Origin of the sequence: Candidatus Thiodiazotropha sp. CDECU1 (assembly GCF_963455295.1) — a bacterium.
Lineage (GTDB): Bacteria > Pseudomonadota > Gammaproteobacteria > Chromatiales > Chromatiaceae > Thiodiazotropha.
In genome coordinates this window covers 3744923-3802593 of record NZ_OY734020.1, presented here as the reverse complement: position 1 = coordinate 3802593, position 57671 = coordinate 3744923, and the positions used below count along the sequence as shown (strand labels likewise).

The following is a 57671-nucleotide window of genomic DNA, read 5'->3' as shown; positions in this document are numbered from 1 at the left end:
TTCCGGCTTGGTCTTTCGCCAGGAACCGAACAACAGTGTCAATAGCCCCAACAGCAGTTCGTCAACGAAAGGAATCAGATCGGGTATCAGCAGGTCGAGGGCAAACAGCGAGGCTGTGAGCAGAAACAGCTGACGGAATTTTAACCGATCGGCGTATTTCAGGAGCGCTGCGATAATGGGTATCTGAGTCATTTTGCTTGTAATGTCAGGCTATTACGTTGAGTGTGCTGGTCATGTGTGTCAATCCCTTACGGTCTCTAGAAGCAATGGTCTCTGATGCGCTTGTTTCAGTCCAGTTCAGAGTGTGAAATTGTATGGACTGAGCCTCTCTCCTGGGTGATCACCCCAGTTAACTATCATTCCAATGTGGGTAATTACTTATACGGAAAAGTAGGGTATCTACCCATAATAAACTTGATATCTTAGGGGTAATGTAAATGTGAACGTAATCACAATAATTAATATCGCATAAATTAATAAAAGAGAGCGCGCCCAACTGAGAGTCGTTCTCGAGTGGGTGAATTAACCACAATTTAAAGGGATGATGGATGGGGTGGCCGGGGTGTGTACAAACGCTTCTGCTAATGAATCGGATTTAAAGGGGTGCCTGTAGGACACTGATTGAATTTGTCAGTCAATATGTAACTGGGCTTATATTCAATGTGTCAAGGCAGGCCGATTTGTTAGCGAGTCTGTACACGCTTCGAATACTGCAATAACTATGTCTGCCAAGAGGGTAAAGGGTTGGTTTGCGCTTCTATCTGCAAATCTCCCAGTCGAGCAGGACGACTACTTTCCGGTTATGTCATTAATTTAGTTCTCTCCTTCCATCACAACCCGAATGCGATATTGCGTGTGGGTGTACTTTATACAGCATCCGGCGATATGGGGTCGTTAACAGGTTATATGGCGATCGATGGCAGACTATGATGCCGAGCTCGAAATGACCGCAAAGCAGTAACAAACGACTGAGTTAAACAAGCCTTCACTCTCTGGAGAAGCGAATGATTAACAGACTCACGATGTTGCATAGCTATGCAATGGGAATATTGATAATAATAGGGGGGTTGGTGCTACCACAGCAGGCCGACGCCGTACCTGCATTTGCCCGCCAAACAAGCATGCCCTGTAGCGCGTGCCATTTTCAACACTTTCCGGCACTCAACTCGTTTGGCAGATCGTTCCGCTCCGGCGGCTATACACTGACCGGTGGTCAAGGCATGATCGAGGGCGATGATATTTCCTTGCCGCTGATGTTGAACGCATCGGTGATAACCAAGCTGCGCTATGTGAAAAGCAATGGCAACACCAACGCCGGTAGTGACTTCGGTGTCATCGAGTGGCCCGATGAAGCAGCCCTGCTGGTGGGAGGCAAGTTGGCAAAAGATGCCGGCTTTCTCATGGAGCTGGGATTGACCGATGCCAACTCCTTTCTCTCAACCAAGGTCCATTTCAATCTGGGTAAAGCGGGGAACACCCAATTCAGCGCCATACCCTTCTCCACCGATGGACTGGGAGCGGCATATGGTTTTGAGTTATTGAATACTGGCGCTCAGCGCTCGCAACGGCCGATTGAGGAACGCAGGGGTTTCAGTGCCGCGCAGGCGTTGGGATTGGGTAGTGGCGAGGCGACCGGTATTGCTCTTGTTGCCTCGAGCCATAATTTCTTCATTAACTACACCCCCTGGGTGCCGGGTTGGGAAGAGAACAATCTCGAGGTTAAACCGTCAGGGCTGGCTCACTATCTGCGTGCCGCCTACACCCCGTTTATCGGTTCCTGGGATACTGGTTTTGGTTTCCAGCTGTGGTCGGGTGATGCTGAAGTTGCTGATGGTGCCGGTGGCGAGACGCTGATAGCAACCGACGGTTGGGTCGTTGACGGTCAGATGCAGGGGAGCGTAGGCAGCCTACCCTTGGGTATCTACGCCAGCTATGGCAGTTGTTCCTCTGATGAGTCTCATTTTCTGGAAGGCTGCACGAATACCGATGACGGTGAGGCATTCGGGATGCTTGCCCAGTTGGGCGTGTTGCCCAACAAGGCGAATATCTTTGCTGCCTATCGCACCCTGGATGACGGATCCGATGATGATTCGAAGTTTAATGCCACGACGATCGGTGCGAACTATCTATTCTCACAGAATATCCGTTTCGAAGTCTATTATGTGAAAGAGAGTGGAGATGGTGTGGATGCGCGTGGCAATGAGCGCGACAGTAAATGGCTGTTTCAGCTCTTTGCCGGTTACTAAAGGAGAATTTGCACCATGTTGAATAAACAACAGACTTATTCAGTCGTCCCGGCTGCAAGATTGCATTACCCGACACAAGTGAGGATTTACTCATGAACAGAATTGTTACTAGAATGACCAGATTCGCGGCGTGGGTGATCGCATGTGGATTGATATCAATCTCCGCTTACGCAGGCAATACTTACGAGGGTTATGCCCTGTTCAATCAGTCTTGCTTTCTCTGCCATGGTACAGATGGCAAGGGAACCGGACCACTGGCTAAAAAACTCGATGTCTCCCCTGCAGACTTGACCGATGGTGATGGTGGTGTTTCAGACATATCGGACCGACAGCTGTTTGGTATGATCCAGGGCACTGTGAAACACGGTTCGGGGACCAGCGCCATGCCCCAGTGGGGATTGGCCATGCCGGGCAATCAAATCGAATCCATTGTCTCCTTCATACGTTTCTTACAAAAGTCGAAGCACCCCCTGTTAGGTGACCCGCGGGTGGGTAAACGGGTTTATGAAGATAACTGCGCTGCCTGTCATGGTCGATCAGGAAAGGGTGACGGTCCCCTGGCAGCGGTGTTGGACTTGAAAGCGATGGACCATACCAACGGTGCTGAATTGAACAAGCATCCAAACTCTCATCTGATCGAGATTGTAACTTTTGGAACGCCAGGGAAATCATTGATGCCCGGTTGGAAGGAAATGCTTACCCAAGATGAGATCATAGGGGTGATCAGTTATCTGCGTCTGCTACCAAATTACTAAAAGGTAAAACAATAAAAATAGGGTGGGGGCCGCTGCCATCAGGCAGCGGCTTTTTTTATCCGCTTACAATGCATCGAGAATCCTTTTGCGGGCTTGTCGATACTCCTCTTCTGTGATCAGGCCCTCTTGTCTGAGGTTATCGATACGAATCAGACGCTGCTTAATCGAATTCTCAATCGGCACCTTGTTGGTATCGGCCTTTTCAGTCTCTGGTAAATCTTGTTGAGTAGGGCTGAAACCAGCCGGGGGTTCATGATTTTGCGGTGAATCGGAACTCTTAACCGCTGTTGCACTCTCTTGTTGTGATGTCGTCGGGTGAGTGGTTGCTGCAGCGGGGGGCATAGGCTGTTTGGCTGAGATGTTCGGGGTTCCACTACAGTTGAGTTTGACTGACAAGCCTGTGTTGAAGTCCTGATAGTGGATACGTTTTTTGAGATCTTGACACCCTGCCTTTTTGATCAACAGGGTCCCGTACATCTGTTGGTTGCCGGCATCGTAACCCGTGGGGTAGAGCTGCTGTTGGGAAATTGTGGCTGGCGTTTCACCGATCGCTTTTCCCATGATGTAGATTCTGGCGCCACTGGGTTCAGTTGTAACTTTTAGAGGCATGTCACCCGATACCCCGCCAATACCGCTGCAAGCGGAGAGCAAGGGTAGACAGGCAGTGATACAGATTACACCCTTGATATCCGGGATTAGATGTTTCCCCATTTCACACCCTCTTTATTAAGATTCTTATTTAAAATTCACCGCACTATAAGTCAAGTCCTGGCAAAAGGCACGTTCAGCAGGTGCTGAGTGGACCCTTAACGCTTAATTAAATCTTAACTACTTGATCACACTTTAGATTATTGAACACTACTTTTAAGTCTGGTTTAAGAATGGGCGACTAGTTTGTAATTCATAAAGATGAGAACAATCTGACAACAGTAGCGACTGTGTACTCAGAATCGTTATCCGGATAGTGACTCTGGCACTGGATATGACGGTTACACGGTGTTTATGGAGAAAATCACTACTGGTTAGGGATTATTTATTTATTCGGGCAATATTCACAGCCCATTTTAGATTACTAATGACTTGAAATGTTACAAGTCGATATGAGTTTTTATAACTCTGGAGGTTTGAAATGAAGATTATGATGCAGTTCTTAACATCTTCTTTAACAGTACTAACGATGTTGTTTCTGTCTCTACAGGCAACAGCTGACGAGAGAGCCATGCCCGCCGATGGTATGACCCTGGCCTCATCCGGCTTGGATGATACGCTGGTTATCGTGAATAAGATCGTGGGAGTCGATGCCAAGGGTAATCAGCATATCCTCTATAACGAAGAGGATGGCCGGGTGTATCGTCTGGATAATATCGAGCAGGCGATTCACGATATGAATGCCAAGGGTATAGGTTCGAAGGGAACCTTCTGGTCACTGCAAGCGGTGTTGAGCGATACCGTCTATTTGATCGGTGAGAACAGCAATCCCTATCCGGCCCGGCGGACTGAGACAAGGATCCCGGAGAATCTGCCGCTGGCGGTGGAAAATCTGCGCGTGACCAAAGACAGAGTTATCGCTATCTACACCACTAATTGCGACAATAATTCTATTTGATATTCAACTGACCCTGGCTGACTGATTTGCCCTATGGCGAATCAGTCAGTGTATAGGGTCTGGCATTGCAGAAATGGCTGAGTATTAGAAAGTTATGGCTAGCCCCTATCAATTGGCTTTGGATCGGTGGTGGTCAACAATCCCTGTCGGCGCTAACCAGTCTGAGTCTGAACTCTGGCGATAGTCTCATACTTGTCATCGTTCTTTGAGCGAGACTGGCACCTTAGAAAGTCAGCGAACATTTTATCACTGTAGATCACATGATTGATCTGCCAGTGTTTGAGTGCAGTCAGGGTTTCAAGGGAGAAAGGCTTGCTGCCTGCTTCGATCTCTCGAATATATGCCTGCAGCTCAGCCATGAGCAAGCGATGTTCGCGATGGTGTTCGGCAAGCCCAGGATAGTCGTGTGCCTGCATCGACGCCTCTTCACCCTGAAAGTGACGGCGTGCCAGTTCCGCCAGGTCAGAGAGCTGGCGGCTGACTTGGTCCATGTTTCTGCATTGACCCTCTTCTATGTCATGGGTAATTACCAGGTGTAGGTCATTCAGGGCGTCGGCCAGTTCCAGATGCTGCTCGTCCATATTTTGTAATCCGAGCAGCCAATCATCGCGCCAAAACAGAAAGGGTTTCATTATAGAGATCTCCATATCAAGACAGTATCAATACGGGATTCGACTTCAGGCTATTCTCTGCCCTCGTCAAGGCCTCCCAAGGGGTATGTATCTAGTCTAGGTCGTTATTAAATTGGAGTCATTCGCAAGAGGGCGCGACAATACCAGAAACAGCAAAATATTGCAGTCCAAGACCTGGAAATATGAACTGGATTACATTTTTCGACGCCGTATCCCAAGATGCAACGATTGCTTGCCAAATTTTTTGCTCACTGCATCCATTGTTCGGTAGAGATGATCCTGTTTGGGCTCGGGTTCTGATGTGATTTCATCAAATAGTTCTCCTTGCTCCGCCACACTGGAGCTATCCTCATCCCAACCACTGATACCCAAGCCTACCAGTCGCACTGGCCGTCCTCGCCACAGACCGGCCTGGTAGAGTGCCCAGGCCTGTTGGAAGATCTCCCGGTCCACCGATGTTGGTGTGCTCAGGGTTCGGCTTCTGGTATGTGTCTCGAAGCCGCGAAAGCGGATCTTTAGCGTCACCACACCTCCCTTGCGACCCTCCTGGCGGGCGATATAGCCCACCTCCTGGGCTGCCCAGTGGAGGGTGTCGCGCACTATCTCCGGGTCGGTTATGTCCTGGTTGAAGGTGGTCTCCTTGGAGATTGACTTGCGCTCGGTAAAGCGTTGGATTGTGTCAGAGGCAATGCCACAGGCCTGGGCATGGATTTTCGTACCGGCCAGGTCCCCCAGGTGGCGGCGTAAATCCAACAGGGATAGTCGACGAACGTCAGCCACGCTGCGCAGGCCGAGACGTTGCAGGATCGGTGCGCTCTTTGTCCCCAATCCGCGTAACACTGTCAGGGGTTGGGGATCGAGAAATGCTTGCACCTGGTCCGCCAGTACGATGGTCAGGCCGTCTGGTTTTTGGTACTCGGAGGCGAGTTTGGCGATCAGGCGGTTGGGGCCGATCCCCACCGACGCTGTCAATCCCACACTCTCCAGGATAAGGGCTTTGGCCTGGCGTCCTATGACATCTGGGGAGCCGATCAGACGCTGCATGCCCGAGATATCCAGAAAAGCCTCATCCACAGAGACCTTCTCTACCACCGGGGAGATACTCTCCAAGGCTGCCATGATCTGTTGCGAGACCTCAGCATAGCGGTCCATGCTTGGACGCAGGTAGACTGTCTCCGGCGGTAAGCGTCGGGCAGCCTCACCGATCGGCATCGCCGAGCGTACGCCATAGCGTCGCGCCTCGTAGGAACAGGTGGCAACCACGCCACGTTTACCCGGTTGCGCACCCACCACCAGCGGGCGCCCTTGATACTCAGGATGGTCTCGCTGCTCAATGGATGCAAAAAAGGCATCCAGGTCGATATGCATGATCAGACGTTGGGTCATGGTTTGTAGTATATAAAGACGATCTGCATGATCAATTCGTGTCGCTCAATTTAGGCGTTATCAATCGATCGGTTTATGGGAGTATTTAGAATCTAATCTCTAACGCCACCGGTTTAATGATATCACCCTTGTTTACATAGGCTTGATTGCGGCCTGCGTCCTTGGCCGCGTAGAGGGCCTTGTCGGCATGGCCGAGCAGGGTGTTGAGATCGTCTCCAGGGTGGTCATCCATACAAGCAAGGCCGATGCTTATGGTGACCTCGATCCCGACAGGATCGAGTTCCTCCACTGCTATACGCAGATCCTCGGCTCGCACTGGCGTTTCGTCACCATGAGTGACGACGACAAATTCCTCACCGCCAAAGCGGGCAGACAAGCTATCGCTGAAGCGGAGGTTCAGGAGTTTACCCATTGCCATCAGGACCTGATCTCCCATCAGATGACCCTTTGTGTCGTTGATGTGTTTGAAGTGATCCAGATCGATGATCAATACCCAACCGTTTGGGGCACTGGTGAGAAAACGCTGGCCTTCTTCGAGTAAATAGAGTCGGTTACGGGTGCCTGTAAGAGTGTCGGTAGTGGCAATTCTCTCCATGTTCGCCGTTTGCTGAAGCAGGGCGTCATACTGGTATTTGACCAGCAGCAATGCACGAACCCGAGCCATCACAACCTCCTCCACCAGGGGCTTGATGACAAAGTCGTTGGCGCCGGCGCTAAATACCTCCACCTGGGTGTTTGCTTCCTCATTGCCGGTAGTGACCAGTACCGGTAGCTGCTGCTGCGAGTAGCGTAGGCGTACGCGTAAAAAGTAGAGCAGATCGCCACCGGTCATCTCACCCTTCAGATGAAAATCGGTGATCACCAGGTCAAAGCCTTTTTCATGCTCGGCATGGGATTTTTCGAGCAGTGATTGAGCGGTTTCCACGGAGGTGACGTGAACCACCTCCATACCATGCTGTTCCATCATCTGTCGGGTTACCTTGGAGACAGTCTTGCTGTCCTCGATATAGAGGATGCGGCCGCAGAGGTCTGGATTGTGTTCCAGGAACGATTTGATGAACTGGCCGAAAGCCTTGAAACCGAGTGCCTTATCAAAGTAGTCGGTAACCCCGGCATTGAAGCCTTCGTGCAGCAGGCGTTGGTCGGCATCTGAGGAGACAACGATGACCGGGGCGTAACGGTGGCGCTTGCTGGAGCGGATGTTGCGGCAGAAGTCCAAACCGTCCATGTCCGGCAGGAGTAGCGCGGTGGTGATTAACGAATAGCGTTCCTGCTGCATACGTTGCAGGGCCTCGGTGGCGCTGGCGCAGCTGGTGATATCAATCCCAGGCATGGCACTCTGTAAGCGCCGGGTTAATACCTCACGGGCGGCGCTGGAGCTATCCACTAGCATGATTCTGTTGCCCATACTTCACTCGCAATCCTAGGTCGAAAAGTTTATTACTTGGTTACTACTCATAGAGTGTACAACATTGGCATTAACAGTGGGTTGGTAGTGGCAGAGGTGCTATGAGTCACGACCCGATTTAGGTTAGACCTGAAGTGGGTCCGATAGACTAAACTAGAGAATATGGATATCGGCTGGTCAGAATCATGTCACTGAGCAACGAGCTGGACAAAGTTTTTTTAGATGATCTAAAGCCGCTCCAAGGCGTCCCTGAGCAAACCAGACTTCGCCTGTTACGTGTGGTCGTTGTCGGCATTATTGGAATCAGCTATTTGCTGGATGCCATTCTGCTGTTCCTCTTTACCCTTACCGATACCATTTATATCCATGTGCCGCTCTATTATGGGCTGGCCGGCCTGGGACATGTGTTGACTTTTAGTTCATTGCACTGGAGTGGTTTCAGTGAACGTTTTGAAAATCCCCACATGACTTTGTGGCAGATGGTCTACGCTATCTGTACCGTGGTATTGGGGCTCATGTTAGCGCCTCAAATATCCATTTTCTTTCTTGGGCATTTAATCGTGATATTCACTTTCGGTGCCTTGAGAATCCGCTTGTTTGAGTTGATCTCGGTTTGGCTTGTCACTGCAATCGCTATCTCCCTGGCCATCGTCTTCAATCACAACGCGGTGCCCACCCTGATTTATGACGAACTGATAGTGTCTCTGCTTGTCATGGTCAGTTTTTCCCTTTTTCTGTTGCGTGCCATCGCTATTGGCTATTATGGTTACACGATGCTCATACGTATGTTCAATAAAAGACGCATATTTGAGAACGAGGCATCTCATGACGTCTTGACGGGTATTTACAATCGGCGAAATCTTAGAGCCATCCTTGCGGAGCAGTTCAGTCTCCATTCACGCAAGGCGATCCCTTGTTCCTTGGCAATGATAGACGTCGATCATTTCAAGCTTATCAATGACGGTTTTGGGCATGTGGGTGGTGATGAAGTACTCAAGGGATTGGTTGGGCTGCTTCGGCATGAGATACGTGAATCTGACAAGTTGATTCGTTATGGTGGTGAGGAATTTATTATTATCATGGCGGCTACTAATCTGTCTGAGGCCGAAATTCATCTCGAACGTATTCGTAAATGCGTTGAACAGTTTCATTGTGAAGTGCTTCCCGATGATTTTTCCCTGACCATTTCAATTGGCCTTACGGAAATGATGGAGCAGGATCAATCTGATGACCTGATTGGTCGTGCGGATTCCGCGCTCTATACAGCCAAGCGAGCGGGTAGGAACCGGACTGTGGTTCAAATAGATAATTTGACAGAAGATCATAAGCCGGTCTTTGGCGAATAGATTGTAAAAAAACGATCCCTGTCTGAACCGGTCCATCTATCTCAGTGCTAAGCTGCTTTCACTCAACGCAGTGAGTAATTGATAGGTATGGTGAACTCCCATTCATCGCGTTCCAGTTCCTCGGGAAACGGCAGCCTGCCGCTGATTTTCTCCACTGCGCTACGGGCGGCCTTGTCGAGCAATCGGCTGCCCGAGCTTTCGACGATGCGTAAGGCTTCGATGACACCATCCCGGCGGATGATGAAACCCACCAGCACCTCACCCTCTTGACGCAGGCGCACGGCCCGGCGTGGGTAACCCTTGTTACGCTCTATAGCCTTGCGCAGCATGGCCTTGTACTCCGCCTCCAGGCGTCGGATCAAGCCCACATCTACAGCGGGCACTACCGGTGGAGGGGGCTGTTTCACGGGTTCAACAGTTTTCTCAACTGGCGGCGGCTCAGGTTTTGGCTGCGGTTTCGGTTTCGGTTGTGGCTTGGGCTTGGGTTTAGGTTTCGGCTTTGGCTTCGGTTTGGGCTTGGGTGGTGGTGGCTCGACCACCTCGGGCTCGGGTTCGGGCTCTGGTTCTACCTCCACAACAGGTTCCGGCTCTGGCTCGGGTGGCGGAGGAGGTGGGGATTGAAACATCTCCAGGCTCACCGCCAGGCGGGTATCCTGTGGAGTGTCGCTTGGCAACTGGGCGACGCCGGTCAACACCAGCGCCAGCAGCCCCAGATGGATCAGGGCGGAGATCAGAAATGCCGGCGTATGGGTACTCATTAATTGCCGCGTGCAACGATAGATAGGGTCTCCAGTTTGTTCGCCTTGAGCAGATCGATGACCGTCACGAATCGCTCGAATCGTACCGTCTTGTCCACATAGAGGACTACCGGGGTCCGCTCAATGAGGAGACTGAGATGTTCCCCAAGGGCATCCTTATCCACCGCGGCCTGGTTGAAATAGAGCTGCTCCTGGGCGTCGATGGCGATCTCCACACCCTCGATATCGCTGAGGGATTCAGCATGTTCCGCCTCGGCCAGATCGAGGTTTATCCTGCCCTGGTAGATAAAGGTCGCGGTGGTCAACACGATCGCCAGCAACACCAGCATGATGTCGATGAAGGGGATGACGTTGACCGTGTCGATGCGTTTCATGATCCCTGCATCCGCTTCCAGCGTTCGGTCAGCACATCCACTTTGCGCAGCAGGGCGTTGTAGAAGAGGATCGCCGGAATCGCCACCACCAGGCCCATGGCAGTGGCCTTCAGCGCCAGGGCCAGGCCGAGCATGATTGTCGACGGTTCGATATCGCCTCCCTGACCCAGATCGTAGAAGGTGATCAGGATCCCCATCACGGTACCGAGCAGGCCTATGTAAGGTGCGTTGGCACCGATCGAGGCGATGGTGGTCAAGTGTGCGGTGAGTGTGATATTCAGGGTATCGGCATGCTCGTAATCCGAGAGCGCTATCCGGGCGAAGAAGATATAGCGTTCAATCACGAACCAGACCATGACAAAGCTCATCAGGCCAAGCAGGCCAAAGACAAAGATATCGAGATACTGTTTTATAAACTCCACGTAGCCTCCGACTGACATCCCGGAAAAAACACGGGCCGGGATCATATTTGGATGATGCCTGATTGTAGACCCTAAGGTCTACTCACCCAAAACGATCTGCCGGCCCATACCGAGGATATAAACCTTTATTCTTCCTGATCGATACTCCTTTCCCTTGCTAATCTCGGGGTAGGTTTATGAACCCCATCCGAAACCTTGCGGTATAAACCCTCTCCATCTTTGGACACACAATATTGGCATGGTCTATACAGGCCCTAATAGAACTTGTAGCTGAGTCCAGCCCAGAACGCCCGTGGCGAGCCGGGTGAGAGAAAACGGGGGTTTTCATAATCGTCACCCAGCACCTCGTCGGCCTCGCCGTAGAGACCGAAGGTCTCGTACTCCCTGTCGAACAGGTTATCCACCTTAGCGAACAGCTTGAGGTTGTCGCTGGCCTGATACTCACCCCGCAGATTGATCAGGCTGTAGCCGTCGATCTCATCATCCAGATTGGCCTCATCGCCCCGCAGCACGATGTCCGAGCTGTACTGGAGATCGGCGCCGAGGGAGAACTTGGGGGTCATCTGGTATGTCACGCCGGCTTTGAGCAGGTTCTCCGGCAGTCCCGGCAGACGATCCCCGGATTCCACTGCGAGTTCGCCATCCACCGCGAAGGGGTTGTTGGGACTGGCGATGTTCAGATTCTCCTCGAATGTCGCCTTGAGACGGGTGTAACTGAGGAACCAGTCGAGGCGGTTGTCCACCAGGCTGCCGTTGAGGCTGAGTTCGAGACCCTGGCGTCGGGTCTCGCCCACATTGTCGAAGTAGCCCTCGTTGGTGAGTGCACCGGCGCTGATGAAGAGGATGTCATCCTCATTGGTGGTCTGGAACAGACCCACATGCCAGTTCATTCCAGGGATGGAACCCCTCAGGCCGGCCTCCCAGGTCTTTGCCACCACCTGTTCCAGGGGCGGATCGGAGAGGAAGGCGTTGGGCAGACGGCAGGGATCCTCCGGATCGGCGCAGGTCAGCTCCATGGCGGTGGGGGCGCGATTCGATTCGCTGTAGCCGGCGTAGAGGTTGACCCCCTGGTTGAGGTCGTAGGCGAGACCCAGGGCCGGATTGAAACGGGTGAAGCTGTGGTCACCGTTCAGCGCCGTGCCCAGCTGATCGCGCAGCTCGATTTCGGTCTTGTTCCAGCGACCGGAGAGGGTCAGCGCCAGCTGTTCGGTCACCGACCAGGTGTCGGTGAAGTAGAAGGAGAGGTTCTTGGTCTCGGTCTCCACCTCGGTGAAGCTCTCCTCCACGAAGATGCCGCTGCCGGTGGCCCGACGGCTGTCGTCGAGGCTGCCGAGTTCAGTGTCGGAGGAGAAATCCACCTCGCTGCGATCCGCCGCGATGCCGACGATGAGTTGGTTGTCCCGATCGCCGAGGGGCTGCAGAAAGGCCGTCTGCAGGCTCAGGCCGAAGGTGTCCTGATCGCTCTCGGAGCGGTTCACGGTGCCACCCTCCAGATCATCGTCCGCCACCACGGGATTGCCATCCTGGTCGAACACAACCTCCTCCTCTTCCCCTTCCTCTTCTTCACAGATAAAGCCTTCGTTCTCCGCCTCTTCACACTCTTCAAAGTCGGAGTCATCGCCGTTGAGGGTGTCGATCTGACTGTTGCGGAAAAAGATCGCACCCTCCAACACAATCTCGTCACCCAGGGCATGCTGACCACCCAGGCGTAGCAGGGTCGCCTCCTGTTCGGTGATGTCGGGACGGGTGAAGATCGCCTCCCGATCCTCCTCCAGCAGATCCTCCGGTAAGGCCCCGTTGCCGATCAGCTCGCTGTCGCTGAGGCTCAGGGTCAGGTCGAGGGAGCTGGCTTCACCCTGCCAGCCCAGGCTGCCGAAGAGCTGTTTCGATTCCGATGGGGAGTAGTCCCGCCAGCCATCCTCGTCGAAGTAGTTGCCGGTGATGAAATAACCAAGGTTATCCTCACTGCCGCCGATGCTGGCCTGGGCCGTGTAACGACCGAAGGAGCCACCCGAAAGCTCCACCTCCGCGCCCGGGTGGGTGAAACCGTTTTTGGTCTTCACCGAGAGGGCGCCGCCCAGGGTATTGAGTCCGAACAGGGGATTGGAGCCTGCCATCAGGTTGACCCCGGCGATGGCCGACTCGGGGATCACCGACCAGTTGACGGTGTCGCCGAAGGGTTCGTTGATACGCACCCCGTCCATGTAGACCGACATACCCTGGGGCAGTCCGATCAGCGGCGAGGCGACAAAGCCCCGGTAGAGCAGATCCGGTTGCAGGGGATTGTTCTGGGCCTCGTTGAGAAAGACACTGCCGAAACGCTGGTTGAGAAACTCCGAAAGGTCGAGGCTCTGCTGTTTCTCTATATCCTTGTCGCTAGCGGTCTCGGTATGCATCGGCAACTGGTTGCGTTCGATCTCGACCCCATGCAAGGGTGTGGTGCTGATCACGTCGATGGCAGGTAAGCGCTCATCCGCCCACCCCGTCCCGGAGCCAGATAGGACGAGGGAGGCGGAGAACAGCAACCGCATAGGATTTAATTGTTGTTGTAAAACTGCAGGCATGGTCGTTTTCTCTCTTTGTTTCAACTGCTTTGAGAGAAGTTATATGCGTTCCGCGTCCTGAGTTGAAGAGGAGCATTTCTCGGGATTTCGGGAAATCTTCCCGTACCAAATCAGAACAATTTTGAACAGTGTCACGCGTGACACTGGCAAGCATTGGGTCTGTATCTGAACAAGCGTAGGGTGCGGCTTGCCGCACCGTTAACCTAAATATGCTCGTGCCATGTCTATGTTCATGGTGCGGCAAGCCGCACCCTACGCATTAAATAAACATTTGCGTTCATTGCGGACAAATCAAAACTATTCACTCACTGGATCGATGATCCCGTGCCGAATCGCAAGGTGCACCAGCTCGGTGGTGGTCTTTACGTTGAGCTTGGTCTTGATCTGGGTGGTGTAGTTGGCCACGGTCTTGTAGCTCAGGGCCAATTCACTGGCGGTCTCTGTCGGGGTCCTGCCGTGGGCCAGGAGGTTGAAGATCTGAAATTCCCGGGTGGTCAGGCAATCGAAAACCTCGCCACCACCACCGGCCCGGCGCAGGGCCAGATTCTGCGCCAGCTCGTGATCGATGAAGGCTTGGCCCGATGCCACCGCACGGATGGCATCGACCATGATCTCCGCGGCGCTGTTCTTGGTGATATAACCCCGTGCCCCTGCTGCCAGGGCCTTCTCCACGAAGGCCGTGTCGTCATGCATGCTGAACACCAGGATTGCCGCCTCACTGTCCCGGGCAATGATGCGGCGGGTTGCTTCCAGACCGCCGATGCCCGGCAGGGACAGATCCATCACCACCACGTCGGGCAGCAATTCGGCAAAGCGCTGACAGGCCTCTTCCCCTCGTTCCGCTTCGGCAACGACCTTAATGTCAGGTACGCCGTCCAGCAGGGTGCGGTAGCCCGCGCGCACCACGGCGTGATCGTCAACCAACAGTACCCGGATTGGATTCATACACATTAACCTGATTGCCCGCGTTACTCAGCCATTGCATCAGCGGAGATACTAAAAACGCATACCTTTATATCGGCTTCCATGATGCTCATGACACCCTTCCCATGGCTGAGTATGGTAGGTGGTCAGGAAAACCTACTATTTCCCTGTCATCTGGTCTTCGAGGGGTATATGGATATCAATTGATACACCCCGGTCTGGCTCGCTGGCAAGGGAGATTTTCCCATTCAACGCCTCGACCCGCTCGCGCATGCCCAGCAAGCCCATACCCTTGCGCCTGCTGTTTTGGTCGAAACCCCGACCATTGTCCCGGATATGCAATGCGATCTTTCTGTTCGTGCCCTGCTCAATTTGGATCTCGACCTTCTCCGCCGCGGCATGCTTGGCCACATTGGTCAGCGCCTCCTGCACAATGCGATACAGGGTGATCGCGGTATCCTCATTGATTGCATCGTAGTTGCCACGAATGGTGAGGGCGCAGAAACACTCCTCCTGACGGTCGTTCCAGCCGTCCACCAGGCGCTCTATGGCGGTGACCAATCCCAGCTCCTCCAGCGCCACGGGGCGCAACCGGTTCATCATGTCCCGGACCACGCCATACATCTGGTTGCAGACCCCGATGATGGCATTGGCACCCTCCAGTTTGGCATCGGATTGCTGTCTCAGGGTTACCGCCATCGCCTTGATGGCACTGATCGATTGACCCAGTTCGTCATGCAGTTCCCGCGACAAATGCCGACGCTCCGACTCCTGCACCGAGAGCAGGCGCTTATTCAGCTGACGGTTCTCTCTCTGCTGTTCATCCAACACCTGTGCCATGTGGTTGAACTGCTGGGACAGGCGGTTGAGTTCGGGCAGGTTGAACTGGGGCAGGCGTGCGGCATAGTCCCCTGACTGAATCACCCCGAGTCCGGCGCTGATCTGGTTTACCGGCTTAAGCGAGTGGCGGATGATAATCGCCATCAGGATGATGCAGAGGAGGGTGAAAACCACGATCAAGATAACGATCGACCGCGCCTCCCGCCAGGCATCCTGGATCTCGTCCGTGGGATCGGCCAGGATGACGATCTCGCTGGTGCCGATCAGGGGACTGGCGATGCGCTTGCGATACTCCGCCGGTGGCGGTTTGACCAGGTCGACGAACCAGGTTGGGACACTCTGCCGGGGTGCTTGTTGACGCTCGCTGAAGGGATAGATGATGGTGCCGTCACCGCGCACTACGGCAATGTTGAGATGGCGGATATCGTCCAGGCGCTGCAGATGGCTGATCAGGATCTGCTGTTCCTCCGGTTGATTTTCGGCGCTACCGCTGATCAGGGCGGCGGTCATTAGTTGCATGGTCAGACGGGCGCTCGATTTTATTTCGTCCGAGATGCTGTCCCGGGTCACGTCGATGGCGTAGTAGGCACCGCTGGCAAGCATCGTCATCACAATGGCGATTACCAGCAGTATCAGGCGATGGGTCAGGGTCATTGGGAAAATCGGCCAATGGATGTCGGGAAAATATCCCATGGCATCCCGGGTATAACTGGATTATTTATTGCAACAAGCAAGCCGTACATACATTTGGAGTGAATCATGATGCCCACTGTTCGTCAAACCTTAACACTGCTCATAATAATCGCTGCCTCCCTGTTGAGTGTTGCCATCGCTGACGAAACGGGCAGGGCGACCCCCCTTGACGATATCTCTGTCACCGCCACCCGGGTGGAGAAACCCCTGGATACGGTGCCTGCCGCGGTCGGTATCGTGCAACAGGAGGAGATCCAGTTTGCCCAACCCCAGCTCGGCCTGGACGAATCCCTGACCAAGGTACCCGGTATCTTCATGCAGAACCGCTATAACTTTGCCCAGGATCTACGGGTCTCCATCCGTGGTTTCGGCGCCCGCTCCGCCTTCGGTATCCGCGGTATCAAGGTCATCGTGGATGGTATCCCTGAGACCCTGCCGGACGGCCAGGCCAATGTGGACAGTATCGATATCGGCTCCATCGGCAACATGCAGGTGATCCGTGGGCCTGTCTCCGCCCTGTATGGCAATGCCTCGGGAGGTGCGCTGCTGATCGAGTCCGAAGAGCCACCCGAAACTCCCTTTATCTCATTTCGACCAACCTTCGGTGAAGATGGTTTCCAAAAACACCAACTCAAGTTCGGTGGCACGAATGATCGCTTCGACTATCTGGTCAATTTTTCAGACCTGAGCTATGACGGTTACCGTGAACATAGTGCTACCGAACTCAGCTCCCTGAACAGCAAGTTCGGTGTCGATCTCGATGGCGGTGCCCGTTTTACGACCATACTCAACTATACCGATTCGCCCCAGGCCGACGATCCAGGCGGTCTGACCGAGGCCCTGGTGGATGAGGACCCGACCCAGGCCTGGACCCGAAACCTGAGCCTCGATTCCGGCGAGAAGCTGGAGCAGACCCGGCTCGGTTTCGTCTACGACAGGCCAATGGGGGATAGGGGAGAGCTGCGGGTACGCAACTACTATGTCTCCCGCGATCTGGCCAACCGTCTGCCCATCGGCGCCACCGGTCACGGTATCCTGCTGGATCGTTTTGCCGTTGGCGGTGGCGCCCAGTACACCCATACCGCTCCCCTGTCGGGTCACGCCAACCGCCTCACCCTGGGTCTCGACCTGGATCGCCAGGAGGATGAACGCAAACGATATCTGTTGGCAGGGGATAGTCTGGGCACGAAGATCCAGGACCAGGATGAAGAGGTGGAGAGTATCGGTCTCTATATCCAGAACGAATACAGCATCAGTGAGCGTATGGAGCTGACCCTGGGTGGCCGTTACGATCGCCTCGACTTCGATGTGGAGGACAACTTTCTCAGCAATGGGGACGACTCCGGCGATCGCAGCTTTCGTAAGTTCAGCCCGTCCCTGGGCTTGCGTTTCACCCCCAGGCCAGGACTCAATCTCTACGCCAATATCTCCCGCTCCTTCGAGTCACCCACCGCGGTGGAACTGCGCGATCCGGATGGGGCCGGCTTCAACCAGGAACTCGATCCACAGGTCGCCACCAACTATGAGGTCGGCGTGAAGGGCAGGCTGGGGAGCAAGGCCCGCTACGATCTGGCCCTGTTCACCATGGATGTCAGCGACGAGTTGGTACCCTTCGAGGTAGATGACATAGAGTTCTACGAGAATGCGGGTGAATCAAGGCGCAATGGCTTGGAGGTGCAGTTGGTGATCGAACCGGTGCAGCACCTGATCGCCACCCTGGCCTATACTTATTCCGACTTCGAGTTCGATGAGTTCATCGATGACAACGGCAACGACTTCAGTGGCAAGACCATTCCCGGTATCCCGGAAAATCTGCTCAGCGCCGATTTCACCTATACTCATCCGAATGGTGTTTACGGCCAGTTCACCGCCCTCTACGTGGATGAGATCTACGCCAATAACGCCAACACGGTAACCAATGATGCCTACACCGTGGCCGATCTGCGGCTTGGCTATAGCAAATTTATCGGTCCCTGGGAGCTTTCACCCTTTATCGGCGTGAATAACATGTTCGACAAGCAGTATAACGGCAATGTGCGCATCAACGCCTTTGGCGGACGCTATTTCGAGCCGGCCCCTGACCGGGATGTCTATGCCGGCTTGACCCTGCGTTACGATTTCGAGGGCTAAGGTAGGGTGCGGCTTGCCGCACCGAAGAGGGATAAAATTCAGGACGCAAAACAGATTGGATCCACCAATGAGGAGAACAACTATGGCGCTGACCGATACCTGCTGTACCCTGGTCCCCTACTTCAAGATCCACGAAGACAAGCTGGAAGAATTCCGTCGCCTTGGTGAACGGTTCGTGGAGAAGACCCAGACAGAACCTAAATGTATGCACTACGGTTTCAGCTTCAATGGCCTGCAGGCCCACTGTCGCGAAGGCTATGCGGATGCGGAGGGGATACTGGCCCATCTCGAAAATGTGGGGGCGCTGTTGGATGAGGCCTTTAAGATCGCCGAAATAACCCGCCTGGAGATTCACGCCCCCGCCGCCGAGATCGAGAAACTGCGCGAACCCCTGAGCGCATTGAATCCGGAACTCTTTACCATGGAGACAGGGTTTAGGCGCTGAGATCAGGCTTAAGTAATCACCCCATGTTTGATCGCCAGGCGGACAAGCTCGACAGGGGAGTTGATGTCGAGCTTCTGTCTGATATTGGTTTGATAGTTGGCGACAGTCTTAAGCCCGATATCGAGATGACTGGCGATATCCTCGGTCGTCATACCTTCGGCCAGGAGCCGAAACACCTCCAACTCTCTCGCAGTCAGTTTTTGCGCGGGATCGTCATCAACGGCGATGCTGTTCAAGGCAACTTTCTGGGCCATGTCAGCACTTAAATATTTATTCCCGACACTGGCTTGTCTGACTGCGTTTACCAGGTCATCGGTGGGACCGGATTTTACAACATATCCCATTGCACCGGCAGCCATCGACTGGATGGCATAGCTGGTATTTTCATGCATGGTATAGATGATGATCTTGGCGTCCGGCCAGTCCCCTATGATTTGTCTCAATGCCTCGAGCCCGCCCATGCCTGGCATGGAGAGATCCATGACTACCACATCAGGGGAAGATTCAGCGTAGAGTTGATAGGCCTGTTCACCATTTTCAGCTTCTCCAATCACGCTTATCTCGCTGTTTTGTTCCAGCAGCCGCTTCAGTCCGGACCTGACGACCACATGATCATCCGCCAACAGTACATTGATCGACTGGCTCACAGAAACTCTCCTGGCTTTGGAATGTTTACCTTGATGGTTGCACCTTCACCAGGCTTGGCGTCGATATCCATCTGGCCATTCACACTCTCAACCCGCTGTTGCATCCCTGAAATGCCAAAACTTGATCTCTGCTGCAAGAGATCAAAGCCCTTTCCGTTATCCGTGACCTCAAGCGAATAGGTTGCATTGCTCGCTGTCAATTTGACGCTGACATGAGTGGCTTTTGCATGCCGACTGATATTTGTCAGGCACTCCTGTAGTACACGATACAGGGTCAACTGAATGGCTTCGTCGTCCAGGCAAAACTTATTTTGGATCTGATAACTCAGGTCGGTTCCTGTATGTCTCTGTCGCCAGGAATTTACAAGCTCCTGGAGTGCATCAACAAAACTCAACTCATCAAGACCGCCGGGTCTCAAGCGCTTTAGCATGCTTCGTAGAATCACCATCATATGGCATGCAACCTCGTCGATGGCCTGGGCGCTTTTAATGCTTGAGGTCAGATCAGTAGACTGCTTTATCACTGAGGCGTCAACATGTATCGCGGTCAAATGCTGGCCGATTTCATCGTGAAGTTCTTGCGCAAGGCTCTTTCGTTCTGTCTCTTGCAGGCGGATCATTCGCTGGGTCAGGCGCTGATTGTTACGGATGCTGTTCTGCATCGTTGCCGCCATGGTGTTGAACTTTTGACTGATGCTCGCCATCTCGGGAAGCTTGAAAATGGGGAGGCGTGTTTCAAGCTGTCCTGATTCAATATCAGACAGGGCTTTGGTGATATGGGAAATAGGTCTCAAGGCGTGTGTGACAGCCAGATAGACCATGATATTCACTGCCAGGAAAACCAGTGAAATCATCGCCAGTAACATTTTTGTCTCATGCCATGCTTCAGATATTTCACTGTTGGGTTCCGGGCTGACAACAAGTTCCCCTAATTTGATTGTATCCGTGTAGACTGGCAAACGCTTTGTAGGGATATCCTGCAGTGCTGTGTACATCAGTTCTTTGAACCAGTCCGGCGTGGTTTCAATTCCTTGTTGCGCTGTTACCTCATTACTTTCTATCAAGTTATTCTCAAGATCGTAAAAAGCAATCTGAAGATGGCGGACGTTCGCTAGCTGATCCAGCTTGAATGGTGCGGATTGCTGCTGCTCGAACTCTCCGGACTGATGAATATGGCGCAACTCTGCGGCCAGCATATGCATGGCGAACACCATTGCTGACTCCAATTCGGCGCGCACATTTTGCCGCGCATTACTTACCGCCTGGATGGCGCTGATGGTTAGAATAATCAACAGTACCAGGGTCACGATAAGGTTGAGTCTGAATCTAAGGTTCACACGTTTATCCCTGAAACAAGGAAAAGGTCAGGTCATTTTAATGCTGTAGTGTCGAGTGTAGATAGGAAAAATTCCTTATCTCGATATAACACTGTTGCGAAGCTCGCCGGCTAGAAAGGCTTCTATATTTGCTGTCACGCCGTCGATCAAGCGCTGCCTTGCCTCCCGGCTGGCCCATGCGATATGCGGTGTCACGATCAGGTTGGGAATCTCGGGGTTGAGCAGCGAACTACCGTTCAGCGGTGGTTCCGTAACCAGCACGTCCACGCCGGCTCCTCCCAGTTCACCCTTGATCAGTGCTTCCGCCAGCGCCGTCTCATCCACCATACCGCCGCGAGCGGTATTGATCAGCAAGGCGTGGGGTTTCATCAGGCTCAGCTCGCGAGCGCCAATCAGGTTGCGGGTGTTTTCCGCCAATGGTGCATGCAGTGTGAGCACATCCACCTGTGGCAGGAGCTCATCCAGCGGCACTCGGTCGGGTTGTGCCGTCCCGCCGGGGCGCTGGGCCACCACTATCGTCATACCAAAGGCCTTGCCCAGGTCGGCCACCGCTCTGCCCAGTTCACCGTAACCCACCACGCCCAGGATTTTTCCCGATAACTCCCAGATGGGATAGTCCAGGAAGCAGAAATGGCTTGCCCGTTGCCAGTCGCCGCGTGTGACCGCTCGCTGATAGTTCTGCTGCTGAGTGATGAGAGAGAGAATCAGAGAGAATACATGTTGCACCACCGAGGGGGTGGCATAGCCGGTTACGTTGGTCACCGCGATGCCAAGTTCAGCGGCCGCCTCCAGGTCTACATTATTACTGCCTGTCGCTGCGATACAGATCAGTTTGAGATTTTTACAGGCTGCCAAGTGAGAACGATCGAGCACCACCTTGTTGCTGATCACCAGGTCGGCATCGGTAATGCGCTGCAGTGTCTGTTGTGGCTTGGTAACCTGGTGCCATCCCCATTCCTTGGCCATGGCCTTGAGTGGTGACCAGGTGATGTCACCTGAATCAACCGAACCCACATCCAGAAATACACCCTTGTTGAACAGCATGGCCTCCAATCCGGCTAATCTCTGGCATCATTGGTTTTGAACATGGATGGGCTCAGTACATGCTTGGAGAGCAGTCGGTAGAACTCGGTGCGATTGCGCCCGGCCAGGCGCGCCGCGTCCGTGACCCGGCCATCCGTTATCTTCAACAGACGTATCAGATACTCCCGCTCAAACTGTTGTTTCGCATTTGCGTAGGTGAGGTCGCTTCCCGGTGTCTTGTTGTGCAGCGCCCTGGCCACCAGGGCGGGTGATATGAGGCTGGTGGTGCACAGTACACAGCACTGCTCGACCACATTCACCAGTTGACGCACATTGCCCGGCCAGTCGTTGGTGATCAGCAGTTCCATCGCCTCCGGGGTAAAAGCCTCGGCGCGCTTTTTCCCCGACTGTTGTTCGAGGAAGTGGCGTGCGAGCAGTGGGATATCCTCCTTTCGCTGCCTCAGAGACGGAAGTGAGAGGCCGACCACATTCAGCCGATAGATGAGATCCTCGCGAAATTCCCCATTGGCCACTGCCTGTTCCAGGTCGCGATGAGTCGCGGAGATGATCCGCAGGTCGACCGGGATCATCTGGCTGGAACCGATCGGTCGTATCTCCCGTTCCTGTAGTACACGCAGTAGCTTGGCCTGTAGCGCAAGCGGCATATCGCCGATCTCATCGAGAAATACGGTACCGCCATTGGCGCTTTTGAGGAGCCCGTCCCGTGCCGAGACCGCGCCTGTAAAGGCGCCTTTTGCGTGACCGAAAAGCTCTGATTCGAGCAACTGTTCCGGGATGGCGGCGCAATTGATTGCCACAAAGGGCTTGTCGACACGGGATCCGGCGTTGTGGATGGCGCGGGCCAACAGCTCCTTGCCGGTGCCCGATTCTCCCTGAATCAGGACATTGGAATCGCTGCCTGCCACCAGCTGCGCCTCGGCCAGCAACGATTCCATGACCGGGCTGGCGGTGACAATCTCTCTCCTCCAGGACTCATCCTCATCCTCTTGTGTCGATTCATCGGGGAGCGGCAGGGCCACGGCGCGCTCGATCAACTGCAGCAGTGCCTTGGCATCATAGGGTTTGGTGAGATAAGCGAACACCCCGCTCTGGGTCGCCTGCACCGCATCCGGGATGGTACCGTGAGCCGTCAGCAGGATTACGGGCAGGGACGGGTCCTTGACGTGTAGATGTTGAAACAAGGCCATACCGTCCATGCCGGGCATGCGCAGGTCGGTGATCACCACCCGTGGGCGGGCAAGTGCAATATTGGCCAGGGCCTGCTCCGCACTGGATGCCAGCTCAACATGGTAGCCCGCAGATGTGAGTCGTATCGATAGTAGCTTCAGCAGATCGGGATCGTCATCAACCAGTAGTATACGGTTTCTGTTCATGGTTGCTGAGTCTCTCCAGGCAAGGGGTTCAAGGACTCCTGTATGCGGCTATTCGACTTGTCCAGGTCCTGCTCGAGCCCTTTTAACCGTTCGATTTTCTTATTCAGTTCTATGGTCTTGTTGCGTTCCGAACGGTACTGCTTTTTGAGCGCAAAATAGCGGCGATGCAGTTGTAATATCTCCAGTGTGATTTGGTCCTTCACATCCCCTTCCAGTCCGTCCAGTATCGATATGGCCCGGGTCAGCGATCTGTTGTTGTTACTTTTTTTTGTCAACAGCAAGGCAAACTCGAACCTCTCAGCGGGGTCCAGTCTATCAAACTCGGCGTCCATCCGTTGGATCAGTTGTTTTGACGAACCTGGGGACAGAGTGGTTACACGGTCCAAGCGGTCGAGTAATTGCGACAATGTTAAAACCTCCGCCTGGTCCGCGCCAGTGATGCGGGATATCTCTTTGGTATCGGTGGTGTCAACACTCTTGGTTGAATCGGATGCTCGAGTTGTATCGCTGTTGTGGGTCAGGTTGGTTGTCTCCTTTTGCCTGGTTGCATCGATTGGATCGGTTCTATGTTGTGTGCCGACCTGACCCGTTGCGGCGCAACCTGCGAGCCAAACCAGTGCCAATACCAGGCTTGCTTGATTAACGTTCATCATTTGTAGCATCTGCCTCAATGGGCAGGGTAATCTGAAAACAACTGGCGTGTGAGTTTTCATCCATCAAAGTAAGCTTTCCTCCGTGTGCTTCAATGTGTGCTCTGGCAATTGCCAGCCCGAGCCCGCTTCCCTGGATCCGACCGGGGGTCTGAATATCACCCTGGTAGAATGGCTGGAATATATAAGCCCTATCTTCCGAGGGTACACCAGGACCTTGGTCACAGATAGTGATGCGGGTTTCATCTTCCAGAATCGCTGTGCGGATTTCGATTATACCTCCCTGCGGGCTGAAACGGATTGCGTTACTGATGAGGTTATTGATTGCCATCTCCATTTTAGTTTTATCGACCTGCAGAGTAACACCTGCCACAGCAGTGGAAAGGTTGAGTTGTTTCGCCTTCAGCGAGAGGTCGAGATGCCGGGTAACCGCATCGAGCAACGACTGCAGGGAAACTGTCTCCCGTTGCTGATCTTTGCTTTGATGCAGTGCATGCTGATAGTTGAGCAGCTCTTCGATCCTTAGTCTGAGCACGCGAACACTGCCCTGCATGATGCCAAGGATTTCACTTTGCTGATGGGTGAGTTCCCCTGTTACCTCGTTGGAGAGCAGGTCCACCGCCTCCCATAAGGCAGCCAGGGGGGTCTTTAGTTCATGGGATACCTGGCGAAAGAAGCGCAGCTTTTCCTCCTCCAGTTCGATCAGGCGTTGTCTCAGCCAGTCCAATTGATTGCCCAGACTGACCATATCCCTCGGGCCCGTCACCGTTACCCTGGTCTCGAGATCGTCGTCGCCCAGTCGGCGTATGCTGCTGCTGAGTTGTCTCACCGGTCGGCTGAGCAGCCAGGAGAGCAGGGCGGCCAGCAGGAGCGAGAGGATGACGAATGCCGCACTCTGCCAGATCATGGTTCGTTGGGCGCCTTCGGTCATCCTGCGTAGATTGGCCTGCTGGCGTTGAATCAGCGTCCCCAGCTGATCTGCCATGGCGGACACGCTCTCGTGCAGCCGATCGAAAGCGGGTTTGAAGGACTCGAAACCCTCCGCGCTGGTTCGTGGAGTGCTTTTCAGTTGCTGAAACAGAGTGGATTCCTGGATGGTTATATCGTCAAGCATGGCTATCTGAATCTTGTCCAGGGACATGCTGCGCAGACTGGTGATGGTATCCAGGATACGGGCGTGGGATTTTTCGAGTCTCCCCAGAAGCGCTGGATCTTCCAGAACGTAGTACTGGCCGGATGCCCGCTGCAGGGAGAGTACGGCTTCTGCCATCTGTCTGCTTAACAGGGTCACTTCCTCGGTGATCTTCACCGAACGCCGGCCATTCGCCGCGATACTATCCAGTTGATAGCTGATGTTGAATATTCCGCCAAGGAGAGGAATTAAAACCACCAGGAATCCCCCCAGCAATAGGGAAGAGAAGGAGAAAAAACGGTTGAATCCCAACTTTGCTTGCATCGTGGGCTGGGATGATATCTGCGTACATTCCGTTTGCTCAAGTGCGAATTGACCCCCGTCATCTTTTTGACTTTCACCCACTATTGCTTGTCGCCTGCTAGCGACAAGCAATAGTTAATCTATTCAATCGGTTACGGAAAAGCATGGGCAGGTGTCTGCTACCAGCGACAACATATGCGGGTTTTGCCCTGCATCAATTCCACTGGAAGATACTATCTGCTTGATTCTATGGTGTTCTTAATAATTGGCACGCTGCGTGCCTGGTAAGTCCCGAGTTCAACACAATCTCTAATATGAGGAGGAAATCATGAAAAAGAGAACTCTGGTTATGATGATGGGTATGGTTAGCGGTCTGGCACTCAGCACAGCACTTGTTGCTGGCGGCGCTTTCACTACACTCGATGTGAATCAAGACGGTTCTATCAGCGCTGAAGAGGCTGCAGCAAGCCCAGAGCTGAGCAAGAACTGGAGCACTATCGACGCGGACGAGAATGGTATGGTCGATGCTGCCGAGTTCAGTGCCTTTGAAGGCATGGGTAGTGAAACCCCAGAGGCACCTGCTGAAGCTAAATAAGCCGGTGACCAAGTAGCCGATTGCATCGGTTACGATATTAAAGCCGCCAGGGGACTACGCTTGGCGGCTTTTTTATTGTCTATTCCAACGCGTGACTGGTGCCAGGGAGGATCTGCAACGTCATCGTTATACGCTCTGCTCCTGTTTGTCATCGGCGATTTCCAGCAACACCTCTTGTAACGGCCTCGGTTTACCGAAGTGCCAGCCCTGCCCATAGTCCACTCCAATGTTCTTTAAGACAAGACTGGTATTTTCGTCGGAAACAAACTCAGCAATCACCTGCTTATCCATGAAATGCGCGATCTCGGTTATGGAGTTGATCATGGCGTAATCGGCCGGTTTGTTGAGGATTTCCCGGACGAAAATCCCATCGATCTTGACGAAGTCAACGGGGAAATCTCTCAGATAGGAGAAAGAGGCGTAACCAGAACCGAAATCATCCAGGGAAAAGGAGCAGCCGAGGTCGCGTATTTCGTTGATGGCAGCCGCGGTGTCGCTGATATCTCCCACCAGCACGGTTTCCGTGATCTCAAAGCCGATATGTCTGGTCTGCAACGACGATGACTTGATACGCTCGATGAGCAGTTTTTTGAACCTATCGTCCCCTACCGACTTGCCCGAGAGATTGATGGAAAAAACCTGCCCCTCCGGTAATCTGTCGGCATAGGGTTCTACTTGTCGGAAGAAGGCCTCCACCACCCAACGGTCCACATCCCGCATCAGATCATACTCCTCTGCCGCGCGGATAAATCCCTGGGGCGTTTCAAGCTCTCCGGCTTCATTGCGAATACGCAATAGGATCTCGTGGTGTTGGGATAGCTTCTTCGATGCTTGCAAGGGTACGATGGGTTGCACAAAGAGCTCCATGCGTCCCTTGGCCAGGGCCTCCTTGATTGTGGGCAAGGACTCCACCAACTGTTGATGATCCTTGAAAGTGGTATCGCTCTCTGAATAGACCCGGGTACAGTTACCCCCCCACTGTTTTGACAAATTACAGGCAGCAAGGGCTGCTTGCATCAGCTTGTCCGGTCGCTGTTCTTCCGGATCGATCTCAACCACGCCAATACTTGCCGTGGCGGGGATCATCCTGCCTTGCCATGCAAAATCAAACTCGTCGATTGCCAGACGCAGCATCTCTGCAGCCTGATAGCCCTTTTCAATATCGTGTCCGCGCAACAGGAGGGAGAACTCGTCATCGCCGATGCGTCCCAGGAAACCCTTGTCCGGAAGGTAACTGAGGAGGATGTCAGTCACCGTTTGCAGCAGCTTGTCACCACCTTCAAAGCCACACAGGTCATTGACCACCTGAAATTTATCCAGATCGAGTAGCAGCAGTACACCTGCCTCATGTTCCGCCTGCAGCTGATCAATATGCCGACTCAATTCATTCTCGAAGGCACGCCGGTTACACAGGCCTGTGAGTGAGTCGATGTCGGACTCATGTTTGAAGCTGTTGTAGGTGTCGGAAAGAATGGTCTCAATGGTGCGTTCCACTATCGGCTGGGTCGACCTTTCCATTGGATAGATCTGCTGCTCTGCAAAACGTGTTATCAATTCAGGTAGCTCTACATCGAACACCTTGTAGCCATCACCATCCACCAGCAGATAACGGCCGGTTACCGGGCTCTTCCAGGCCAGGCTGAGTATCCGCAGGCTTCCTTCATCTCCCTGTTCCACCAGCCAGGTATCGAGTGCAATTTCGCTTATCCGTTTCTGCCACTCTTCATTCTCCTCCCCCTGGGTTACCGTTTTGGGGTGGATCCGCATGCCCTGAAAATAGCGGCGCAGATAAGTCTCGTCCACCTCTATCAGTGGCTGAGAGAGATTGTCGATCTTCACATCACCCTCTAACAATTGGCGCAGCTCCAGTTCAAACGGTCGCGCCTGTTCCGCGTAGATCGGATAGTCGGTGAAGCCACTGTGGACTATCGACAACAGGGTGATTTTCTGGTCGTCTGTCAGTTGACGCTTTCCTGCAGGATCGGTAAACAGTCGATGCAGCAGGTCCACGATCTGCAGATAGTTTTGCCAACCCTTACCGTCCGCTCTTTCCAGTACAGCTGTTTGTATCAGCAGGTTGACCCAACCGAAACGAAACAGCTTATCGACAACCGGGGAGATAGATTGATTGAGCAGCAGTTTCGATAGGGCCCGATAGGTTGCTACCTGTGCCTGGCGCAGTTTCTCGTCTTTGAGGCAGCGTGAGATAGAGAGCTTTCGATTGGACTCAAAGCGCTCGTGCTGTTCCTGGCATAGAGCACCTATCTCCCGAGTCACATCGTCCACATGATCATAACGACCACTCTCAACGGCTTCAGTGATAGTCTTCAACTGGTGTGACTCACGGTCGCGCAGGATAGAGCTACGGGTTCCTGTGTTGATATAGGGTTTCAGGGATTCGACAGAATCGAGCAGGCGTCTTACCGGGTGGTCCTCATTGTCCAACAGGCTAGTGTCCTGCAACACTGCCTCGACAACAAGAAACTTGAGACTTATCAGCAACGAACGTAATTCTTCAGTGATCAGAGGATCCTTGCTCAATGTGGCTATCAGCTGCTCACCGGCGCCGATGGCAGCACGGGCCTCGTCTGATAGGTCTACCGGTTTGCTGCTCTCCTCCTGCAATAGGTGTTGCACCTGCTGTTGTAGTGTTGTCGCCTGCAACCGGGAGAGTGAGGCCAGGCTCGACATCACATCCTTGCGTTCGGTTTCTGTCATGCTTTGTGTTGACGTCTGGTTAGCGTCAACCGAATTGAGATTATTTAAAGCGGTGAGGTTGTCAATGGGACTGCTGCCCACATTGACTGGTTCAGGTGATTTGACGATGGTCCAATGTTCCTGGATCTCCCGCTCAAGATCGATAATCTTCTGCTGTCGCAATAGCTGTAACAGATCCTCATAGAGCACACCGATATCGGTCAGCAGGGTCGTGCAAAACGTATTCAGCAGTAACCTGGTGATTTGAATATCAAACTGATAACCATCCAATATTTTTTTCAGGATCGTTAGCAAACTGATCGGTGCAATCGGATTGAGCTCATTGTGTACATTGTCCTGACACAGGTAGCTGAGCGCATTCTCAACATGAAACAGGCTGTGTGAGTTATCGGACTCTATGCGCCGCGCCAATTTGTTGATCAGAATCCATGTATCGACCTCTTGGGTCTCAACCAGTGCCAACTCTTCAGGTTGGTTGGATGCGGATTCATCTTCGTCAGGCTGCTTTCCGGCCAATAATGTAAAGTTTCTTCCTGCCAGTAGAAGAAAGCGTTCGCTCAGGGTTGCGTGGTCCTGTTCCATGCTGTTGAGTGTATAAAACAGGGACGACTCCTCCTGAGGATCACTGGTATCTGCGATCAGATGCTGAAGCGCTTGCTGTGCCTGAGAGAAAAAGACCTCAAGGCCGGCTTCTAGAAAAGGGTGTGTCTTATCCCTGAGCTGGTTTAGCAGTTCCCGGCTTTGGCTTGGATTGCAGGCCCTTCGGTCATTTTCATTGCTTGTCGCAACAGCAGATATGGTTGTCTGCGCATACAGAGATTGATAGAGCTTCTCGCCATCACTGTCGCAAAATGAGAGCCCCATGCCTCCACTGTTGAAGAAGACAACCTCGGCGCCTACCTTGAGTGATTCATTGGGGACTGAGAGCAGAACTGGCTGTCGTTCATGGGCCGGTATGTAACCTTGAGGCAGCACGGCGCGCAGTTTCTCGTCCGTACATTGCAGATAGACGCCACCCTGGGAAAAATTGAGCATACGACAATCCGGGTAGACATGAGACTGATATTCGATTGTGGCCGGGATGTCTATGTCCAGTCGCGGATGTCGCCTGCGATTCCGTTGCTCTTCCAATTCAGATTCCTATGGGCAAGAATAGTGGTTCAGCCAGTTACATAGCTGACAATAGGTTCATCGGCCGAGTATGGGACAGGCTTTAATGCTGTTTAATCAAGCCAGGAATGAAAGTAACTGTAACACCCTGTCAGATATGAAAAACCGTCAATCGAGCAGGTTGATGGCGGTTTCGGCAGCGGAGATGAATGGCGCGCCCGACAGGATTTGAACCTGTGACCCCCGCCTTCGGAGGGCGGTACTCTATCCAGCTGAGCTACGGGCGCGGAGTAGGTAGCGTAGTGTAACGAATAGCCAAAAATTAACAAGAATAGGGTTAGGCGATGAAGTCGGTTCGAACTTTTTGCCGCCTGTGGGTATAATCGCCGGGTTTTGCGAACAGCCCAGGACCTGGGCCTCAAGAGTTACAACGGAGGAAGAAGCCCGTGAAGATCAATGCCCTTACCCTGTCTGCCCTTATCGCCCTGACCGGTCTATCCAGTCAGTTGCTGGCCGAGGAGCGGGCAGATGTGCTGGAAAGAATTGCCCCCATCGGCAAGGTGAATGTTGAGGGCGAGGCCCAGCCTGCCGCCGCGCCTGCCGCGGCAACTGAGACTGCAGCTGCAGAGCCTGCCGCCGCTGAAGCTCCGGCTGCCGAGACACCCGCCACAGACGCCGCCGCTCCAGCCGCTGCACCTGCAGGTGGCGGTGATCCCCTGGCCCTGGCCACCCAGTCCGGTTGCATGGCCTGCCATCAGATCGAAACCAAGGTGGTCGGTCCGGCCTACAAGGAGGTTGCCGCCAAATACAAGGACGATGCCGCCGCCCTGGATATGCTGGTGGGTAAGGTGAAGAGCGGTGGTGTGGGCACCTGGGGCCAGATCCCGATGCCCCCGAATGCCCATGTCTCCGACGACAATATCCGCACCATCGTTACCTGGGTGCTGACCCACTGAGGCGCTATCAGGCCATTTCTTGCACTCGTGCTATCTGTGTGCGGGTATCTGGTTCCTGCGTAGGGTGCGGCTTGCCGCACCAGATCCCATGTATCAGCTTGGTACGGGTGTATCTGGATGGTTAACGGTGCGGCAAGCCGCACCCTACGCTTTGAAATACCATTTGTGTTTATTTACCGTCTGCTCAAGAGAGCAGGGATTTCAGGTTGGCCAGGTGGGCCGTGCCCCGCTGCTGTTTTTGTTCCGGGCTGAGTTGGCTGTTGCGGCCCTCCCAGTTCAGGTCCTCTTCGGGTAGCTCCTGGAGGAAACGGCTCGGCTCGCAGGGGATCATCTCGCCGAAGCGCTTGCGTTTGGCGGCATAGGTGAGGGTCAGGCTCTGTCGGGCGCGGGTGATGCCCACATAGGCGAGGCGTCGCTCCTCCTCGATGTTCTCCTCCTCGATGCTGCTGCGGTGGGGCAGCAGCTCCTCCTCCATGCCGACCAGGAATACGTGGGGAAACTCCAATCCCTTGGCGGCGTGCAGGGTCATCAGGTGGACCTGGTCCTGCTGCTCCTCCTCATTCTGTCGTTCCAGCAGGTCCATCAGGGTCAGGTGGTTGACCATCTCCTCCAGGCTCTTCTCCTGCAGCTCGCCATGGTAAAGGGCCTTGATCCAATCCAGCAGCTCGGTGACATTCTCCATGCGTCGATCCGCCACGCTGTCGCTACTGGCATTCTCTCTGATCCAGTCCTCGTATTCGATCTCCCGTACCAGGCCACGGACCGCATCCACCGGACTCTTTTCAGCCTCTCTCGCCCGTACCTCAATGAGCTGGGTAAAACGCTGCAAGCGGTCATAGGCGCGAGGATTGAGTGTGCTCTGCAGTCCCATCTCCCCACAGGCAGGAAGCAGATTGATCTCACGTTGACGGGCATAGGCACCCAGTTTTTCAAGGGTATTGGGACCTATCTCCCGGCGTGGGGTATTGATGATCCGCAGAAAGGCGCTGTCGTCATCGGGATTGGCCAGCAGTCGCAGATAGGCCATTACGTCCTTGACTTCCGAACGGGCGAAGAAAGAGGTGCCACCGCTGAGAAAATAGGGGATGCTATGGCTGCGTAGTGCCTTCTCGAACAGTCTGGCCTGATGGTTGCCGCGGTAGAGGATGGCGAAATCCCTGTTGTCCGCCTTTGCCGTGAACTTCAGGTGGATGATCTCCGAGACCACCTTCTCCGCCTCCTGCTCTTCGTTGCGGCATTCGAGCACGCGCAGTTCCGCACCGGGACCGAGATCGCTCCAGAGTCGTTTGTCGAAGACGTGGGGATTGTTGCTGATCAGATGGTTGGCTGAGCGCAGGATACGTCCGCTGGAACGGTAGTTCTGCTCCAATTTGATCAATTTCAATTGCGGGTAGTCGGACTGCAGTTTCCCCAGATTCTCTGGGCGTGCTCCACGCCAGGCATAGATCGACTGGTCATCGTCGCCCACAACAGTGAACGCGGCACGTACCCCCACCAGGAGTTTGACCAGTTCATACTGGGCCTGATTGGTGTCCTGATACTCATCCACCAGCAGGTAGCGGATGCGGTTCTGCCACACCTCGAGGATCTCCGGATGTTGCCGAAACAGGAGCACTGGCAGCAGGATCAGATCGTCAAAATCGACGGCGTTGAAGGCTTGTAAATTGCGCTGATAGGCGGCATAGAGATGCGCCTTTCTGGCCTCCAGGTCGTCCACCGCCCCATGCAGCGCCTGGTCAGGGGTGACCAGGTCGTTTTTCCAGTTCGAGATGGTCCACTGGATTGCGTTGAGTGCAGACTCATCCCCCAGGTTTTCTCGGCGCAAAAGCTCTTTCAAGAGTGTGTCGCTGTCCTGTTGATCAAAGATGGAGAAACCCGCTTTATAGCCAAGTTGCTTCACCTCCCGACGCATAATATTGAGGCCTAAGGTGTGAAAGGTGGAGATGGCCGGGCCCCCATCATTGTTACTGCCGAGCATGCTGGCGACACGTTGTTTCATCTCCCGCGCCGCCTTGTTGGTGAAGGTGACCGCTGTGATCGACCTGGGATGCATGTCGCAGTGCTTGATCAGGTGGGCGATCTTGGCGGTAATCACACGTGTCTTGCCGCTGCCGGCTCCGGCGAGTACCAGCAATGGGCCGTCGATATAGTTGACCGCTTCCTGTTGACGCGGATTGAGCTTGGACATGAATTACGGTCTTCTGCTGATCAAGGTTTGCTGGTTTTGAATCGATATGCGGGAGGTTACGCAGTGATGGGGTCCATTTCAACAACCTGGGTTGCTTGCTATGATGAGCAATTTATGCCGCACTAAAATAACCACAACGAGTGAACACCTGATGGCAATGACCAGAGACCGACGCCGTACACCCAGGGGAGGCAACGAACGCCAGTTGACCCGTGAATCATGGCGGGTATTCCAGATTATGGCTGAGTTTGTGGAAGGCTTTGAGCAACTGGCTCAGATCAGTCCATCGGTGAGTTTTTTCGGCTCCGCCCGCACCCCCCGTGACCATCATCACTATGCCCTGGCGGAGGAGATTGCACGACTGTTGTCGGACAGTGGTTTCTCTGTGGTCAGTGGCGGTGGCCCCGGTATCATGGAGGCGGCGAACAAGGGGGCCTTCGAGGGGAAATCCACCAGTATCGGTCTGAATATCCAGCTCCCCATGGAGCAGGCGGGGAATCCCTATCAGGATATCGCCCTCAACTTTCGCCATTTCTTTGCCCGCAAGGTGATGTTTGTGAAGCATGCATCGGCCTATGTGGTACTCCCGGGTGGCTTTGGCACCCTGGATGAGATGGCAGAGATTCTGACCCTGGTACAGACGGGCAAGACCCGCAAGATCCCGATTATCCTGGTCGACGGGGCATTCTGGCAGGGATTGCTGGATTGGTTTCGCGATACCCTGTGTGAGGCGGGTACCATCAGCCCCGAGGATCTCGATCTGATGCAGGTCTGCAATCAACCGAAAGAGGTGGTGGACGCGATATTCGCCCACTATGAAACCCGTCGATTCGAGCCCTCGCCCGCAGAGCAGGAGATTCTGCTCGAACTGTAAACTTGGTGGCTGTTAAACTATCTAAAAAACAAGCCAGCCCGGCCGGTATGCACCTCCCAGGAGGGAGAAGATGTCAAATTACAATAATATGATCCTTCCAGCACTGCTCTGTCTGGTGCTGAATTCCACTCGCCTGGCGGCAGCGGAGGAGCAGGGAGTGCCTGCACCACCGGATCTGCCCCTGCCTGATGTGATCGTGGACGGGGAGGTGATCGAACCCGACGTGACGATCATCAAACGCGAGGAGGGGACCATCTACGAGTACCGGATCAATGGCCAGCTGTATATGGTGAAGGTCCAGCCCGATGCCGGTCCGCCCTACTACATGGTTGATCGGGATGGGGATGGTGAATTCGATTCCCGCTCCAGCGATCCGACCAATATTTCAGTACCGCAATGGATATTGATGCGTTGGTAGTGGTTCGAAACGCTTTATGAAAGGTGTGTTGCCCCTACTCGAACGGATAGCCTCGCTGTTCGAGGTCATCAACGAGTGGATGGGGCGGGCCATCTCCTGGCTGAGTCTGTTGATGGTGCTGGTCACCTTCACCGTGGTGGTATTGCGCTATGCCTTCGATCTGGGCTGGATCTGGCTGCAGGAGTCGGTCACTTTCATGCACGGGGCACTGTTTCTGGTGGGCGCCGCCTATACCCTGAAGCATGATGGGCATGTTCGGGTGGATATCTTTTTCCAGGGTTTCTCAACGCAGAAAAAGGCCTGGGTGGATCTCCTGGGAAGCCTGTTGCTGCTGATGCCGGTGTGTCTGTTTATCTTCGTGGTCAGTTGGGGCTATGTGGCCCAGTCCTGGTCCCTGCATGAGGGCTCGAGGGAGGCCGGAGGGCTGGACGGGGTCTACCTGTTCAAGAGTCTGATGCTGTTGATGGCGGGGCTGCTGCTGTTGCAAGGGGTGAGCACGGTTATCCGTTGTGTGTCGCGTCTGCTTGGCAAGGTCGATAGGGTAGAGGCGGGCAGCGATGGCTGAATATCTGCCGCTGATCCTGTTTCTCGTTGTCTGCCTGGTCCTGCTGCTGGGTTACCCGGTTGCCTTCTCTCTCGGCGGCACGGCATTGGCATTCGCCTGGTTCGGCAGTGTGAACGGCTATTTCGATGATGCGTTTCTGCAGGCCCTGCCGAATCGTCTGTATGGCATCATGACCAATGAGACATTGATTGCGGTGCCCCTGTTCGTCTTCATGGGTGTGATGCTGGAACGCTCCCGGGTGGCGGAAAATCTGCTCGATACCATGGCTGCGCTGTTTGGTCCGCTACGGGGCGGGCTGGGTATATCGGTAACCCTGGTAGGCATGCTGTTGGCCGCCAGTACCGGCATCGTCGGCGCCACGGTGGTCACCATGGGTCTGCTGTCGCTGCCCACCATGTTGAAACGGAACTACCATCCGGCAATCTCAAGCGGCGTCATCTGCGCGGCAGGAACCCTGGGACAGATTATTCCTCCCTCCATCATCCTGGTGCTGTTGGGTGATGTGCTCTCTGCCGCCTATCAACAGGCGCAATTGGATATGGGGATCTTCTCGCCGGATACGGTCTCCGTGGGCGATCTGTTTGTTGGTGCCATGGTGCCCGGCCTATTGCTGGTGATGCTCTATCTTGTCTATTTGATCATCGTCGCCTTCGTCAAGCCCGATACGGTGCCCGCCATTCCCCGCTCTGAGCGGGAACAGGAACAACGACTGCTGCTGCGGGTGGTCAAGGTGCTGATGCCGCCACTGCTGCTGATCGTTGCCGTGCTCGGCTCCATACTTGGCGGTTTAGCCACCCCCACCGAGGCGGCATCCGTGGGTGCGATCGGGGCGATATTGCTGGCAATCAGTCAGCGTCAGTTCAACCTGACCACCTTGAAAGAGGTGATGATCGGCACCACCAAGGTGACCAGTATGGTGTTCATGATCTTTATCGGCGCCTCCCTCTTTTCCCTGGTGTTTCGCGGCTTCGGGGGTGACGATCTGGTGACTGAGCTGCTGACTGACCTGCCAGGGGGTGTGATCGGCGCCATGGTGGTTGTGATGCTGGTGATGTTCCTGCTTGGCTTTATTCTCGACTTTATCGAGATCACCTTCGTGGTGGTGCCGATCATCGGTCCGATACTGCTCTCCATGGGACTGGATCCGGTCTGGCTCGGGGTGATGATTGCCTTGAACCTGCAGACCTCCTTTCTGACTCCCCCATTTGGTTTCGCACTCTTCTACCTGCGCGGTGTCGCACCACCAGAGGTGACCACGGGCGCCATCTACCGGGGAGTGGCACCGTTCATTGTGATTCAGCTGATAATGCTGGGGCTGCTCGCCTACTGGCCGGAATTGGCAACCTGGCTGCCTGGTGTTGTATACGGCTAGCCCGAATCTACGCATAGGATTCGTTATGACCGCATTAGGGAGCCGGAGTGTGAGGCTATTGACTCAATCCCCGGCAGCCCGGGGATTGTGTCAATTGGTGTGGGTTTATGGGTAAATCAGTCTAGCGGTATGCGGATCTTCTGCCCGGGATAGATCAGGTTGGGGTCTTTGATGACCTCCCGGTTTGCCTCGAAGATTTTCGGGTAGGCGGATGCATTACCGAGGAAGCGCTTGGCGATGGCAGAAAGGGTGTCGCCACTCTCAATCGTATAGTACTCGACCTTGGCCTGTTGTTGTGGCGCAGTCACCCCGTCGACGGTCACTTCGCTGACACCCTGCACATTACCGGCAATCAATACCGTCTTTTCCAGTGCGTCGGCACTATCCGCGTTACCAGACAATACAACCTTGCCATCCTCAAAGCTGACATCCAGGTCCTTGATGCCCGGATTGTCCGCTTCGATCTGTTGTTTAATCTTCTCAGCAGGATCATCATCCTTGCCGAACAGTTTTTTTCCTAGGTTTGCAGCAAAATCAAACAGCCCCATTGGATTCTCCTTCTTGATTGTTTCCTGAACCTGTCGTTCCGGAGTTACGGTTATATATATAGAGTCGAGTACGTTACAGTGAAGGTCGGAATAGTTCTATCCCTGGGTATTCCAGCCACAGGTGTGAGTCAGTCTTTCAGGACGAAGGTTACCTTCATTGTTACCCGGAACTCAGTGACCTTGCCATTATTGACGGTTACCTGTTGATCCTTGACCCAGGCGCTTTTGATATTCTTCAGTGTCTTATTGGCGCGTTTGATACCTTTAGTGACGGCATCGTCAAAACTCTTGTTGGATGAGGCGATAATTTCAGTAACTTTTGCGACTGACATGTTGAGGTCTCCTTTATGGAATTTATTTTTACGATCAGCGATCCACCTTGGTGATGGCGCGAAGCCACACGGTCTGACTCTCCAAGCTTAGGCAACTGGCGCGCGCTATACTACGTCCTCTTTGTTGGGTTGTAGTGACCGCAGAATTCGTTGTTTCGCTAGATGCGAAACTGTGGTCCGGTGGCTATGGTTGGTGCTACAGACCAGCTTGTAGCATAAGGTACTGGGATGCTTCCCAACAGCTGAAGCAATCAAAAGACACAAAAATTTTCAATCAGTTGGCTGGGTGTGGGAGCTGTAGCGGTTAACCGCTCAATGCCTGCAGTAGTTTCTTCAATGCCTGTCCCCGGTGACTCAGGCTGTTCTTTATTTCAGGTGCAAGTTCCGCGGAACTGCAGTCATGGGTGGGGACATAAAAAATCGGATCATAACCGAAGCCATTCTCTCCCCGTGGTTCGGTCAGTATCTGACCCTCCCATGTGCCCTGACAGATGATCGGGGTCGGATCCTCGGCATGTCGCATATAGACAAGCAGACACTGAAATCTGGCATTGCGCTGATCGTCGGGTGTCTGTTTGAGGTGAGCCAGCAGTTTTTGTAGATTCGCCTCATCTGTCGCGCCTGGGCCTGCGAATCGGGCGGAATAGATGCCGGGTGCGCCATTCAATGCATCCACCTCGATACCTGAGTCGTCGGCAATGGCCGGTAATCCGCTCAGGCTTGCTGCATGACGAGCCTTCTTGATGGCATTCTCAACAAAGCTCAGCCCATCTTCAATTGCATCTGGAATACTAAACTCTTTTTGGGCTACGACGGTGATATGTTCACTGACAAGCAATTGGTTGATTTCGCGAACCTTGCCCGCATTGTTACTGGCAAGCACGATTTTTTCGCCTTTATGGTGTGTACTCATTCCTGTCTACCTATTCCTATCGTTTACGAGATATCCCTAATCGGCTGACTATCCTTTTACATATCAGTATCGATTATCCTGCTCGCTATCAATCTTTAATCGTTGAGTGCGTTGTTCTGGATTTGGATGATCTGTGCTATCCCTTGCTGGGCGAGGTCAAGCATGGCGTCCAACTCACCACGGCTATAGGCGGCGCCTTCGGCAGTGCCTTGGACCTCGATGAAACCACCGCTGTCACTCATCACTACATTCATATCGGTTTCGGCATTTGAGTCTTCGGCATAGTCAAGATCAAGCACCGGTTTACCGTTGTAGATACCCACAGAAACAGAGGCGACCATCCCCAGTAGGGGATCGTCATTTAGCAGCCCGAGTCTTCGGGTATGGTTGATGGCATCCACCAGTGCGACACAGGCACCGGTAATGGAGGCGGTTCTTGTACCACCATCGGCCTGGATCACATCACAGTCAAAGGTAATGGTTCGCTCGCCCAAACGTTTGAGGGCCACTGCGGCACGCAGAGAACGACCTATCAGGCGTTGTATTTCCAGGGTGCGGCCGCCCTGCTTTCCCCGGGCCGCCTCTCTTCCCATGCGGTCTGTGGTGGAACGGGGCAGCATGCCATATTCCGCGGTAATCCAACCCTGACCGCTACCTTTGAGAAACCGTGGTATCTGTTCTTCCACGCTGGCGGTGCAGATGACCTGGGTGTCACCGAAACAGACCAACACCGAGCCCTCGGCATGCTTCGTATATTGGCGGGTAATGGTGATCGGTCGCAGTTCGTCAGCTTGGCGTGAGGATGGTCTCATCAGAGAATCGGCTCCATTAGATCTAGCGTGCTCCGGCCTGATTTGTACAAACCGCACTGATTATCGGGGGCGACATTATGGGTGAAAGAGGAGATGTTGTCAGCTTTTCAGGGAAATTGTCACAATTCGGCGTGTGATAATGGCGGGTTGGAAGCATGTGCCACTACCAGCGTAGGGTGCGGCTTGCCGCACCATAACCCTGCATCAGCGTGGCACGGGCGTATCTAGAGGTTTAGCGGTGCGGCAAGCCGCACCCTACACTTTTTTACAGTAGATCATTTTAATGATGGTGATCTTCAGCCACGGCCGCCGATGATGGATCCGAGGATGCCGCGAACGATCTGTCTTCCCAGCTTTGAGCCGATGGCCCGTGCCACCGACTTGGCAAAGGCCTCGCCAACGCTCTGCCGCCTGGAGCCGCCACTGCGTCGGCTGGCCTTTTTTTGTGCTTTCTCTTCGGCCTCCCGTTTCGCCTGCTCCTCCCGACGCTTTATCAACTCCTGTTCACGTTTCTTCAGCATTTCATAGGCTGACTCCCTATCGACCTCGGCACTGTAGGTGCTGCTGAACGGTGAGCGCTTGAGGATCTTGTCACGTTCAGCCTGATCGATGGGGCCGAATTGGGAGCGGGGAGGGGCCATCAGGGTCCGTTCAACCATGCTGGGTACACCTTTTTTGTCCAGAGTGGAGATCAAGGCTTCACCCACACCCAGATTGCTGATCACCTCCACGGTATCGAAGGCCGGGTTTTCACGGAAGGTCTCTGCCGCGGCCTTGACGGCCTTTTTATCCCGCGGGGTAAAGGCCCGCAGGGCGTGCTGAATACGATTGCCCAATTGGCCGATGACCTCATCCGGCACGTCATTGGGATATTGGGTGATAAAAAATACACCTACCCCCTTGGATCGGATCAACCGCACCACCTGGGTGATCTTTTCCAGGAGTGCCTTGGGTGCGCTGCTGAAAAGCAGGTGTGCCTCATCGAAAAAGAAGACCAACTCGGGCAGGTCCGCGTCACCCCTCTCCGGTAACTCCTCCATCAGCTCGGAGAGAAGCCACAACAGGAAGGTGGCGTAGATACGTGGAGAATGATACAGGGTGGTGGCATCAAGAATGCTGACCACGCCGCGACCGGAAAAATCCGTCTGCATGAGATGCTCGATCTGAATCGCCGGCTCACCGAAAAAGATCTCGCCGCCCGCCTCTTCCAATACCAGCAACCTGCGCAGAATGGCGGTTACGCTCTGTTTGGAGACTCGGCCGTATTCCCTCTCCAGTGTTTTGCTATTGTCCGCAACCCAATTCAGCATCGATCTCAGGTCCTTCAGATCGAGCAACAACAATCCCTCATCGTCGGCCAGACTGAAGGCGATCTGTAACACACCTTCCTGGGTCTCATTCAACTCCAGCAGGTTGGCCAACAGGGTCGGTCCCATCTCGGATACAGTGGTGCGGACGGGGTGCCCCTGCTTACCAAAGACGTCCCAGAAAACCACTGGGGATGCCTCGAATTCATGGCCTTCGATCTTGATGTAGTCCAGCCGCTCGGTGATTTTAGGATGTGTCTTGCCACTGCCCGCGAGACCCGACAGGTCTCCCTTTACATCGGCGGTGAATACCGGCACCCCCAGGCGAGAGAAGGCCTCGGTCAGTACCTGTAGCGTGACAGTCTTACCGGTGCCGGTGGCGCCGGTAATCAGGCCGTGTCGGTTAGCCATGCCCGCATTGAGCAGGATCTGTTGAGTACCATTGCCGCCAAGCAGGATCATGTTGTCTGACATCTTTATTCTTCCCGGGTCGCGAGTTGACAAATATTTAACATTCTCGACTGTTCTGCATCTCTTTTTCGGTTAGACTCAGCCAACGATAGCTTGAGAGTCCACCCTTCGGAGACCACTATTTATCATGCCAGATGGGATTTGGCGAATCGATAATCCTGGGTACTTTAAAGAGATCAGTCAGGTCATGTGAGTTGATACTGTAAGCAACCCTTGTGAAAATAGCATTTAGTTAGCGGCATAACTGCACTTGTTCACGCCGATGTACCCTAGTAGACAAACCCCTGGGAGAGTGGCCGAGTCGTGGGGTCGAACAGGTCCTCCTTGATCACGACTGGAGAGTTGAAATGCGTTGGAGAGGTCAGCGAAAAAGCGACAATATCGAAGATCGCCGCAGTATGCGGGCGCCAACCCGAATGGGTGGCTTAGGTGGTGGCGGTGGCGGATTGCTGAATCTACTGCCCGCTGTGTTCAAGCTGTTTGGTTTCAAGGGTGGAGTGGTCGCGGTATTGGCGATCGGCGCTTACGCTTTGATGAGCGGAAACCTTGGCTCCATGCTCGGAGGAGGGGGGCAGGATAACCTTTCCGAATACGAGGGTGGGCCGGTCAAGCAGAGCGCCGAAGAGAAGACACTGGTGGACTTTGTCTCTGTTGTACTGGGCGATACCGAAGAGACCTGGCATCAGCTGTTCAAGCAGATGGGAGGGCAGTATGAGGAGCCGAATCTGGTGCTGTTTCGTGGCGCCACCAAGACCGCTTGCGGTTTCGGTCAGGCAGCGATGGGCCCTTTCTACTGTCCAGGCGACCACAAGGTCTACATCGATCTCTCTTTTTACAGCGACTTGAAAAATCGCTTCAAGGCACCCGGGGATTTTGCTCAGGCCTATGTGATTGCCCATGAGGTTGGACATCATGTGCAGACCCTGCTGGGAATTTCCCAAAAGGTACAGAAGGCCAAGCGTTCCCTGAGCGAGGTTGAAGGCAATAAACTATCTGTCCGCCAGGAGTTGCAGGCTGACTGCTTCGCGGGGATCTGGGCCTACCATGCCAAGCATTCACGTCAGTTACTGGAATCGGGGGATATCGATGAGGGGCTGAATGCGGCAAGCGCAATCGGCGACGATCGCCTGCAGAAACAGTCGCAGGGTTATGTCAGCCCGGACTCTTTCACCCACGGCAGTTCTGCGCAACGTGTCAAATGGTTCAAGACCGGCTTTAAGGGGGGTGATTTGCAGCAGTGCGACACCTTCTCCGCAAAATCCATGTAGCAGAAAAAACTTTTATATCAGCTTAAGGGTGATCCGCCTGAGAGGTCGTGACGAGAATTAAAGATTATAAGGGAGGGTTAACTATGGGTATTATTTCCTGGATAGTGCTGGGACTGATCGCAGGTGCATTGGCAAAGTGGATCATGCCTGGCAAGGATGGCGGTGGTCTGATCATAACCACATTGTTGGGGATAGCTGGTGCCATGGTTGGCGGTTATATCGGTTCATTTGTCGGCTTGGGTAGTGCCAGCGGATTGAGTATCGCCAGCATTCTTACCGCTACAGCAGGTGCATTTCTTATCCTCTTCGCCTATCGGTTGATCAAGCAACCCGATAAAGAGAAGGATATGGGCGGAACGTCTGAATAGCTACACTAGGGTCTATTCAACATCGAGATCGTCGACAAACTTGCGCAGGTCTTTGATGGCTTTTGTCACGTCGACCTGTTCCGCTGGTGGGGTAAGGAGGTCCCGTCGTTTTCGCGAAAGGGACATACTGAAATCAGCGGGTGCCAGCTTGGACTCCGTCTCCCGCCATTTTAAAGCAACGACGGTGACATTGTCGCTCTCAGGATGGCTTGTGGCAGCGGCCTGATTGGCCAGCTTGGCGACCTTTTTAACCAAGGAAGCCTGTTTTTTGTAGAGGGTGTCCACCATGGGGCGCTCTGCCAGCGGTCCCCAAAAACCGTCGCTGCAGAGCAGCACCACATCCCCTTCGCTGAGTTCATGGGGTCCGCTGAGTTCCGCAACCGGATGATTGTTGGTGCCCCCCAGACAACGGGTCACATAGTTTCGAAATTTATGCGTGTGTACCTGTGCTGCTGAGATAAGTCCCTGTTGGCGCAGATGTTCCACGTAGGAGTGATCGTCGGTGCGGATATGGATGACACCGTTGCGCATGACATAGAGTCGGCTGTCACCGATATGCGCCCAATAGGCGTTATCCTCCTGAACCAGGCACAGGACGCCTGTTGTGCGGGGTTCGATCGGTGGCTCCTGCAGGCTGCCGAATTCGAGGATCTCCCGATGACTCATCTCCATCAGGCCGGAGAGAAAGAAGCGGGGATTGGAGATGGGCTTGCGACTGGTGAGGAACGCCTTACGCGCATTATCCATCAGAATCTGTGCCGCCTTCTCTCCTTTCGGATGACCGCCCATGCCATCCGCCAGTGCCAGTAGTATGGCGTCGGGCGCCTCCATGATCAGGTAGCGATCCTGATTCGTGGAACGGTCTCCGATGAGAGTGTATTGTGCTGTCTCGTATTTCACGATAGCGCCCTTTTCTCCTCAATCAGGTCTGATATGGCGCTTTCGCTATCCAGCTTGTCGGCCTGCAGTGCCTGCAGCAGTTCGCCTGCGTTCTGCGGCCGTTTCTCGTACTCAATCTCCATCGCCCAGTCGATCGCCTCCAGCATGCTTGCCGGGTAGCGGCGGCGATATATTCTGGCTGCCGGTTTCAGCTTCTCCTTGGCGTGGCGTTCAATCGCGGATGGGGGTGCTTTGCCGTCGAGACAGGCACGCATACTGGCGCCGATGGCGTAGACATCGCTCCAGGGACCCACATTGCCGGACTGGTAATATTGCTCCACAGGTGAGAAGCCTGTGGTGACAACGCGTCCGGTACGACTGCCTTCATTTTGCACTTCATGCACGGCGCCAAAATCGAGCAGCAGGGGATTGCCCCCGGTGCGCAAGTGAATGTTGCTTGGTTTAATGTCCAGATGCAGCAGGTGGCGTGAGTGGATCTGGTTGAGGGCATCGAGTATCGGGGGGAAAACGGTCATCAAAAAGCGGGTGCTGAGACTTCCGCTACGTTTCTTGATATAGCTGGCAAGGTTTTTACCCCGTTCATGGTCCATCACCAGATAGCCGGTGTTGTTGGCTAGAAAGAAGCCTCTCACCTGGACGATATTGGGATGGCGCAGGGAGGCCAGGACCTTGGCTTCCTGATAGAAGAGTCGCAGGCTGCGATTGAAATTATCGGCCTGCTTCTGGTCCAGGGGGATCACCTTGCCGTTGTCCCCCCGCTTTGCCAACTTCTTGGGTAGGAACTCCTTGATGATGACCTCGTCCTGGGTATCCTCATCTTCGGCCAGATAGATCAGGCTGAAGCCTCCGCTCGCGACCAGTTTCATAACCACGTAGCAGTCGATTTCAGTACCTTCCGGCAGACTGTCTCGGAGCTTATCCATGCAGTTCCCGTTGAAAAAGTTTCGCTGTCAAAGATAGGATGGGCATCACACTGATTATAAGGACATTTTCCAGAAAACACTTGTATTGATTGAGAATTTCGACCCTGAGTCCCGAAAAAAGTGATTTTCATCAAAAAAATGGTTAAAACAGCGGCACCTGCGATTCACTCTCTTTCTGACGCGGCCATTCACACCCAAGCATAGCGGCTTGAGCAAGGAATTCTGAAGCTGTGGAAATGCCAGCGGCCTCAATGTCAGGTATCATGCCTATGGTTAAAAAATGACATCCATGTGGATGGTAAATGCATACCATCCCCAGATTAGGCCGGAGATCTCAGGCGGAACATTATGATCAGCAGTATGACAGCCTTCGCAAGGGAGGAGCACCGGGGTGACCTGGGTATCTTGAGTTGGGAGATCCGCTCGGTAAACCATCGCTATCTTGAGATGTTCTTGCGCTTACCCGAGGAGTTGAGGGTGCTGGAGCCATTGGTGCGGGAGCGTATGAATGCCAGACTCGGGCGGGGCAAACTGGATATCAGCTTGAAATTCAAGCCGGGTAGTGCCGCCGAGGCCGGATTGAGTGTCAACCAGCGCCTGGTTCTGCAACTCGTTGATGCGGAACATCAGGTAAGTGATTTGACTGGTCTGAGCCAGAGTATTCGCAGCGCCGATCTGCTGCGTTGGCCGGGTGTGCTGGAAGAGAAGGAGCAGGACTTTACCCCGGTCAAAAAGCAGGCGATGGCGCTGCTGGAGACCACCATCGACAGCCTGATCGACAATCGGCTGCGTGAAGGGGAGCGGCTTGGAAAGATTGTTCAGCAGCGCTGTTTTGGTCTGAAGGCACAGGTTGAACAGGTGCGCGACTTGATGCCGGAGGTACTGGAGGGTGTTCGAAGCCGGATCAGCGACCGCCTGACTGAGGTTATGGAGGAGTTGGACGAGGCCCGCCTGGAACAGGAAATGGTCATATTGGCGCAACGCCTCGATGTGGATGAAGAGATGGATCGCCTTGAAACCCACCTGGAGGAGGTGGAGCGGGTGCTGGGTGCGGATGAGCCCATCGGACGCAGACTCGATTTCCTGATGCAGGAACTCAATCGGGAGGCCAACACCCTGACTTCCAAATCCAGCAGTGTGGATGTGACCCGCGCCGCCGTGGAGATGAAGGTGCTGATCGAACAGATGCGTGAACAGATCCAGAATATCGAATAAACCCCGGCATAGGGAACAGCTCGTAAGTATCATATGAATGGCAATGTGGAATCAGGCTCGATGACGGCTCAGGGCACACTCTATATTCTCTCCGCGCCCTCCGGTGCGGGAAAGACCAGCCTGCTGAAGGCGCTGCGCGAACGGGATACCCGCTTACATGTCTCTGTCTCCCATACTACAAGGGCGATGCGACCGGGTGAGCAGGATGGGATCGACTATCACTTTCTCTCCCAGGAAGCCTTCCTGCGCATCGTTGGTGAAGGCGGTTTTCTGGAACACGCCGAGGTCTTCGGCAACTACTATGGCACATCCGAAGCGGCCGTGAGTGCCGAGTTGAAGGCGGGACACGACACCGTGTTGGAGATCGATTGGCAGGGGGCGAGACAGGTGCGCAAGCACTTCCCCGATGCGGTTTCGATCTTTATTCTGCCGCCTGACCAGCAGACCTTGCGGGACCGGCTCGATGCCAGGGGGCAGGATAGTGAAGAGACTATTCAACGACGCATGAATCAGGCTGTGGAAGAGATGTCCCACTACGCGGAGTTCGACTATCTGGTCATCAACGATGACTTCGATACCGCCCTGGCTGAACTGGCGGCTATCGTGATCGCACAGCGGCAGCGTCTCACCTGCCAAGTGGCGCGTAACAGTGACAAAATTGGAGATCTGCTGCAGCGCATATAAGGGATTATCATCCGCTGCCCACCCAGTATAGGATTGGGAGACGATATATCCGTAAAAAATTAGCGGCTTTCCCGGTGATCACGGTTTGGCCGCAGACCGCTAAAGCTATACTATAGCGACCCCGATAGACGCTGGATTCGATATGCCCGGTAAACTCTACATCAAAACCTTCGGTTGTCAGATGAACGAATACGATTCGTCACGTATGGCGGATGGCCTGCGCGTGGCCGAAGACCTGGAGCTGACCGATGACGCCCTGGAGGCGGATGTACTGCTGTTGAATACCTGTTCCATCCGGGAGAAGGCCCAGGAGAAGGTCTTTTCCCAGCTTGGGCGCTGGCGCCCATGGAAAGAACGGAATCCCGCTTTGATTATCGGTGTGGGTGGTTGCGTGGCTAGCCAGGAGGGTGATGCGATCCGCCAGCGGGCGCCCTATGTGGATCTCGTATTCGGTCCCCAGACCTTGCACCGACTGCCCGAGATGATTCGCCAGGTCAGGCGTGAGCATGCACCGGTGGTGGATGTCACCTTCCCTGAGATCGAGAAGTTCGACCGACTGCCTGAGCCCCGTGCCGATGGTCCCATGGCCTATGTGTCGGTGATGGAGGGGTGTTCAAAATATTGTACCTATTGCGTCGTACCCTTTACCCGCGGTGAGGAGATCAGCCGTCCCTTCGACGACGTCATCGCCGAGGTGGCGGGATTGGCGGCCCAGGGGGTGCGCGAGATCAATCTGCTGGGACAGAATGTCAACGTCTACCGGGGAGAGATGGCGGACGGGGATGAGGCCGACCTGGCCCTGCTGATCGAGTATGTGGCGGCGATCGAGGGTATCGACCGGATTCGCTTCACCACCTCCCACCCGCTGGAGTTCTCCGATTCATTGATCGATGTCTATAGCCAGGTGCCGGAACTGGTCAGTTTTCTCCACCTGCCGGTACAGTCGGGCTCTGACCGCATCCTGGCGATGATGAAACGGGGCCATATGGCTGTCGAATACAAGGCCAAGATCCGCCGTTTGCGCGAGGTCAGGCCCGATATCACCATCTCCTCAGATTTTATCGTCGGTTTCCCCGGCGAGACAGAAGCCGATTTCGAGGCAACCCTGCAACTGATAGAGGATATCGGTTTCGATCACTCCTACAGTTTCATCTACAGCCGCCGTCCCGGTACACCCGCAGCCGATCTGCCGGATGATGTGCCATTGGCGATCAAGCAGCAGCGGTTGGGGCGCCTGCAGCAGTTGATCAACACCCAGGCGCAGCGCATCAGCCGGCAAATGGTCGGTACGGTGCAACGGATATTGGTGGAGCGGCCGGCGAGGAAGAACCCGGCCCAGCTGGCAGGACGCACCGAAAATAACCGGGTGGTCAACTTTGATGGCCCGATGACACTGATAGGGGATTTTGCCGAGGTGCGGATCACCGAGGCCCTGCCAAACTCCTTGCGAGGGGAGTTGTTGCAACCCGCAAACCATAGAGCGGCAAACGCCTAGGACGAACAGTTGGCTGAACATCCCGATTCCCTGGATCTGCTCCTCGAACCCGCCGACAATGAGAGGCTGGCCAATCTCTGCGGTCAGCTTGACGAACACCTGCGCCATATCGAAGGCCGACTGGGTATCGAGATCAACAATCGTGGCAATCACTTTCGCCTGATCGGTGAGCGCCCCTCGATTCAGGCGGGTGAGCGGGTGATATTGGATCTCTACCGTGCCACTACAAATGAAATACTCGATCCGCAACGGGTCCACCTCTATCTGCAGGAGGCGGGTGTGGATGAGTTGCTGGAGCAGAAGTCGAGCAACGATCTGCCTGATACAGTGATCAAGACCCGGCGCGGTCTGGTACGGCCCCGTGGGGTGAATCAGAAAGAGTACCTGCACAAGGTATTGACCCACGATATCAATTTCGGTGTCGGCCCGGCGGGTACCGGCAAGACCTATCTTGCGGTTGCCAGCGCGGTGGATGCGCTGGAACGCGATCAGGTGCGGCGCATCCTGCTGGTACGGCCTGCGGTCGAGGCGGGTGAGCGGCTCGGCTTTCTGCCCGGTGATCTGGCACAGAAGATAGATCCCTACCTGAGGCCCCTCTACGACGCCCTCTATGAGATGCTCGGCTTCGAAAAAGTGGCGAAACTGGTGGAGCGCAATGTGATAGAGATCGCTCCGTTGGCCTATATGCGGGGCCGAACATTGAATGAGTCGTTCGTTATCCTGGACGAGGCGCAGAATACCACACCGGAACAGATGAAGATGTTTCTGACCCGCATCGGTTTTGGTTCCACGGCGGTGATCACCGGTGATGTGACCCAGATAGATCTGCCGCGGGGTCAGCAGTCCGGACTACGCCAGGTCACGGAGGTGCTGGCCCATGTGGAGGGGATCAGTTTCACCTTTTTCAATGCCAGGGACGTGGTACGGCACCCGGTGGTACAAAGGGTGGTGCGCGCCTACGACGAGTTTGATCGCAAGAGTTGATCCGGTGGCCCCGCTGATCCTGGAGATTCAACAGGTCACGGAGATATCCGATGATCTTCCCACAGAGGAAGATTTCAGGCGCTGGGTGGAGGCGTCACTGCCACAGGATCATGCTCCGGTGGAATTGGTGATTCGCCTGGTGGACGAAGCGGAAAGCCGTCAACTCAACCGCGACTACAGAGGTATGGACAGGCCCACCAATGTGCTCTCGTTTCCGTTTGAGGCCCCCGCAGAAATTCCTCTGCCGCTGCTGGGAGATCTGGTGATCTGTGTTCAGGTGGTGACCCGGGAGGCACTTGAGCAGGGTAAGGATCTACAGGCTCACTGGGCCCATATGGTGGTCCATGGGGTACTGCATCTATTGGGGTATGACCATCTGAGCGACAGTGATGCACAACGGATGGAAGGTTTGGAGAGAAAGATCCTACTCAGTTTGGATCTCTCCGATCCCTACTAACACAATAAACGGATCTGATCTTGCCCAGAAGCATAAAACAAACCCTCTCCGTCATCCTGCGTTATCCACGTATTACCGCGCTGGCGGCAGGTGCGATTACCACCACGGCATACGCCCCGTTCCATATCTGGATCACGGCCTTGGTTGGACCCGGGCTGCTTTTCCTGTTGTGGCTGGAGAGACCTCATCACAGTCTCCGGATAGGCTTTATGTATGGTCTGGGCTTGATGGGCAGTGGTGTTTCATGGCTGCATGTCAGTATCGCTCAATTTGGTGATCTCGGATGGCTTTTCCCCCTGGTGGTGACCCTGGGATTTGTCGCTTTGCTGGCGCTATTCTATGCCGCTCTGGGTTGGTTGGCAGGATTTTTCCAGGCCTCCCGGCAGCTATCCCTGATCCTGGTCTATCCCGCACTGTGGGTGTTGCTGGAGTGGTTGCGGGGCTGGTTTCTCACCGGTTTTCCCTGGCTGCAGGTCGGCTATTCGCAAATCGACTCCCCATTGGCGGGCTATGGGCCCCTGTTGGGTGTACTGGGTATCAGCTGGATGGCTCTGGTTACGGTGGGTCTGCTGCTTGCCCTGGCAAACTCCAGCCGTTACCGGGTCGGCTATTTGAGCGCGGCGGTGTTGATCTGGTCGGCCGGGTGGCTGGGAACAAAGATCGACTGGAGTCAGCCGATGGGGGATCCGATCAGGGTCGCCCTGATTCAGGGGAACATCCCGCAAGCGGAAAAATGGCTGCCTGAGCAGTTGCTGCCGAGCCTGGTGTTGTATGCCAAAAAGACCAAGGAGAACTTCGATCGTGATCTGATCGTATGGCCGGAGACGGCGGTGTCAGCGTTTCAGTTCCAGGTGGATGAGGCCTTTATCCAGCCCCTTGAGAATACCGTTAAGAATCACCACACGCATCTGGTGTTCGGTGTGGTGCAGATGGATCAGGCACGGGAGCACTATTACAACGCCATGGTGGCACTGGGTAACGAAGAGCGCGATCAATATTACAAGCGTCACCTGGTACCCTTTACCGAGTATCTGCCATTGAAAGGGATACTCTGGCCCCTGGTGGATCTATTCACCATTCCCATGTCGGATTTCAGCACCAAACAGGATGCCAGGCCGCTGATGCGGGTAGGGGATTATCTGGCGGGGCTCTCGATCTGTTATGAGGACGCCTTCGGCGCCGAGATGATCGAGGCCCTCCCGGAAGCGGCGTTTCTTATCAATGCCAGCAACGATGCCTGGTTCGGCAAGTCGCTGGCGCCTCACCAGCATCTCCAGATCGCCAGGATGCGGGCCTTGGAGACAGGGCGCTATCTGCTGCGATCGACCAATACCGGGATATCCGCCATTATCGGGCCCAGGGGTGAAATCATCGCCGCATCGCCCCTATTGGAACTGCATGTGCTGAAGGGGGAGATTCTGCCCCTGGAGGGTGAAACCCTGTATGCCAGATTCGGCAATCTCACCATTTTGGCGCTGCTGCTGCTGGCCATGATGACTGGGTTTCCTTACAGTAGAATAAGATAAATACCGAGACCTTGACGGACTGCCGTCATCGAGCTGTTTTGATAGGGCGTGCTGTGGTCACGGGGGGTTACAGGATTCATGTACGGGGCTCCTGGATAGCCACATACATTCTGGATTAATTTATATAGGCTCGAAAACGATGAAGAAATGTATCTTGATAACCGGTGCCTCCTCCGGGTTCGGCAAGGCCTGTGCTCACCGTTTCGCTGCCGCCGGTGACGATCTGGTGCTATGTGCGCGACGCCTGCAAAGACTGGAAGAGTTGGCCGCGTCACTGCCTGCCGGCTGTGGCGTACATGTGCAGCAATTGGATGTGACGGAGCGTAAGGGGGTAGAGAGATTCGTCGAGCAACTCCCGGAGGGATTCAGGGATATCGATGTATTGGTGAACAATGCCGGACTAGCCCTGGGTATGGAGCCTGCTTACGAAGCCGATACGGACGATTGGGAGACCATGGTCGATACCAATATCAAGGGCTTGATGTATATGACCCGCCAGATACTCCCTGGGATGGTGAAGCGGCGGCGTGGTCATATTGTGAACATAGGCTCGGTTGCGGCCAGCTGGCCCTATCCAGGGGGCAATGCTTATGGGGGCAGCAAGGCCTTCGTGAAGCAGTTCTCAAGGGGTTTGCTGGCCGATCTTGTGGGTACACCCTTGCGTGTGACCAACATCGAGCCGGGATTGGCGGAAACCGAGTTCTCCCTAGTACGCATGAAGGGCGATGCGCAACAGGCAGGGGATGTCTATACCGGCACCCACCCGCTCAGCGCCGAGGATATCGCCGAGGTGGTCTATTGGGTGACGTCACTGCCGGCCCATGTGAATGTGAATAACCTGGAACTGATGCCGGTATGCCAGTCGTGGGGTCCCTTCGTGGTGAATAGAAACCTGGGTGACGAGGTTTGAACCAATGGATCTGAGTTGACAATCATGCAGCCCGCTGGAAGGAGTAGATCCGGTGTCTTTTAATCTGTTTCATGCTCAATCGAACCCTGAGCCGAGGTGTTGGGTTTGAACGCGCTGTTGAACAGTGCGGTGGATCTTTGTCTGCTGCGTCGCACCCCCCAGGATTTACCTGCCTCGAACTCGCTACTGTGGTTATTGGTGATACTGAATCTGGTGGTGGGTATAGTGATGGTCGTGGATGCCCGGTTGGGGCTGTTTCGCGCCCTGTTGGAGAACCTTTTCGGGTTGTTGCTGATGTTGGGTGTGCTTGCCGCTGCCCTGGGTATGAGAGGCAGGTTGCCGCGTTTCAATCAGACAGCGAGCGCCATGCTGTTGAGCGGTCTGCTGTTGAGTCTGCTCGCGCTACCCCTGGTGGCCTGGCGGCATCGCAGTGAGTCGAGCGAGTCCGAACTGTTGTTGTTGGTGTTGTTTATCTGGAGCATCGTGGTGCTCGGGCATATCCTTCGCCATGCCTTTGAGATCAGCTTGAATCTGGGGATCGGGTTTGCACTGCTCTATAACCTCATGGCATGGAGTATCATGAGTCATCTATTTCCGGTTACCAGTTGATGCATATACATATCCTCGGTATCTGCGGTACCTTCATGGGTGGTATTGCACTCCTGGCACGAGCCCTGGGACATAAGGTCAGCGGTTCGGATGCCAATGTCTATCCACCTATGAGCACCCAATTGCAACAGGCTGGGATCCAACTGCTAGAGGGGTTCGAGGCCGAACATCTGCAACCCGCGCCTGACGTGGTTGTGGTGGGTAACGCCATGTCCCGGGGTAATCCGGCGGTAGAAGCAATGCTGAATCAGGGCCTGCCCTATACCTCTGGGCCGCAGTGGCTGGCGGAGCATGTGTTGCAGGGGCGCTGGGTGTTGGCGGTGGCCGGCACCCATGGCAAGACCAGCTGCGCCAGTTTGCTGGCTTGGATTCTGCAGCAGGCCGGCCTGCAACCGGGTTTTCTTATTGGTGGGGTTCCGGAAAACTTTGGCCTCTCCGCCCGCTTGGGAGACTCCCCGTTCTTTGTGGTGGAGGCAGATGAGTACGATACCGCATTTTTCGACAAACGCTCCAAATTCGTCCACTACCGGCCGCGCACGTTGATTATGAACAATCTTGAGTTCGATCATGCCGATATCTTCGATGACCTCTCGATGATACAGCGCCAGTTTCACCATCTGGTGCGGACGGTTCCTGCCGAGGGATTGATCATCAGCCCGCTCAACGATGGTAATCTGAGTGAGGTCCTGGACATGGGGGTCTGGACGCCGCTGGAGTTTTTCGATCCGGAGATCGAGGCGGGTTGGCATGCGGAACAGGTTGCTGCTGATGGTCACAGCTTCAATGTCATCTGTGAAGGTGAGAACCATGGGCGGGTCAGTTGGGACCTGATAGGTAGACACAATGTGGCAAACGCACTGGCGGCACTGGCGGCAGCCCGCCATGCCGGCGTACCACCCGGGAGTGCGATAGAGGCCTTAAGCAGCTTCAAGAATGTCAAGCGGCGCATGGAGTTGCGGGGTGAGGTACATGGGGTGCGTGTGTATGACGATTTCGCGCATCACCCGACTGCCATAGCGACAACCCTGGACGGTTTACGTAACCAGGTTGGTGATGCGCGTATTATCGCCTTGCTGGAACCCAGGTCGAATACCATGAAGCGGGGAGTGCATGCAGATCGCTTGGCGGACGCACTGGAGGCCGCAGACCAGGTGATGATGTTGCTACCCGATGATCTGGCATGGGATGCGGCTGTCGCACTGGCATCCCTGGGCGACAGAGCCGAACTCTTTGACGACACCGCATCGATGGTCACTCGGGTTGTGGCGATGGCTCGACCGGGGGACCGGATTCTGGTGATGAGTAACGGCGGCTTCGAAGCGATACATCAACGTCTGTTGGATGCCCTGAAATAGAGGTTAAGATCATGAAGCAGAAGCGGGACCCTATCGCTGTAGCTATTACCGGTGCATCGGGAAGCGCCTATGCATTGCGTTTGCTTGAAGCGTTGATTGCAGCTGAAAAGGATATCTATCTGATGGTCAGCCAGGCGGGGCAGATCGTGTTGAAAATGGAGAGCGATCTGGATCTGCCGGGGCAGCCTGCAGAGATGGAAAAGCAGCTGACTCAAAGGTTTCACGTAGCACCCGGTCAATTGCAGGTATTCGGCAGACAGCAGTGGATGGCTCCCGTTGCGAGTGGATCGAACCCTCCCGCCGCCATGGTGGTCTGTCCCTGTACCACCGGTACCTTGTCGGCCATTGCCTGTGGTGCAAGCAACGATCTGATCGAGCGGTCCGCGGATGTGGTGTTGAAAGAGCGCCGTAAGCTGATCCTGGTAGTGCGGGAAACCCCTTTTTCAGATATCCACCTGGAGAACATGCTCAAGTTGAGTCGCATGGGGGCTGTGATTATGCCCGCCAATCCCGGTTTCTACCATAATCCCACGACACTCCAGGAGATCGTCGACTTCATGGTAGGCCGGGTTCTCGATCAACTGGATATTGAACATCAAATGATGCCTAGATGGGGCGCTACAACGACTTGAGATAGTCGGCAACGAGCTTGGCTTGCTGGGTGTCGATGTTCGGGAATGCAGGCATGATGTGACCTCCGTTACGGATCTTGCCTACGATCTGATCTGTGGTCTCTTCGGAACCCGCCAGTTTCAGCAAAAAGCCGAATTTGCCGCTTCCGTTTTCCCCATGGCAGCTTGAACAGGCATTGGCATAGATATCCACACCGTCCATGCCTGAAACCGGTGTAAACTCATTACTGCCGCCGCAGCCTGTGAGCATGGAACCAAGCAGGCAGATACCTGCAACATAGGTCGTTTTGTTCATCATAGTACCTCATGATTCTGCTATCTGACTCCTTTGATTGGGTTGGCCTGAGTGGATGTCAGGTCATAGTGAAACCAAATTAGGGAGCATGATTTGGTGGCAGCATTTACCGCCGGGGCAGATGTTACTCTATTTCTCATCCGTTCGGATAGTTTTCAACCGCTATTATTTATGTTTGTGACACCACACCGTGAACAAGTTAGAAATTCACTGTTTATTGGCTTAGATCAGATTTGATGACAAGTATCGGCGGGTGTGGATTGTAGGGGATAATTAGAGAATGGTGCAACGATTGCGGCCACTGTTCTTCGAACGGTAGAGTGCCATATCCACCCGTTTCAGCAACGATTTGATATTGTCATTGGGGGTAAGCATGCTGGCACCAAAACTGGCCGTGACCGCGCCGACCTTAGGGTGCTTGATCTCTTCGATAGCAGTGCGCAGCGACTCTACCATTGAGAGTAGGTCGTCCTGTTGGATCTGAGGGGTGATTATCATGAACTCTTCACCCCCCCAGCGGGCGAGGATATCCGACTTTCGGATTCTTTTGTGTAACAGTTCCACGGTTGTTTTCAATACTTTGTCGCCTACATCATGACCGTGGTTGTCATTAACCTCCTTGAAATGATCGAGATCAAGCATGATCAGGCCGAAATAATTGTTGGTCAAGCCAGCCCAGGCAATCTGATTTTTCAACTCTTCATCGAATTTTGTTCGATTATAGATCTGAGTCAGGCGATCGGTTTCAGCTATATGGAGTAGCTGTTTTTCCATGTTGATGGTGTCGGTGATGTCCCGGTGAGATTCGATGATCTGCACTAGATGCTCCCCTGATTCATCAAAGATTGGCGTGGCGCGGACATCAACATGCATGACTCTTCCTTCATTGTCATAGTGTTTATGTACCACGGATACGGCTTTTTTTGTCTTTTGAATCTCAGCAATCGGGCATGGGTCGTGCTTGCCGCTGCAAGGTGTGTTGCGTTTGTGGGAAAGGCGGTAGCAAGTCATGTCTTTTTTCAACTGTTTTTCATTGGTGTAGAGATTAAGTGCAGACTTGTTTACCAGTTGCAATTGATGGTTGTTTATGTCGATGACCAGCGTGGGATCGGCAATCGCATCCACGACTCTCTGAATATAGTTGTGAGATTCAGTGAGTTGTTCTTCAATCTGTTTAAGGTGGGTGATGTCGCTGATATGGACAAAGAAGTGAGTTAGCCTGCCCAGTTCGTCACGGATGATATGGGTCGTGTCCTGAACCCACTTGTGCTGTCTTGAGCGGTCGATGATTTTATACGGACTGCGTTTGAATTCGGTTACCCGATCCTGATCCGCTTGGACATTTTCCTGGGAAAAGTGTTGTAGATACTCTGGGTCAATGATATTGGAAAATGACAATTTACCACTTGTAAAACTGTCCATCTCATAACCGAGTAGCTCATGTACATTGGTGGAAATGAATTCAACCGGCCAACCCAATTCATTGCGAAGTTTGGCAATAATGCTGGGTCCGCTAAGGAATAGCTCATGTTCGTTGGAGATTTTTTTATTCAGACGCTGAATTTGTTGTTCGTTAACCTTCTGTTTCTCACGGTTCCATATCGCTATTGCTAAAACAATAAGCATGACTGTGAGCGTAGCACCCAAGAATTTTACAGTGTTTGCAAGTTGCCGCCATATTCTTGCATCTATCAACTCTTTCGGTACATGTAAAAGTACGCGCAGACAACTGGCGCAGAAATTATCAATTAATTCACCGGATGGATGGATCGAGTCGAAAGTGTAAAGCCCATGGGTGTTGATTTTTTGACCGCGGTGTAGCTTTTGTATGCTCTTCCATACATCGGTATGCTCAACGTTGATCCCTGTTTGCGGACTGTCGGGAAACATGAATCCCCAATCCTGGGCGCTCTCTGGGCTGAGTAAGGTGTAACCCTGCCAATTGAGTAGAATCGCATCCCCGGAATATCCGGCAGATATTCTGCGAAACTTGTTCAGAATATTATCAGCCAGGTAGTTGAGTATGACAGCACCGATGGTATTGCCATTACTGTCGGTAACGGGTGAGGCAAATCGAATCGTCGGTTTCAATGGTAGTTCTATCTGCTGTTTTTCAACATTCAGATCGAGTGGGGAGCTATAGATGGTGCCAGGCAGATTATTGATGGATTCTGTAAAATAGTAGCGGTATTTTTTCGATTGTAAATCCTTCTCGTTTACTACAACGGGGTTCCCTTTATCATAGTTAATTCGCACCTGTTCTTGGCCGTTGATATCAAGAAAGCGTATCTGGTCATATCGTTTGCGTTGCAGTGCAAGTGATTTCCAGGATTCCTGTATATTTCTGACTGCAGATTGCTTCGTGTTTTCAATGGCAAGATCGCGCAGCTCTTTTTGTTCGATTATATACAGCAAGTCAGAGTGGACCTCGATAAAAGCGAGGCTTAACTGTTTTGTTAACTGATTGATGAGGTTGTTCGATTCGAGTTTCAGTTCATTTACAACATTATTTTGGGTTTGTTGATAGATGCCCCAAAACAACACGCCTCCAAATGTGCAGACTACTACTATTAGAAGCAGGTAGATTCGAACTAACCTACCATTTTTCATGTTACCGATGCCGTTGGTTTGTCAGGGATGGAAATGGTGTTACGGTGAAAGATCACCACTGCTCCGATTATCCTCTCTCCATCTTTAATAGGGGTGCTGACATAATCCACTTGTATGGATTTACCGTCTTTTCGCCATATTGTTTCATGTTCACCACGATGTTTCTTACCATGTTGAAGTACCCGGGTAATTGGGCATTCCGATATCGGATAGTCGCTGCCGTCTTCTCTGCTATGGTGCCATACAGTATGGCTGTTTCTGTCAAGTAATTCATCGATGGTATAACCCAGCATATCTGCCGCGGCAGGGTTAACGAAGGTGTGATTGGCATGACTGTCGATGCCGATAATACCGTCATCTGCGATATCCAATATCAGTTCCTTCTGTTGTCTGATGTGTAACGACTCCTCTTCGATTGTTTTGTAATGATCGATATCGTCGATCACGGCAATCAGATAATCGTTGTTGCGATGTTTGGGTGTTGTTGACAGGGAAAGCTGGATCCATTTTGTTGCGCCATTGGCGCAAACCAGGCGCAATTGGGATGACACACTGCCCATCTCTCTATTCCTAAGCTTGTCAAAGGCGCTCGTGCAGATGGGGATATCGTCGCTGAAAAGCAGATCCTTGAGGTTGATATCAATGATTTGCTTAGGCGAGAGTGCGACAATTTCACTTAGTCTATGGTTGAGGCGTACTATGTTTCCATTCAAACTGATATGAGCGAGACCAACTGGGGCTTGTTCAAAGGTGACAATTTGTGCCTGTTCACTCTCCTCGAGGGACTTTTTATGGGCCGTCAGTGATCGGTTGAGGCGAATCAGTCGCATGAATAGTATGCCCAGAACCAAAAGGATCACCAGAATCAACAGGTACCAGTACCAAATTTCCGTGATCGATTTATACAACTCATCTTTTAGGTTTTTGTCATAGGGCGGCATCTCCAGCAGGGCTAACAGATCATGCACTGTTTGGTAATTCTCCGGGATGGTCCAGCCATGAATACGGGCGTCACGAGCTGCCGCGTGATCTGGTGGTAGTTCCAGCAAAGCTACAGCCACCTCTCTTGCTATCATTTGAGAGGTATGGGGTAGTTGGGAAAAGGGCCACTCCGGATAGAGTGGCGTACTTACGGCATAGGGAAAATCTTCATAACTCTTGGGTGCAATGATACGCAGTTCAGCCTGATTCAGCTTACCCTCCTGAGTCATTCGTTCCAAGGTGTCGGTTCTGACGATGCCAACCT

The 57671-nt window shown here is 53.8% G+C and carries 53 protein-coding genes and 1 tRNA gene (2 of these 54 running past the window's edge); 24 read left to right on the top strand and 30 right to left on the bottom strand.

The genetic code is table 11. The features are described from left to right. Positions 1–192 carry the 5' portion of a DUF6116 family protein gene (locus R2K28_RS17355; RefSeq protein ID WP_316366429.1) on the bottom strand. Its footprint begins 45 nt before the window's first position, so 192 of the gene's 237 nt are visible here — the first part of the coding sequence; it begins with the start codon at positions 190–192; its stop codon lies off the left edge, out of view. An 812-nt stretch (positions 193–1004) separates the two neighbouring features. On the opposite strand from R2K28_RS17355, the gene R2K28_RS17350 reads away from it, so the two are divergent. Further along, entirely contained in the window at positions 1005–2246 is a 1242-nt protein-coding gene (locus R2K28_RS17350; RefSeq protein ID WP_316366428.1) for a hypothetical protein, read from the top strand. A 92-nt stretch (positions 2247–2338) separates the two neighbouring features. Next, complete coding sequence (locus R2K28_RS17345) at positions 2339–3001, top strand: c-type cytochrome (protein ID WP_316366425.1); 663 nt, start codon at positions 2339–2341, stop codon at positions 2999–3001. A gap of 63 nt (positions 3002–3064) precedes the next feature. Here the strand turns inward: R2K28_RS17345 and R2K28_RS17340 are convergent, their stop codons facing one another. Beyond that, positions 3065–3712, bottom strand: a complete 648-nt coding sequence (locus tag R2K28_RS17340; RefSeq protein WP_316366424.1) for a PEGA domain-containing protein — start codon at positions 3710–3712, stop codon at positions 3065–3067. Positions 3713–4178: 466 nt separating this feature from the next. Between R2K28_RS17340 and R2K28_RS17335 the strand changes: the two genes are divergently transcribed. Then, positions 4179–4607, top strand: coding sequence for a hypothetical protein (locus R2K28_RS17335; RefSeq protein WP_316366423.1), 429 nt, complete (start codon positions 4179–4181; stop codon positions 4605–4607). 152 nt (positions 4608–4759) lie between these two features. Here the strand turns inward: R2K28_RS17335 and R2K28_RS17330 are convergent, their stop codons facing one another. The 3 genes from R2K28_RS17330 to R2K28_RS17320 all read right to left on the bottom strand — a co-directional run bounded on the left by R2K28_RS17330 (position 4760) and on the right by R2K28_RS17320 (position 8018). Next, a complete protein-coding gene (locus R2K28_RS17330; RefSeq protein ID WP_316366421.1) occupies positions 4760–5239 on the bottom strand; it encodes a bacteriohemerythrin in 480 nt (159 codons plus the stop codon). 192 nt (positions 5240–5431) lie between these two features. Next, a complete protein-coding gene (gene dinB, locus R2K28_RS17325) occupies positions 5432–6625 on the bottom strand; it encodes a DNA polymerase IV (protein WP_316366420.1) in 1194 nt (397 codons plus the stop codon). Between the two features lie 85 nt (positions 6626–6710). Continuing rightward, complete coding sequence (locus tag R2K28_RS17320; protein WP_316366418.1) at positions 6711–8018, bottom strand: response regulator; 1308 nt, start codon at positions 8016–8018, stop codon at positions 6711–6713. A gap of 200 nt (positions 8019–8218) precedes the next feature. Here R2K28_RS17320 and R2K28_RS17315 point away from each other — a divergent pair, with 200 nt between their 5' ends. Beyond that, the gene (locus R2K28_RS17315) at positions 8219–9379 is read left to right on the top strand and encodes a GGDEF domain-containing protein (protein ID WP_316366417.1); all 1161 of its coding nucleotides are present in this window, start codon (positions 8219–8221) and stop codon (positions 9377–9379) included. Positions 9380–9441: 62 nt separating this feature from the next. On the opposite strand, the gene R2K28_RS17310 is transcribed toward R2K28_RS17315, so the two are convergent. The 6 genes from R2K28_RS17310 to R2K28_RS17285 form a co-directional block, all read right to left on the bottom strand. Beyond that, positions 9442–10137: an energy transducer TonB gene (locus tag R2K28_RS17310; RefSeq protein WP_316366416.1), complete on the bottom strand. Its 696-nt coding sequence runs from the start codon at positions 10135–10137 to the stop codon at positions 9442–9444. Then, entirely contained in the window at positions 10137–10511 is a 375-nt protein-coding gene (locus R2K28_RS17305) for a biopolymer transporter ExbD (RefSeq protein ID WP_316366415.1), read from the bottom strand. Before R2K28_RS17305 ends, R2K28_RS17310 begins: the two co-directional genes overlap by 1 nt. Continuing rightward, positions 10508–10933, bottom strand: a complete 426-nt coding sequence (exbB, locus tag R2K28_RS17300) for a TonB-system energizer ExbB (RefSeq protein WP_316366413.1) — start codon at positions 10931–10933, stop codon at positions 10508–10510. The genes R2K28_RS17305 and exbB overlap by 4 nt, the downstream gene beginning before the upstream one ends. A 254-nt stretch (positions 10934–11187) precedes the next feature. After that, positions 11188–13497: a TonB-dependent receptor gene (locus R2K28_RS17295; RefSeq protein WP_316366412.1), complete on the bottom strand. Its 2310-nt coding sequence runs from the start codon at positions 13495–13497 to the stop codon at positions 11188–11190. 297 nt (positions 13498–13794) lie between these two features. After that, positions 13795–14442, bottom strand: coding sequence for a response regulator transcription factor (locus R2K28_RS17290; RefSeq protein WP_316366411.1), 648 nt, complete (start codon positions 14440–14442; stop codon positions 13795–13797). A 138-nt stretch (positions 14443–14580) separates the two neighbouring features. Then, positions 14581–15954: an ATP-binding protein gene (locus tag R2K28_RS17285; protein WP_316366409.1), complete on the bottom strand. Its 1374-nt coding sequence runs from the start codon at positions 15952–15954 to the stop codon at positions 14581–14583. A gap of 66 nt (positions 15955–16020) precedes the next feature. Between R2K28_RS17285 and R2K28_RS17280 the strand changes: the two genes are divergently transcribed. Both R2K28_RS17280 and R2K28_RS17275 read left to right on the top strand, forming a co-directional pair. After that, on the top strand, positions 16021–18084 hold the full coding sequence (locus tag R2K28_RS17280) for a TonB-dependent receptor family protein (RefSeq protein ID WP_316366408.1): 2064 nt from the start codon (positions 16021–16023) through the stop codon (positions 18082–18084). A gap of 82 nt (positions 18085–18166) precedes the next feature. Beyond that, positions 18167–18529, top strand: a complete 363-nt coding sequence (locus tag R2K28_RS17275; RefSeq protein ID WP_316366407.1) for a putative quinol monooxygenase — start codon at positions 18167–18169, stop codon at positions 18527–18529. 8 nt (positions 18530–18537) lie between these two features. Here the strand turns inward: R2K28_RS17275 and R2K28_RS17270 are convergent, their stop codons facing one another. From R2K28_RS17270 to R2K28_RS17245, 6 genes are all read right to left on the bottom strand, one after another. Next, positions 18538–19176, bottom strand: a complete 639-nt coding sequence (locus R2K28_RS17270) for a response regulator transcription factor (protein ID WP_316366406.1) — start codon at positions 19174–19176, stop codon at positions 18538–18540. Beyond that, positions 19173–20513, bottom strand: coding sequence for an ATP-binding protein (locus R2K28_RS17265; RefSeq protein ID WP_316366404.1), 1341 nt, complete (start codon positions 20511–20513; stop codon positions 19173–19175). Before R2K28_RS17265 ends, R2K28_RS17270 begins: the two co-directional genes overlap by 4 nt. 75 nt (positions 20514–20588) lie before the next feature. Continuing rightward, the gene (locus R2K28_RS17260; protein WP_316366402.1) at positions 20589–21557 is read right to left on the bottom strand and encodes a 2-hydroxyacid dehydrogenase; all 969 of its coding nucleotides are present in this window, start codon (positions 21555–21557) and stop codon (positions 20589–20591) included. 14 nt (positions 21558–21571) lie between these two features. After that, positions 21572–22930, bottom strand: a complete 1359-nt coding sequence (locus tag R2K28_RS17255) for a sigma 54-interacting transcriptional regulator (RefSeq protein WP_316366400.1) — start codon at positions 22928–22930, stop codon at positions 21572–21574. After that, complete coding sequence (locus R2K28_RS17250; protein ID WP_316366398.1) at positions 22927–23583, bottom strand: hypothetical protein; 657 nt, start codon at positions 23581–23583, stop codon at positions 22927–22929. The genes R2K28_RS17255 and R2K28_RS17250 overlap by 4 nt, the downstream gene beginning before the upstream one ends. After that, a complete protein-coding gene (locus R2K28_RS17245) occupies positions 23570–25036 on the bottom strand; it encodes a HAMP domain-containing sensor histidine kinase (RefSeq protein ID WP_316366395.1) in 1467 nt (488 codons plus the stop codon). Before R2K28_RS17245 ends, R2K28_RS17250 begins: the two co-directional genes overlap by 14 nt. Positions 25037–25343: 307 nt before the next feature. Between R2K28_RS17245 and R2K28_RS17240 the strand changes: the two genes are divergently transcribed. Continuing rightward, positions 25344–25610, top strand: a complete 267-nt coding sequence (locus tag R2K28_RS17240; RefSeq protein ID WP_116447791.1) for a hypothetical protein — start codon at positions 25344–25346, stop codon at positions 25608–25610. A gap of 126 nt (positions 25611–25736) precedes the next feature. Here the strand turns inward: R2K28_RS17240 and R2K28_RS17235 are convergent, their stop codons facing one another. Beyond that, positions 25737–29459, bottom strand: a complete 3723-nt coding sequence (locus tag R2K28_RS17235; protein ID WP_316366392.1) for a DUF1631 family protein — start codon at positions 29457–29459, stop codon at positions 25737–25739. A 189-nt stretch (positions 29460–29648) separates the two neighbouring features. Next, positions 29649–29725, bottom strand: a tRNA-Arg gene (locus R2K28_RS17230). Positions 29726–29884: 159 nt separating this feature from the next. On the opposite strand from R2K28_RS17230, the gene R2K28_RS17225 reads away from it, so the two are divergent. Next, entirely contained in the window at positions 29885–30394 is a 510-nt protein-coding gene (locus R2K28_RS17225; RefSeq protein ID WP_316366390.1) for a c-type cytochrome, read from the top strand. Positions 30395–30578: 184 nt separating this feature from the next. Here R2K28_RS17225 and rep read toward each other — a convergent pair whose 3' ends face one another. Beyond that, positions 30579–32582, bottom strand: coding sequence for a DNA helicase Rep (rep, locus tag R2K28_RS17220; protein ID WP_316366389.1), 2004 nt, complete (start codon positions 32580–32582; stop codon positions 30579–30581). A 157-nt stretch (positions 32583–32739) separates the two neighbouring features. On the opposite strand from rep, the gene R2K28_RS17215 reads away from it, so the two are divergent. The 4 genes from R2K28_RS17215 to R2K28_RS17200 all read left to right on the top strand — a co-directional run bounded on the left by R2K28_RS17215 (position 32740) and on the right by R2K28_RS17200 (position 35811). After that, positions 32740–33456, top strand: coding sequence for a TIGR00730 family Rossman fold protein (locus R2K28_RS17215; protein WP_442871449.1), 717 nt, complete (start codon positions 32740–32742; stop codon positions 33454–33456). Between the two features lie 70 nt (positions 33457–33526). Beyond that, the gene (locus tag R2K28_RS17210) at positions 33527–33874 is read left to right on the top strand and encodes a DUF2782 domain-containing protein (RefSeq protein WP_316366385.1); all 348 of its coding nucleotides are present in this window, start codon (positions 33527–33529) and stop codon (positions 33872–33874) included. Positions 33875–33890: 16 nt separating this feature from the next. Further along, positions 33891–34439: a TRAP transporter small permease subunit gene (locus R2K28_RS17205; RefSeq protein WP_316366383.1), complete on the top strand. Its 549-nt coding sequence runs from the start codon at positions 33891–33893 to the stop codon at positions 34437–34439. Beyond that, on the top strand, positions 34432–35811 hold the full coding sequence (locus R2K28_RS17200) for a TRAP transporter large permease (RefSeq protein WP_316366381.1): 1380 nt from the start codon (positions 34432–34434) through the stop codon (positions 35809–35811). Before R2K28_RS17205 ends, R2K28_RS17200 begins: the two co-directional genes overlap by 8 nt. A gap of 116 nt (positions 35812–35927) precedes the next feature. Here the strand turns inward: R2K28_RS17200 and lysM are convergent, their stop codons facing one another. The 5 genes from lysM to R2K28_RS17175 form a co-directional block, all read right to left on the bottom strand. Further along, positions 35928–36359: a peptidoglycan-binding protein LysM gene (lysM, locus tag R2K28_RS17195; RefSeq protein ID WP_116447379.1), complete on the bottom strand. Its 432-nt coding sequence runs from the start codon at positions 36357–36359 to the stop codon at positions 35928–35930. Positions 36360–36487: 128 nt separating this feature from the next. Beyond that, on the bottom strand, positions 36488–36691 hold the full coding sequence (locus R2K28_RS17190; RefSeq protein ID WP_116447380.1) for a dodecin family protein: 204 nt from the start codon (positions 36689–36691) through the stop codon (positions 36488–36490). A gap of 304 nt (positions 36692–36995) precedes the next feature. Beyond that, on the bottom strand, positions 36996–37604 hold the full coding sequence (gene rdgB / locus R2K28_RS17185; protein WP_316366378.1) for an RdgB/HAM1 family non-canonical purine NTP pyrophosphatase: 609 nt from the start codon (positions 37602–37604) through the stop codon (positions 36996–36998). A gap of 95 nt (positions 37605–37699) precedes the next feature. Then, complete coding sequence (rph, locus tag R2K28_RS17180) at positions 37700–38416, bottom strand: ribonuclease PH (protein ID WP_316366377.1); 717 nt, start codon at positions 38414–38416, stop codon at positions 37700–37702. A 296-nt stretch (positions 38417–38712) separates the two neighbouring features. After that, positions 38713–40197 (bottom strand): helicase HerA-like domain-containing protein, encoded by a 1485-nt coding sequence (locus tag R2K28_RS17175; RefSeq protein WP_316366375.1) that lies wholly within the window; start codon positions 40195–40197, stop codon positions 38713–38715. A 344-nt stretch (positions 40198–40541) separates the two neighbouring features. Here R2K28_RS17175 and ypfJ point away from each other — a divergent pair, with 344 nt between their 5' ends. Together ypfJ and R2K28_RS17165 are read left to right on the top strand one after the other, a co-directional pair. Then, entirely contained in the window at positions 40542–41462 is a 921-nt protein-coding gene (ypfJ, locus tag R2K28_RS17170) for a KPN_02809 family neutral zinc metallopeptidase (protein ID WP_316366373.1), read from the top strand. A gap of 83 nt (positions 41463–41545) precedes the next feature. Next, complete coding sequence (locus tag R2K28_RS17165) at positions 41546–41830, top strand: GlsB/YeaQ/YmgE family stress response membrane protein (RefSeq protein ID WP_116447384.1); 285 nt, start codon at positions 41546–41548, stop codon at positions 41828–41830. Between the two features lie 12 nt (positions 41831–41842). Here the strand turns inward: R2K28_RS17165 and R2K28_RS17160 are convergent, their stop codons facing one another. Together R2K28_RS17160 and R2K28_RS17155 are read right to left on the bottom strand one after the other, a co-directional pair. Continuing rightward, positions 41843–42730 (bottom strand): PP2C family protein-serine/threonine phosphatase, encoded by an 888-nt coding sequence (locus R2K28_RS17160; protein ID WP_316366370.1) that lies wholly within the window; start codon positions 42728–42730, stop codon positions 41843–41845. Then, the gene (locus R2K28_RS17155; RefSeq protein WP_116447387.1) at positions 42727–43653 is read right to left on the bottom strand and encodes a serine/threonine protein kinase; all 927 of its coding nucleotides are present in this window, start codon (positions 43651–43653) and stop codon (positions 42727–42729) included. Before R2K28_RS17155 ends, R2K28_RS17160 begins: the two co-directional genes overlap by 4 nt. 348 nt (positions 43654–44001) lie before the next feature. Here R2K28_RS17155 and R2K28_RS17150 point away from each other — a divergent pair, with 348 nt between their 5' ends. The 10 genes from R2K28_RS17150 to R2K28_RS17105 all read left to right on the top strand — a co-directional run bounded on the left by R2K28_RS17150 (position 44002) and on the right by R2K28_RS17105 (position 53520). Further along, positions 44002–44868 carry a YicC/YloC family endoribonuclease gene (locus tag R2K28_RS17150; protein WP_316366365.1) on the top strand — a complete coding sequence of 289 codons (867 nt, stop codon included), beginning with the start codon at positions 44002–44004 and terminating at the stop codon, positions 44866–44868. Positions 44869–44901: 33 nt separating this feature from the next. Continuing rightward, on the top strand, positions 44902–45552 hold the full coding sequence (gene gmk / locus R2K28_RS17145; RefSeq protein WP_316366363.1) for a guanylate kinase: 651 nt from the start codon (positions 44902–44904) through the stop codon (positions 45550–45552). 142 nt (positions 45553–45694) lie between these two features. After that, positions 45695–47047 (top strand): tRNA (N6-isopentenyl adenosine(37)-C2)-methylthiotransferase MiaB, encoded by a 1353-nt coding sequence (gene miaB, locus R2K28_RS17140; RefSeq protein WP_316366361.1) that lies wholly within the window; start codon positions 45695–45697, stop codon positions 47045–47047. A gap of 9 nt (positions 47048–47056) precedes the next feature. Beyond that, positions 47057–48031, top strand: a complete 975-nt coding sequence (locus R2K28_RS17135) for a PhoH family protein (RefSeq protein ID WP_316366360.1) — start codon at positions 47057–47059, stop codon at positions 48029–48031. 4 nt (positions 48032–48035) lie between these two features. Then, entirely contained in the window at positions 48036–48488 is a 453-nt protein-coding gene (gene ybeY, locus R2K28_RS17130) for an rRNA maturation RNase YbeY (protein ID WP_316366358.1), read from the top strand. A 20-nt stretch (positions 48489–48508) separates the two neighbouring features. Continuing rightward, entirely contained in the window at positions 48509–50014 is a 1506-nt protein-coding gene (gene lnt, locus R2K28_RS17125; protein ID WP_316366356.1) for an apolipoprotein N-acyltransferase, read from the top strand. A 139-nt stretch (positions 50015–50153) separates the two neighbouring features. Beyond that, a complete protein-coding gene (locus R2K28_RS17120; protein ID WP_316366353.1) occupies positions 50154–50924 on the top strand; it encodes an SDR family oxidoreductase in 771 nt (256 codons plus the stop codon). A 105-nt stretch (positions 50925–51029) separates the two neighbouring features. Beyond that, positions 51030–51533, top strand: coding sequence for a hypothetical protein (locus R2K28_RS17115; protein ID WP_316366351.1), 504 nt, complete (start codon positions 51030–51032; stop codon positions 51531–51533). Beyond that, positions 51533–52888 carry a UDP-N-acetylmuramate:L-alanyl-gamma-D-glutamyl-meso-diaminopimelate ligase gene (mpl, locus tag R2K28_RS17110; protein WP_316366349.1) on the top strand — a complete coding sequence of 452 codons (1356 nt, stop codon included), beginning with the start codon at positions 51533–51535 and terminating at the stop codon, positions 52886–52888. Before R2K28_RS17115 ends, mpl begins: the two co-directional genes overlap by 1 nt. Positions 52889–52899: 11 nt before the next feature. Beyond that, the gene (locus R2K28_RS17105; protein ID WP_316366347.1) at positions 52900–53520 is read left to right on the top strand and encodes a flavin prenyltransferase UbiX; all 621 of its coding nucleotides are present in this window, start codon (positions 52900–52902) and stop codon (positions 53518–53520) included. Here the strand turns inward: R2K28_RS17105 and R2K28_RS17100 are convergent. The 3 genes from R2K28_RS17100 to R2K28_RS17090 all read right to left on the bottom strand — a co-directional run. Beyond that, positions 53507–53818, bottom strand: a complete 312-nt coding sequence (locus tag R2K28_RS17100; protein ID WP_316366345.1) for a c-type cytochrome — start codon at positions 53816–53818, stop codon at positions 53507–53509. The genes R2K28_RS17105 and R2K28_RS17100 overlap by 14 nt on opposite strands. Before the next feature lie 270 nt (positions 53819–54088). Further along, the gene (locus tag R2K28_RS17095) at positions 54089–56230 is read right to left on the bottom strand and encodes a sensor domain-containing diguanylate cyclase (RefSeq protein ID WP_316366343.1); all 2142 of its coding nucleotides are present in this window, start codon (positions 56228–56230) and stop codon (positions 54089–54091) included. Between the two features lie 191 nt (positions 56231–56421). Continuing rightward, positions 56422–57671, bottom strand: the 3' portion of a protein-coding gene (locus R2K28_RS17090; RefSeq protein WP_316366340.1) for a PhnD/SsuA/transferrin family substrate-binding protein. It continues 586 nt past the right edge of the window; only the last 1250 of its 1836 coding nucleotides appear in the window; its start codon lies off the right edge, out of view; the stop codon is at positions 56422–56424.

Excerpts from the sequence above, each read along its gene's own strand:
- R2K28_RS17200 (WP_316366381.1), top strand. The coding sequence starts at position 34,432 with ATGGCTGAATATCTGCCGCTGATCCTGTTTCTCGTTGTCTGCCTGGTC.
- rdgB (WP_316366378.1), bottom strand. The coding sequence starts at position 37,604 with ATGAGTACACACCATAAAGGCGAAAAAATCGTGCTTGCCAGTAACAAT.
- ypfJ (WP_316366373.1), top strand. The coding sequence starts at position 40,542 with ATGCGTTGGAGAGGTCAGCGAAAAAGCGACAATATCGAAGATCGCCGC.
- R2K28_RS17250 (WP_316366398.1), bottom strand. The coding sequence starts at position 23,583 with ATGATGAACGTTAATCAAGCAAGCCTGGTATTGGCACTGGTTTGGCTC.
- R2K28_RS17320 (WP_316366418.1), bottom strand. The coding sequence starts at position 8,018 with ATGCTAGTGGATAGCTCCAGCGCCGCCCGTGAGGTATTAACCCGGCGC.
- dinB (WP_316366420.1), bottom strand. The coding sequence starts at position 6,625 with ATGACCCAACGTCTGATCATGCATATCGACCTGGATGCCTTTTTTGCA.
- R2K28_RS17260 (WP_316366402.1), bottom strand. The coding sequence starts at position 21,557 with ATGCTGTTCAACAAGGGTGTATTTCTGGATGTGGGTTCGGTTGATTCA.
- R2K28_RS17240 (WP_116447791.1), top strand. The coding sequence starts at position 25,344 with ATGAAAAAGAGAACTCTGGTTATGATGATGGGTATGGTTAGCGGTCTG.
- R2K28_RS17210 (WP_316366385.1), top strand. The coding sequence starts at position 33,527 with ATGTCAAATTACAATAATATGATCCTTCCAGCACTGCTCTGTCTGGTG.
- R2K28_RS17190 (WP_116447380.1), bottom strand. The coding sequence starts at position 36,691 with ATGTCAGTCGCAAAAGTTACTGAAATTATCGCCTCATCCAACAAGAGT.
- R2K28_RS17105 (WP_316366347.1), top strand. The coding sequence starts at position 52,900 with ATGAAGCAGAAGCGGGACCCTATCGCTGTAGCTATTACCGGTGCATCG.
- R2K28_RS17275 (WP_316366407.1), top strand. The coding sequence starts at position 18,167 with ATGGCGCTGACCGATACCTGCTGTACCCTGGTCCCCTACTTCAAGATC.
- R2K28_RS17215 (WP_442871449.1), top strand. The coding sequence starts at position 32,740 with ATGACCAGAGACCGACGCCGTACACCCAGGGGAGGCAACGAACGCCAG.
- R2K28_RS17205 (WP_316366383.1), top strand. The coding sequence starts at position 33,891 with ATGAAAGGTGTGTTGCCCCTACTCGAACGGATAGCCTCGCTGTTCGAG.
- mpl (WP_316366349.1), top strand. The coding sequence starts at position 51,533 with ATGCATATACATATCCTCGGTATCTGCGGTACCTTCATGGGTGGTATT.
- rph (WP_316366377.1), bottom strand. The coding sequence starts at position 38,416 with ATGAGACCATCCTCACGCCAAGCTGACGAACTGCGACCGATCACCATT.
- R2K28_RS17100 (WP_316366345.1), bottom strand. The coding sequence starts at position 53,818 with ATGATGAACAAAACGACCTATGTTGCAGGTATCTGCCTGCTTGGTTCC.
- R2K28_RS17290 (WP_316366411.1), bottom strand. The coding sequence starts at position 14,442 with ATGAATCCAATCCGGGTACTGTTGGTTGACGATCACGCCGTGGTGCGC.
- R2K28_RS17280 (WP_316366408.1), top strand. The coding sequence starts at position 16,021 with ATGATGCCCACTGTTCGTCAAACCTTAACACTGCTCATAATAATCGCT.
- R2K28_RS17255 (WP_316366400.1), bottom strand. The coding sequence starts at position 22,930 with ATGAACAGAAACCGTATACTACTGGTTGATGACGATCCCGATCTGCTG.
- R2K28_RS17175 (WP_316366375.1), bottom strand. The coding sequence starts at position 40,197 with ATGTCAGACAACATGATCCTGCTTGGCGGCAATGGTACTCAACAGATC.
- R2K28_RS17330 (WP_316366421.1), bottom strand. The coding sequence starts at position 5,239 with ATGAAACCCTTTCTGTTTTGGCGCGATGATTGGCTGCTCGGATTACAA.
- R2K28_RS17165 (WP_116447384.1), top strand. The coding sequence starts at position 41,546 with ATGGGTATTATTTCCTGGATAGTGCTGGGACTGATCGCAGGTGCATTG.
- R2K28_RS17315 (WP_316366417.1), top strand. The coding sequence starts at position 8,219 with ATGTCACTGAGCAACGAGCTGGACAAAGTTTTTTTAGATGATCTAAAG.
- gmk (WP_316366363.1), top strand. The coding sequence starts at position 44,902 with ATGAATGGCAATGTGGAATCAGGCTCGATGACGGCTCAGGGCACACTC.
- R2K28_RS17245 (WP_316366395.1), bottom strand. The coding sequence starts at position 25,036 with ATGCAAGCAAAGTTGGGATTCAACCGTTTTTTCTCCTTCTCTTCCCTA.
- R2K28_RS17295 (WP_316366412.1), bottom strand. The coding sequence starts at position 13,497 with ATGCCTGCAGTTTTACAACAACAATTAAATCCTATGCGGTTGCTGTTC.
- R2K28_RS17335 (WP_316366423.1), top strand. The coding sequence starts at position 4,179 with ATGTTGTTTCTGTCTCTACAGGCAACAGCTGACGAGAGAGCCATGCCC.
- miaB (WP_316366361.1), top strand. The coding sequence starts at position 45,695 with ATGCCCGGTAAACTCTACATCAAAACCTTCGGTTGTCAGATGAACGAA.
- R2K28_RS17150 (WP_316366365.1), top strand. The coding sequence starts at position 44,002 with ATGATCAGCAGTATGACAGCCTTCGCAAGGGAGGAGCACCGGGGTGAC.
- R2K28_RS17120 (WP_316366353.1), top strand. The coding sequence starts at position 50,154 with ATGAAGAAATGTATCTTGATAACCGGTGCCTCCTCCGGGTTCGGCAAG.
- R2K28_RS17305 (WP_316366415.1), bottom strand. The coding sequence starts at position 10,511 with ATGAAACGCATCGACACGGTCAACGTCATCCCCTTCATCGACATCATG.
- R2K28_RS17310 (WP_316366416.1), bottom strand. The coding sequence starts at position 10,137 with ATGAGTACCCATACGCCGGCATTTCTGATCTCCGCCCTGATCCATCTG.
- R2K28_RS17155 (WP_116447387.1), bottom strand. The coding sequence starts at position 43,653 with ATGGATAAGCTCCGAGACAGTCTGCCGGAAGGTACTGAAATCGACTGC.
- R2K28_RS17345 (WP_316366425.1), top strand. The coding sequence starts at position 2,339 with ATGAACAGAATTGTTACTAGAATGACCAGATTCGCGGCGTGGGTGATC.
- rep (WP_316366389.1), bottom strand. The coding sequence starts at position 32,582 with ATGTCCAAGCTCAATCCGCGTCAACAGGAAGCGGTCAACTATATCGAC.
- lysM (WP_116447379.1), bottom strand. The coding sequence starts at position 36,359 with ATGGGGCTGTTTGATTTTGCTGCAAACCTAGGAAAAAAACTGTTCGGC.
- R2K28_RS17285 (WP_316366409.1), bottom strand. The coding sequence starts at position 15,954 with ATGGGATATTTTCCCGACATCCATTGGCCGATTTTCCCAATGACCCTG.
- R2K28_RS17340 (WP_316366424.1), bottom strand. The coding sequence starts at position 3,712 with ATGGGGAAACATCTAATCCCGGATATCAAGGGTGTAATCTGTATCACT.
- R2K28_RS17350 (WP_316366428.1), top strand. The coding sequence starts at position 1,005 with ATGATTAACAGACTCACGATGTTGCATAGCTATGCAATGGGAATATTG.